Raw genomic sequence first — 55,990 nt, 5'->3', positions numbered from 1 at the left:
CAGCACCTCGCGCGCCAACCCGGCGGCGGTCGCGACCCCGGAGGGAGGGGCCGCGACCGCCGCCACCGTCAACGGCACTCCGGCGGCTCGGGTCACGTCCGCGACGATCCGGTCGAGCGGGAGATCCTCGCCGGGCAGCAACGCCAGGCCGCCGTCCACGCCGAGCGACGACAGCACCGGCTCCCTGCTGTGCCGTTCCAGCTCCGTCCGCAACCGCCGCAGTTTCCGGCGCCCCGCAACGGAAGCGTCCACGCCGGGCAGCAGCTCGTCCGGGTGCGGCGGCACGTGCAGCGCCAGGACGACGTAAGGTCCTGGCCCCTCAACGGTTCCAGCGAGCAAACCGGTCAGCAGCGTCTGCCGCGCCGAGCGTTCGTCGTCGAACATCGTCTGCCGCTCGTCGAGATATCCCGCGCTGACCACGGGCGTCACCACCTGGAGGTAGCGCATCGCCAGCGCGTTCAGGGCCAGCACCTCGCCGACCTCCTCCGGACGCGCCTCGGGCACGAGAACGTCCCAGACCACCTGGATGCCCACGTGATAGGCCGTGAGCACGACGTCGATCGGCACGCCCTCCTCCGCTCGACGCGCCGCCGACTCCCGCAGGAACCGCAACTCGTCCGGGGACGGCAGCTCGCGCGTGCGCAGCACCTCCGCGAACGCGCGCAACGTTCCCTCGATCACGCGGGAGATGTCCCCGGACAGCTCCTCGGCGGGCAGCTGCCCGTAGGCGGGCACGCGCTCGATCAGCTCGTGCAGCACCCGCCGCACGAAGTCGGGCATCTCCGCGACGAGCCGCTCGGCCAACGGGCGGCCACCGATCACATAGGACATCAGCCGATTCTGCGGTGTCCGAGCCCCTCGGCGCAGCGGATCTTGCCGGGACAGCCGCGCAGCAGCTTCACCACCGGCGGCTTGGTGATCCGGGCCGGTGCGCGCGAGGCACCGTTCGGCCACTGCACCGAGATCGCCATCGACGACGCGTTGTTGTCGTAGTTCTTCTCCAGCAGCACGCGGTCCGGGTTCGCGACCGTCACGACGTCGTAGGTCCCGGACGCGACCCGCGTGATGTCGAGCCACTGGAACTCGACGTGGTACTTGTAGTCGTCGCCCTTGCCGACCGAGATCCCGAAGAACACGTCGAGCGCTTCCGGGTTGTGGTGCTGGCACTTGTGGCCGTTGAGCTCACGGGCGAGCGCACCGGCGGGGCTGTCGCTCTTCGGCCGGTTGGGCAGGGCCGACGCGTGTGCGCTGGTGTAGCGGTCTCCCAGGCAGAAGCCGTTCTTGCGGTCCGTCACGACCGTGTCGCCGGCCGGTGTGCGCAGCTGGAAGTACTCGAAGCCCATCAGGTGCCAGTGCTCGTGGGCGGCGGCCGGCTCGTAGTAGGACCAGGTGGGGGTAGGGTGCTGCGCCTCGCCGAACGTCATCGGGATCGGTCCGTCCACTTCGGACTGGATCGCCTGCCGGACCGCCATTCGGTCCTGGCGCGTGCTGTCGCGATGGGCGTGCACGAGGAACGGCCCGTCGCCGACGTTGTCCACCGATGTGGTGAACCTCAGGCGCACGGCTCTGATGTCGCCCTCGTCGACGCAGTCGCCGCCGGGGTTCGAAGTATCGGTGACCATGCAGACGTCCCAGGCATCGCACCTGCTCGGATCGCCGTCGTAGCCGCCGGAACACCCCACCGGAGCCTGTTTCAGGTCCGGCAGCAGCTGGGTGGCGGCGTGGGAGGAAGCGGTGAGCGCGGAAGCAGTGACCGCAGCGATGATCACCGCAATGGGTCTCTTGAACACCATCGCACACTAGTTGCGCTGCAACGGTTTCCGTGGCACCCGAAGCCGTGACTCACCCGATCGACTGACACGCCAACGGAAACGCCTCACCGAGACCTAGGGTGCGCCCGGTGAAAATCTCCATGGTGTGCGGCACGCGGCCGGAACTGATCAAGCTCGCTCCGCTCATCCGCCGGTTCGGCGACGAGGCATCCGTCGTCTACACAGGACAGCACTACGACCAGGCGATGTACGCGCGCATCCGCCAGGACATCGCGGAACCGGGCAGCTTCGTCGAGCTCGGCCTGGGCGGCACGAGCCGGGGTGCGCAACTGGGCAACGCGGTCGCCGCACTGGACGCGCACTTCGCCCAAGAACCACCCGATGTGGTGATCGTGCAGGGTGACACGACCTCGGCGCTCGCGGGTGCGTTGGCCGCCAACGCGAACGACCTGAAGCTCGTGCACGTCGAAGCTGGGCTGCGCAGCTACGACCGCGCGATGCCGGAGGAGCACAACCGGGTCGCCATCGACCACCTCGCCGACCTCTGCTGCGCGCCGACGTCGATCAACTTCACCAACCTCGTGGCGGAAGGCGTTGCGGCGGACCGGATCACGGTCACCGGCAACACGGTCGTCGAGGCCCTGGAGGAAGCGCTCCCAACCCATGACGACTCAAGGAAACTGATCGACGGACTCGGGCTCCGGCAGGACGACTACGTGCTCGCCACCGTGCACCGGCCGGAGAACGTGGACGACAAGCACAACCTCGAGACCATCCTCGAAGAGCTCGCGAGGCTCCCGCTGCCGGTCGTGCTCCCGCTGCACCCCCGCACCGCGAAGCAGGTGGCCGCCTTCGGGCTGGACCACCTGCTCACCCGGCTGCGGGTCGTCGAACCCCAGCCCTACAAGGACTTCCTGTCGCTGGCCCGCCACGCCGCCGTCCTCGTGTCCGACTCCGGCGGCGTGCAGGAGGAGGTCAGCGTCCTCAAGCGGCCCGTCGTGGTGGTCCGCCGCAGCACCGAACGGCCGGAGATCGAGGGCACGTTCGGCACGCTGGTGCCGCCCGGCCCCCGAGTCCGGACCGAGGTGCTGCGGTGGCTCGACGACGTGAGCGGACACCGCGCGAGGCTCAAGGACATCCCGTCGCCCTACGGCACCGGTTCGCCGTCCGGGCTCATCGAGGCCGCCGTGCGCAGGATGATCGACGACACCGAGTTCGCCAGTCCGACGCTCGAGTTCCAGCTCGTCACCGAGGGGTAGACGTGGGCGGTGGTGGCGAGCAGCAGTGACGTGCCCGCCACCTCCACCTCCGGCCTCGACGCCAGATATCCCACCGGGTACACGGGTTCCACGAACGGCGCGCGGAAGACGTGCACCTCCTCGACGTCCGCCTCGGGATGCAGCGACTTGAGCTGTGCCGTCCACCTGGCCGCGATCGCGTCGGCGTCCTCGGCGAACAGCGGCGACGAGCGGTCGGTGTAGCGCATGACGTACGCGAGGTGCCGTCCGTCGACCGGTCCGGTCAGCGGCGACATCTCGACGACGCCGTCGAACTCGGTGCCCGACCGCAGCACCGGCGTCCAGTAGTGCCCCGACAACGGCTTGCGCAGCACGAAGAGCGCGTTCACCACGCCCTGGTAGCGCAGGTCCACCGACGGCAGGGTCAACGACGAGTCCGCCACCTGGCGCAACGCCGGCAGCGGGAGCGTGGACACGATCCGGTCAGCCGTGATCACCTCGTCGTCCAGCTCGACGGACCCGTCCCGCACCATCCGGACCGGCGCGGAAGTCCGCACCACGCCGCCATGAGACTCGATAGAGGCCCTCAGCGCGTCGATGATCGTCTTGTAGCCACCGCGGGGATAGCCGCGCACGGCAACGTTGCTTTCGCGCCCCAGCCGCTGCCACAGGTACAGCGCGGGCACGTCTCCGAACGCCGCACCGAACTTCGACCCGAACAGCGGCGCGAACAGATCGGTCCACACCCGGTCGCCGTACAGGCCGCGCAACCAGTCCTCGGTGCGCAGGTTGTCGAGGTCCTTGCCCTTGCCCAACCTGCGCAGCAACACCGACACGGCACCGAACCGAACCCGGTCGACAACACCCAATGCGGTGAACCGCAGGAGGTCCAGCGCCGAGTTGAACGGGTAGTGCCGGCCATCGACGACCATGCCCATGCTGGTGCGCTCCCAGCGGACGTCGTCGCGCAGTCCGAGCTCTTCCAGCAGCGGCAACAGGTTCTCGTCCGTCGGCATGACGCAGTGGTAGAAGCGCTCGACCCACCTGTCGCGCCACGGGAAGAACGTGCCGAGCCCGCCGAGCTGGTCGGACGCCTCCAGCAGCGTGACCTCGACGCCCTCGCGCGCAAGCCGATGTGCGACGGCGAGACCGCAGATGCCACCGCCGATCACGACCGTGCGCATCACAGCTCCCGGTACGGCGCGGGCGTGAGCCGGTCACGCGCCAGCAGCCGGACGTACTGCACGATCGTGCGCCGCAGCTGGAGCTTCGACGGCCCCTGCTTGCGGTCGTACTGCAGCTCCAGCGGCACCTCGGTGATCACCGGGTGGCAGTGCCGCAGCTTGAGCAGCAGCTCGACCATGCACGCGAACCCGCGTTCCTCGACGAGTCGTTCGCCCCAGTGCGTCGAAGCGCGGGTGAGCAGGCTGACCCGGTACGCGCGGAACCCGCTGGTGAAGTCGTGCACGTCGACGAGCCCGAGCACGCGGCGGAACAGCACGGCGGCACCGCGGGAGAGCATCCGGCGGAACAGCGGGGCGGTCTTGTCGTCACCACCGGCGACGAACCGCGAGCAGATCACGACGTCCGCTCCGGCGAGGATCTCGTTGCCCAGCCTGGTGACCAGCGCGGGGTCGTGCGTGTCGTCGGCGTCCATCACGACGATGAAGTCGTCCTCGTCGGCATCGGCCAGCGCGGACCTCAGTCCTGTTTGGACGGCCTGGCCGAGGCCGAGGTTCACCGGGTGGCGGACCAGCCGGACGTCGAGCCCTGTCACGTCCGTTGCCACGTCGGCGGTTCCGTCGGACGACCCGTCGTCGACCACCCACGCGGTGACCTGCTCGGTGCGGGCGACCTCGGCGATGCGGCGCAGCAACGACGGGAGCGAGGCGGCCTCGTTGTAGGCGGGCAGCACGACGTGCGCGCGCCCCCGGACCGGTGTCGCGACCGCGGTCGCGGGTCTTGGGCCGGGCGTCGGCGAGGTGCGGACCTCACGTCCGTCGACTGTCATGCGGCACCCCATTTCATGTTGTCTCAGAGCGGCGGCGAGAATTATTCGCACGCCCGGCAGTAAATTTCGGGCCACCCCTGGCTGACTTCTGCTCGGCAACAGGGGAGCGGAAGGCCGAACTGATTCCGGATGTAATTCGAAAGGGGTACGAGTGTTCCTCGAACGGGTGACGACGGGGCTCGCTGCCGTCATTCTCGGAACATTTTCCTCCCAGATGATCTCGATCGGGTGATCTCGAATGAGACAAAGCGCTGAGGCGGGGTCAAGGGTGGGTCTTCCCCTGGAAGAGTGGTTCGCCGGCGAGCTGACGGCGCCGATGGCGCCGGTGCGTGACGAGGTGCGTCCGCGCGGCTTGCTCGGCCGGGTCAACGGGGTGGCGGTGCTGCTCGTCCTGGTGGACGCGGCCGCACTGCTGGTGATGGCGAACGGCGCCGGTGTGGGCGCCGAGTGGGCGCTCGTGCTGGCGTGCGCGCTGCTGGGAGTGCGGGCGTCGGGGCGGATCTACCGCCGGCGCCTGATGCTGTCGTGGCTGCACGACCTGCCGCGCTCGCTCGCCACGACGGCGATCGCGTTCGCGGTGGTGAGCGTGGGTGCGCTGGCCGTCGGGTGGCCGCCGGAAGTGTTTCCGCAGGTCCTGACGGCTGCCGTGACGTTCACCGTCGTGGGTGAACCGGTGCGGTTGCTGGTGTTCGCGTTCGGGCGGTGGTGCCGCCGCCGGTTCGACCGCTGCGACCGCGCCATCGTGATCGGCGCGGGCAAGGTCGGGACCGATCTCGCCGACGTCATGCTGAGCCACCCCGAGTACGGCCTGCGGCCCGTCGGGTTCATCGACCCCGAACCGCTCGGTGACCGCAAGCTCGCGGTTCCGCTGTTGCACGAGGACCTGGCCACGGCCATCGACCGGCTCGGCGTGGGCACCGTGGTGATCGCGTTCTCGCACGCCGTCGACTCGCCGCTGGTCGACGCGGCCGTCACCGCGCACCGGCTCGGCTGTTCGACGCTCGTCGTGCCGCGGATGTTCGAGCTGCACCAGGACGGGCCGGACGTCGAACGGCTGCGCAGCTATCCGTTGCTGCGCCTGAGCACGGCTCCGACGATGAGGCCGACGTGGTGGATCAAGCGGTTCGTGGAGCGGTCGCTCGCGTTGCTGGCCCTGGTCGTGCTCTCGCCGGTGATCGCGTTGTGCGCGCTGGCGGTGCTGGTCGAGAGCGGCCGGCCGATCATCTTCAAGCAGGTTCGCGTCGGCATGGACGACCGGAAGTTCGTGATCTTCAAGCTGCGCAGCGTCCGGCAGACCGGCGTGGACGACTCGGACGTCCGGTGGTCGGTGGTCGGCGACTCGCGGGTCAGCCGGTTCGGCGCGTTCCTGCGCAGAACGTCGATCGACGAGTTGCCGCAGCTGTGGAACGTGTTGCGCGGAGACATGTGCATTGTCGGACCTCGACCCGAAAGGCCGGGTTTCGTTCGCCAGTTCTCGGCGATCCACGAACTATACTGGGCGCGCCATCGGGTACCCACCGGATTGACCGGGCTCGCCCAGGTCCACGGATTGAGAGGGGACACCTCGATCGTGGACAGATCTCGGTATGACAACTACTACATCGCGAACTGGTCGCTGTGGCTGGACGTCAAAATCGTGCTCTTGACGGTGGGTGAGCTGTGTTGCCGAAGGAATCGCTGACAGGACGTCTCCTGGCGGTGCTGCTCGTTTTCAGCGCGAGCGCGTGCACGTACCTGCCGGTCTCGGACAAGGCCGCGCAGGACAGCCTCGCCCCGCCGGACCCGTCGGTCGTCAGCGGTCCTCACCCGAAGCCGCTCGCGCCCTGTGCGTGGTGGTACGGCATCGGCGCGAAACCGACGTCGTTGCAGCTCAAGTTCGCCGCGGAGCACTACAGCCTGGTGGTGCTCAACGCGTGGGAGACGGCGGCGATGCGTCGCCTGCGCCAGCTGAACCCCAAGGTGAAAGTGCTGGTGTACAAGGACTTCTCCAGCACGCGCAACTACTCGGGCACCGTCGACAACGGTCTGGACGCGACGTACCTGCCGACCGGGCTCGGGTACGTGGCCACGGAGAAGACCAACCCCAGCTGGTTCGCGGTCGACACCGCGGACAAGCGGATCGAGTGGGACGGCTACGAGAAGCACTGGCAGATGACGGTGTGGAACGAGGCCTACCAGCGCGCCTGGACTTCAGCCGTCGTCCAGGAAGTCGTCCGCGAGGGCTGGGACGGAGTGCTGGCGGACAACGACTTCAGCTCGTTGCGCTTCTACTCCGACGCCGTGCTCAAGGGAACGGCGGACGTCGACGCCACCGATCGCCTGCTGCGCGACGGCTTCGACTCGTTCCTCGGCATCGCGGGTGACGAGCTGCAGAAGTCCGGGAAGATGCTGATCCCCAACGTGTCCGAGTCGCACCTGCGGCCCGGCCGGTGGACCGCGCACTCCCGTTACGAGGGCGCGATGGAGGAGAACTTCGGCCTGCGCGACGACGGCGACGACGCGGAGCTGCTCACGTTCCGCGGCAACGAGTTCAAGGAACTGCGCGCCCAGGCCGCCCTCGGCGAGTCGTGGCTGCTGCTGGTCACCCACACCTCCAGCCCGCGCGAGGAACGGGTCGGTTATGCCACGGCCGCGTTGCTCGCCGGTCCGTACACCTGCTGGAACGGCGCTCAGCCCGACTACAAGAACCCGGCGTGGTCGCAGTACCAGGAGGCCGGGCTGGGCGAGGCGGTCGAGGCCGCGAACCGGATGTCCAACGGGTTGTGGACGCGCGCGTTCAGCAACGGCTGGGTGGTGGTGAACCCGACGGGCAAGCCTGTGCAGGTGACGCCGCCCGCCGGGCTCGTCGACATCAACGGGGTGACGCCGACCAGTCCGTTCGAGTTGGCCGGTGCGGACGCCAAGGTGCTGGTGAAGCCGAAGACCGTGCCGAGCACGACGGTCACGGTGCCGACGGTGCCGACGACGACCACCACTACGAAGCCGACGACCACCACTACCAAGCCGACGCTGCCGCCGATTCCTCCGAAGCCAGCGGTCAGCTGAGCTCGCGGTACAGCTCCAGGTGCTTCTTCGCGCACACCTCTGGGCTGAAGCGCTCGCGGGCGTTCTGGGCCAGCAGGCGGCCTGTCACGGCCGGATCCGGGTCGGCGACGAATGCACGCAGCTGCTTGGCCAGCGAGGTGACGTCGTTCGGCGCGGCCAGGCGGAGTGCGGTGCCGGGCACGTCGAGCATGTCCGCCACGCCGCCGGTGTCCGTTGCCACGACGGGCTTTCCGGCGGCCATGGCCTCGGCGATCACCAGTGGCTGCTGTTCCATTGTGGACGGTACGACCAGCGCGTCGTGCTTGCGCAGCAGCTCTGGCACGTCGGTGCGGAAGCCGAGGAACTCGACAGGTTTGCCCTGCGCGAGCTCCTCGCACCTGGCGCGTTCCGGCCCGTCGCCCGCGACGGTGAGTGTCACGTCCGGTGGCAGGGCTTCGAGGAGGATCTGGAGGCCCTTGCGTTCGGTGAGGAGGCCGACGAACAGGAGCTTGCGCACCGGCGTGGTGGGTGGCTCGGCGTCACCGATCGGGACGCAGTTGTCGATGTGCGTGATCCGGTTCGCCGGGACGCGCAGCCGGTCGCGGAGGAACCTGCCCATCGCGGGGGCCGGCACCACCGTGCGGTCGACCCTGCGTGCGACCAGAGCGTCCGCGGCCAGCACGGTCCTGCTGTAGATGGACGGCCTTGACGCTCGTTGGGTGCCGCGGAACCACGGTTCGGTCACGTCGTCCGGTACGCCGTGATACGTGTGCACGACCGGGATGTCGCCCAGTCCGGCGCACACGAGTCCACTGCGGCGGTCTTGTGCGTGCACGACGTCCGGACGCCACGCTTTGAGCGCTGCTCGTGCCTCGCGGCTGGCCTTGAGATCTCCCTTGCGAGGTACGGAGATCTCCTCGTGGTCGACCAGATGCGCGTCCCGGGCCGGTTTCGGGCCGAACACCCTGACGTCCGCCTGCAGTGCCGCGGCGAGCCGGACGGTGACGTCGACCGGGCCGCCCCGGTCCTGGGTGAGCAGGAACGCGACCCTCATCGTGCGTCTCCCTTGAGCTTCTCGACCAGGGTGATGATCTGGTCGGTCATGCGGCCTCGGTCGAACAACGTCTCGGCACGTCGTCGTCCCGTGAGGCCTTCGTGGTCGGCCAGCGACGGATATGAGAGGCGTGCCGACAGCTCTCGTCCGAGTGCGGCGGTGTCTTCCTTCGGCACGACGGCTCCTGCCGGGCCGAGGCTCTGCAGCACGCCGTCGACGTCGAACGCCACGACGGAACGCGCGCACGCCATGGCTTCCAACGGCACCAGGGCCATGCCTTCTGCCCGTGACGGCAGGACGACGACGTCCGCCGCCGCGTAGAACGTCTCGACGTCGTCGCTGTGGCCCCACCACACGACGCCTTCCTGGTCCCGTTGCCAGACCGTCCTCATCGGACCGTCGCCTACGAGGACGAGTTGTGCGTCCGGGACGTCGTTGAGGACTGCCGGCCAGGCTTCGAGCAGGAGGTCCTGGCCTTTTTGCTCGGCGAGCCTGCCGACGCACACCGCGGTCGGCCCGTCCGGCAGGTCGAGGCGGCGCCGGGCGGTGGTGCGGTCGGTGGGGCGCAGTCGGGTGGTGTCGACGCCGTTGCACACGACCTCGGCCTGGGTGGTGACTCCTGCTTCTCGTCCGGACGCCAGTTCGTCGTCGCTCACGCACACCAGTTGGTGCGTCCATCGTGATGCGAAGGCTTCCCAGCGGGTGCAGGCCTTCTGCAGCAGTCCGTCCGAGAGGCGGAACGACCACAGGTGCGGCTGGAAGATCGTCGGGATCCGTCCGCGCACCGCGAGCCTGCCCGCCAACCCGGCTTTGGAGCTGTGCAGGTGTACGACGTCCGGCTTGAGACCGTCGAGGAGTTTGCTCAGCCGCAACGTTTCTCGCAGTGCGGTGGAGGGAGATCGGGTCGCGGGCCACGGATGGATCTCGTCGAGCTGATCGGCGAGCCAGCCTTCCGGTGGGCAGATCACGTGCACGTCCCAGCCGGCGGCACGTTGCGCCAGCACGAGATCCAGCACGACCTTCGCGACGCCCGCCTCGACCGGCTGCGTCACGTGCACGACCTTCACAGGTTTCCTCGCAGTTCCCGGACGGCTTCGCGGTTGAGGGGCAGCACGACGGCCGCGTAGACGCCGAGCAGCACTCCGCCGCTGAGCAGTGCCGCGGCGATTCCTTGGATTGGCAGGACCTGTGCGACGAGTCCGGCGGTGATGGCGCCGGCGAGCGTTCCGGCGACCGTGCGGACGAGTTCTTGTGGTGGGAAGGCGAGTCCGTGCCGCGCCAGCACCCACCAGGTGAGCGGGACGAGCAGCCAGACGATGACGGCCTGAGCGACCGCAACGGCCAGCACGCCGTGCTGGGTGGTGATCATGAGTGCGGTCAGGAGTGCCACCAGGTGGGTGACTTCGAGGGCCAGGTACCAGCGGGCGTGCCCGGCGGCTCTGATGGCCTGGTACCACGTGTGCAGCAGGCCGAGGCCGAGTCCGTAGCCGCACAACGCCACGAGCACCGGCGCAGCGGGCGCCCAGCGTTCGCCGAACAGGGTGATGCGGTCGGCCAGCAGTGCGGTGACCGCGTAGAGGCCGCCGGTGATCATCAGGGTCGCTTTGGTGAACCGCAGCACGGCGCCGGTCATCTTCTGTCCACTTCGGACCAGCTCGGCGCAGACCGGGAACAGCACGCCGCCCAGCACGACCGCCACCAGGATGTACGGCATCCAGGCGATCCGGAACGCGAGCGAGTACACACCGACGGCGGACGGGCCGAGCACGTGCCCGATCGTCAGGTAGTCGACGTTGATCAGCAGGGTGGCGACGACGGCTCCCGGCCCGACAACTGCCGTCCAGCCCAACGCTTCCTTCGCGGCTTCCTGGTCCCAGCGCGGCCTGACTCGTGCGCCCGCCGCGACCGCCAGCACGGGCTGCGCGACGGCCGTGCACAGCAGTCCGACAGCCATCGCGAGTGGGCCATAGCTGAGCGCTGCCAGCACGATCGTGACGGCCGCACCCAGCACCATCCCGCCCGCGTCAGGCAGCATCCGCTTCTGGAAGTCCAGTTCGCGGTGCATCATCGCCATCTGCACGCCGCCGATCGCGGTGAACGGCAGGCTGAGCGCGGCGATCCGGATGAGGTCGGCGGGTGCTCCGAGCGCTTGGCTGACGGGCTCTGCTGCGAGCAACAGCAACGCCGTGATCGCCGTGCCACCCGCGATGCTCATCGTGAGCACCGTGCCCGCGAGCCGTTGCGGGTCGCGGTTCGTCCGGCTGATCACGTCGTAAACGCCGGCCGACTGCACGACCTGGCCGATGTTGACCAGCGACACCACGATCGACACCGCGCCGAGGCCGTCCTCGGTGAGCAGCGCCGCCAGCACCAGCGTCACCGCGACCTGGCAGCCCTTGCTGATCACGTTGACCGCGAAGAGCCACAACGATCCCCGGACCGCCCGCGTGCCGACCTGGTTCGTCACGCGCGTTTCCTGGCCGCGACGACCGTAAGCAGCACCCAGGCCGCGACGACCGCCACGCCGTCGACCGTCACGTCTGCTCGACTACCAAGCGTTTTGACGATCGCTTCGTTGACGAAGTACAGGTGCGCGAACGGAACCGCGAGCGCGAGCAGCGCGATGCCGGTGACCTGCCAGACGCGTTCTTTCCGACGCCGCCAGCACACCACCGCTACCGCTGCCATCGCGGGCACCGCGATCAGGACATCTCCCGGCTGGTGCACCAGCGCCACGACCGCGCCGACACAGGTGATCAGGTCCGCCATCGAACGGCTGTCCTCATCACCCTTGTCGAGCTTGCGCGCGAGAAGAGCAGTGGTTGCGAGGATGCCCAGCAGTGCCAGGAGCTCAGCCGCCGGAGGCAGCCAGTCCGTCACCCGGAAGAACACGGCCGCCGCGTCCACCCGTTGTGCGGACAGGGAGTCGACCGCGCCGTAGTTCGTGTGGCTGGCGTGCGCGAGGTTCGCGGCGATCACGTCGAGGAACGGCCCGACGCCGCCACCCCGGAAGATCAGCAGCCCCACCACCGGCAGACTCGCGATCGCCGCGATGGCGGTACCGCCCAGCGCCACCCGCCGCGACCCGCGCGCGTACAGCAGAATCGCCAGCGGCAGCCCGAACTGCGGCTTCAACCACGCCACCGCCAGCCCGAGCGCAGCCACCCGCGGCCGACTCGACCGCGCCATCAACGCCGCCGCCGCACCCACCGCGATCAACGGGTTGACCTGCCCCACGTACAGCTGAGCCTTGCCCACCTGACTGGTCACCAGCAGGGCCGCGATCACCACCGTGCCGAGCACGAGCGGCAACTTCGCCTGGCGCGCGGCCAACAACCCCAGCACAGCGAGGAGCAGGAGCGACGCCAACGTGAACGCGATCGCGCCGATCCGGTAGTCCGGCAGCGCGAACGGCATGTGCAGCACGAGGTGGTACGGCTGGTAGAGGTTGAAGTTCTGGCGCACCGGCCAGTGCTCGAACATCGCCGCCGGGTCGTACGGGTTGCCGCCCGCCAGGAACTCGCGGATGGGGAAGTACGTGGCGTCGCGGAAGTCCTGGAGCCGCTCCTCGGCGAGGTTGGCCGCGGTGGGAGTGGGGGCTTCCCAGGACGGGCTGAGGGCTCGGGCGGCGCTGAGTGCGCCGACGACGGCCGCGCCGATGGTGAGAAGGGTGCGGGTGTTGGGCTTCGTAGTGGTGATCACGCGAGCGCCTCCGCGACGAGAGCAGAAGGGACTGCAAGCGTTCGGGACGGGACGGCAGGAGGCCGGGATTCGCTCGCTGGCGGCGTCCACACGCTCACCAGGAGCGTGGGCGGCACGTTCGAGGTGTCGACGAAGTCCTCCGGCACCTCTTCGGTTTCGGCGGTCATGCCAGCACCACCGCCACCAGCACCGCCGAGCCCGGCAGCACGGCCAACGCAGCCGCGAGGTCACTCGGCTCGCTGTCGGCATCAGCGACCGCGATCACTGCCGTGCCCTCGCCGGGCTCGCCTGCCTTGTCCGGCAACGAGTCCGCGAGCGACTCGGCCTGAGCACTGAGGCCGTGATCCGCCGGAATCACCCGCACCGGCCGAGCCGCCGCGACGCACAACGCGGCCAGCCGGTCGAGCATGCCGGGGTCGTCCTCCCGCACCAGCGCCACCGGATGCCGCACCCCGGCAGCGGCGATCGCAGCGCGCACGGCCGCCTCACCCGTGCGAGGCCGCCGCAACGTTCGCAGCGCGGCGGTGGCGATGCCCGCGGCCAGTGCTGCGGCCAAAGCCAGGCCCGCCGCGAGCTTCCAGTCCGGGGCGCCGCGGGTGGTGTCCGGGCGTTCGTCGAGCACGCGCAACCGTCCGGCAGGGGCGAGGAGGTTCGCGTCCGCCACGGTTTTGGCCACGGCGGTCACGGCGGCCGAAGCTGCGGAAGCCGAACCCGCGCGCACCGACAACCGCGCCAGGCCCGATGCCGGCACCAGCTCCACACCCACACCCGACGCGATGTCCTGAGCGGTGAGGCCCGAGGCGGCCGCGGCGGCGTCCAGCACGGTCGGGCTGTGCACCAGCTGGACGATCGCGGGCATTGCCAAGGACGCCACCTCGCCGTACTGGGCGGCGGAGTCGGTTTGCGCGACGGGCACGGCGAGCACGGCCACCCGTGACTCGTACTGCTCGCCGCGCAAGGAGGTCACCGCCAGCACGAGCACCGCGACGACCAGCGCCACCGCCGTCGCCTCCAGCAGCGTGCGCTTGTTCACCGTCGTTCTCCCACAAAGTTTCGGAGCAGTTCGTCGTAGGACTTCATGAAGGTGTGCGGGTCGTGGTCGCGTTCCACGGCGGCCTGGCCCTCGGCACCAACTGCGGCACACGCCCGAGCGTCGAACAGGAACGAGGCCAGCGCGGAAGCGGTCGCCTCAGGTGAACGACGTGGCACGAGCACGCCACCGCCGCCGGACAGGGCCTCGCGCACACCGTCCACATCGGACGCCACGACCGGGCGACCCGCCGCGAGCGACTCCAGCACCGCGATCGGCATGCCCTCCCAGTCGCTGGTGAGCACCACCACGTCGGCGGCCTCCAACAGGTCCGGAACGTCGCACCGGGTGCCGAGGAAACGCACGCGGTCGTCCACCCCGAGTTCGGAAGCGCGCTGTTCGAGCTCGGACCGCAGGCTGCCGTCGCCGGCCAGCAGCAGCACGGCACCGGCGACGCGTGACCACGCCTCCAGCAGCACGTCGTGCCGCTTCTGGGGTTCGAGCCGGGCAGGGCACAACGCCACCGGCACGTCAGCGCCGATGCCGAGCACTCCGCGCACCGCGGCCCGAGGTACGCGAGGAGGTTCGGCGAACACCGCGTTCGGGATCACCTCGACCACAAGGCCTCCGACGCGCAACCGATCCGCGCTCGCCTCGGACACCGCCACCACCGCACGTGAAGTGCGGCGCAGGACCCGCGCCGCACCGGCCAGATCCGCCTCGGCAACGCCGTGGAACACCGTCACCACGGGACGGCCACGCGCTGCCAACCGGGCCACGAGCGACGCGGACACGTTGTGCGCCACCACGACATCGGGGGAGAAGGCGCGAACCGCCGACCGCACGGCGGAAACAGCCCGAAGCACACCAGAGGCCCGACGCCGGGCCACCGGTACGTCGAACGTCGAGAACCCCTGCGCGCGCAGGGCTTCGGCCCGATGGCCGCCGCCGCTCGCGACACCCGACTCCCAGCCGAAGTCGGAGCCGGACCGCACCATGCCCGCGACCACGGCCTCGGCGCCTCCCGCGCCCATCTCACTGATGACGTGCAAGACACGCATCGCGCTCACGCTCCTCAAGGCGGATCTGAGCCGCGATCGCCACCGCGACCAGCGACCAGATCGGCAGGTAGTACTGCTCGGACAGGAAGGTCGACGCCACCAGCGCGGCGATCAGCGAGGCCTGGATCGCGAGCATCGGCCGCCGATCGGTGCTGACCCGCAGCACGCGTTCCGTTGCCACGAACGCCATCGCGACCGCGCCGAGGAAACAGGCCAGGCCGGGCAGCCCCAGCTCCGCGCCGACCTCCAGGTAGATGTTGTGCGCCACCGGTTGTTGCTCGTCGATCTCGGCGTTGCGCGAAGCAGCCGCGTACGAGCTGCGGAACCCGCCGGGTCCGACGCCCAACGCGGGGTTGTCGGCCAGCATCCGGGCGGCGGCCTGCCAGCGCAGCTCGCGAGTGTCCACATTGGTCGCCGCGATGTACTTCTTCTCGTCGAGCGCCCGATCCAGCACCGGACCCGCGAACACGACGGCACCGAGCCCGATGACCACGAGCCCGCCCACCGTCGCCGCCACCGCGCGCAGAGACAGCCCACGCCGCGCCACGAGCCACACAGCGGCGCAAGCCAGCGCGATGCCACCACCACGGGAGAACGTCGCCGCCGCACCTGCCGCCAGCACCGCGCCGATCGGCAGCAGGAACCGGCGCGCAGGCAACGCGATCAGCAACGGCAGCGCCACCACGAGGAAGTACGCGAGGTCGTTCGGATCCTCCAGCGGACCGGTCGCCCGCGGCTCACCCTCGAAAACCAGGCTGTACAACGCCCCGAGCGCCGCGCACAACGCACCACCGACGGCGGCGGCCAGCACGTCGCGTACCGGCACCTCGCGCGCCACGACGTCCACCAGCACGGCGGTGATCACGAGGAACGGCAGGAACCGCTGGGCGTAGTCGAGCGTGAACTGGTCACCCGCGTGCACGGCCGACGACGCCAGCAGCACCACGGCGAAGACGGCCAGCAACACGTGCAACGGATGACGAGCGGGCAGACGACGCTCACGGACGCGTTGCGCGACCCACGACACGATCAGCAGCCCCGGCGCCACCTTGGCGAGATGCGGGTGCACCTCTTGCAGGTAACCCTCGAGTGGGGCGAGCAGGACCGTGGCGCAGACGAGGAAGCGCAGCAACAACGTCATCCGCGCAGCGACTGTCATCCGCACAGCTCCACCGAGCGTTCGCGGAGCAGCGTCAGCCGATCGACCTGCGTCCCAGTGCCCACCACGTCGAAGTGCTTCCGCAGCAACGACAACACCCAGCCGAGCAGCGCCACCTTCTGCGAGCCCGGCACCGCCATGCCCGGGAAGAACTCCATCCCCGGTGCCTCGGCGCCGCTCAGCACGTCCGTCGGGTGCAGCAGCAACGACGGCGCGGTGCCCGTCGCCAGGCACAACCGCAGCGCCGCCCGGAAGTAGCCTCGCGCCAGCCGTGGCGAGATCTGGTGCAGCTGCAACAGGTACGCGCCGTGGATCGGCACCCGCAGCAACGGCATCGTCGTCACCGGCAGCTCGACGAGCCCGGTGCCACCCCAGCGATACGGCTTGTTCGGCGTGAACACCTTGCCGAACCCGCCGAAGAGATCGCCGGCAGACGGGTTCTGAGCCGTGCGGTTGTGATACGCCCGAGCCAGCGGACCGATCCAGGTGGGCAACGTGCTCGCGTCGTACCGATAGCCGCGCGAAGCCAGCAGCTCCAGCAGGACAGGAGTGACGCTGTAACCGGGACCGCGAAACCCGACGGGCCGCGCAGCGCCAGCGGCCACGAGAGCGTCCTCGGCCCGGACCAGCTCCGCCTCCAGCTCGGCCCGCGAGTACCGGTGCAGCCACGGCTCGTGCCCCCACGAGTGGTTCGCGACCTCGTGCCCCGCCGCCACGACGTCACGCACGGCCTGCGCCCCGTCGTCGCGCTCGGCGTCCGCGCCGACCACGAAAACCGTTGTGGTGAGCCGATGTTCACCGAAGACGTCCAGCAACCGAGGCACGGCCGTGGCGAGGAAGCTCGGCCTGCTTTCCCAGCTGGAGTCGCCGTGGGTCTTGAGATAGGCCCACAGGTTGTCCAGGTCCAGCGAAACGCTCGCGGTCCTCATCTGGCGACCTCGACCTTGCCCTGCTGCGGCACGCCCAGCGTCAGCACACCGGCGACGACCAGCGTCATCCCGAACCCGACGGCCCACTCCCAGCCCGGCGTGATCCGGTCACCGAGCATCCCGATGCCGATCACCGACGTGAGCACTACGGTCGTCGCGTCCATGGCCGCCACCGACGACGTGGCCGTGCCGCGCTGCAACGCCACCGCGAGACAGGACTGGCCGACCAGCGCCGCCACGATCATCAGCCACGTCAACGGGTTCAGCAGCACGTCGAGCGCCGACCCGTCCGCGACGGACCGGCCGATGATCGCCACCACCGCGAACGCGACCCCGGCGAGCACCGAGATGATCACGGCGTTCGCGCCCTGCGCCGCCCGTGAGCAGAACAGGACCACGAGCAGCGGCAGCCCGAGCCAGATCAGGCCCGGCACCGTCGGGATGTCCTTCGCGACCGACGACTCCGACGCGGTGACCAGCAGGACGAGCCCGGCCGCCATCATCACCAGTACCGCGATCTCCACCGGCCGCACGTGCCATTTCAGCACCAGCAGACCGAATGCGGTCGCCAGTCCGACGGCACACGAAGAACCCGCCTGCACCAGGTACAGCGGCAGCTCGGCGCGAGCGAGAAAAGCAAACCCGAAACCACCCACCTGGCCCGCGAAACCGAACAGGTAAAGACGGTCCTTGGCCAAGCGCGCCAGCAGCCCCAGTCCGCTTCCCGGCCGACGGTCCGCACGCTGCGCAGCCACTGTCTGGGCCACGATGCCCAGGCCGTAGAGCGCGGTGGAGACAACGAGCTCAAGGTATCCGGACAACGCAGGACCTCCCTCGTCAAGGCCCCGAAGAATACGGAGCCGCGAGGGCGATCCCCATTAGAGGGATATCAACAACTCATAGCGAGAATTGCCGCACAACTATTCGCTCTAACGAGAAGAAAAGTCACCCGAAAGAGTTAGAGTTCGATGACAGTGCCGTCCAGCGGCACCTCGACGCCGGCCTCACGCAGCTTCGAGGCCTCGGGAGACTCCGGATCGAGCACCGGGTTCGTGTTGTTGAGGTGCGTGTAGATACGCCGGACAGCGGGGAACCGCCGCAGCTCGGGAAGGCTCGCAGTGATCGGCAGATGCCCCATCGCGGCCTGACCGGACGAACTGCCGGTCGCCGACCCCATCTCCGACGCCGCGTAGAACGTGCCGTCGAGCAGCAGGCAGTCGGCGGAGGCCACCACGTCGTCGAATCCGGGCGGCCACGACGCCAGGCACGGCGCGTAGACCAGCACGCCACCCGTCACAGGATCGAAGAAGCGGTACGCGACCACCCAATGTCCATCCACAGTGGACGAGCGGGCGTACTTCGGCCGCTTGCCGCTGATCGGGATCGCGGTGACGGTCAGCCCACCCAGGTCGAACGACTGCTCCGGCTCGACCTGCCGCCACGCCACGGGCGCATAGCCGTCGATCACCGTCCGCAGGTCGAACTGGTCCTTCAACGCGTGCAGAACGGTCCCCGGTGCCCACACCGTCAGCCCGGCACCACCCCGCAACGTCAGCAGCCCCAGCGTGTGGTCCAGCTCGGCGTCGGTGAACAGAGCGCCGCGCAATGGCGTGTCGCGCGGGCCAGGACCGGGATTCAGGAGCGAACAGCCGGCGATCTGCGTACGGATGTCCGGCGACGCGTTGACGAGCCACCAGTCCGTGCCGTTGCCGCTGATCGCCAGGCAGTCCTGCGACCGCGAAGGCAACGAACCGGAACGAGCGCGCACGCACAGATCGCACGCGCAGTTCCACTGGGGGAAGCCGCCACCGGCCGTCGTGCCGAGCAGAACCGCTTTCAAGTCATCTTCCTCATGGCCATCGCGGGTACGACCGAAGGCGTCATCTCGGTCTCCAGAATCAGGTCCACTGTGGACCGCTCGGGGGACAGCGAGCACACCGGGTCGGTGTTCGCGGCATCACCGGTCAGCTGGAACGCCTGGCACCGGCACCCGCCGAAGTCGATCTCCTTGCGCGGGCACGAGCGGCACGGGTCCTTCATCCACTCGAAGCCGCGGAAGGCGTTGAAGGACTCCGAGTCGTGCCAGATGTCGTGCAACGACGAGTCCCGCACGTTCTCGATCTTCAGCGACGAGATCACCGTGGCGGCCGGACAGGGGAGCACGTCGCCGTTCGGTGCCACGGTCAGCTGCCGCGCGCCCCACCCGTACATGCACGGCTTCGGGTGAGCCTCGTGGTAGTCGGCGATGACGTAGACGATCTCCATCCGCCCGCGCAGCCGTTCCTGCGCCGCCGCGACGATCGGGTCGGCCACCGCCAGCTGCTCGCGGGTCGGCAACAGCACCGCCCGGTTGCGAAGGGCCCAGCCGTAGTACTGGGTGTTGGCGAGCTCCAGCCGTTCCGCGCCCATCTCCTCCGCCATCGCGATGATTCCCGCGATGTTGTCGAGGTTCTGCCGGTGCAGCACGGTGTTGACGGTGAGTGGCAGGCCTTCCTCACGGATGTACGCCGCGGCCTCCACCTTCCGGTCGAAGGCCTTGATGCCCGCGATCCGGTCGTTGCCGGCCTTCGTGGCGTCCTGCAAGGAGAGCTGCACGTGATCGACCCCGCGCGAAGCCAGGTCCCGCAACCGGTCCCGGGACAGACCGACTCCCGACGTCACCAGGTTGACGTAGCAGCCGAGGCTGTTCGCGTGCACCACGAGCTCGGGCAGGTCCGGGCGCAGCAACGGTTCGCCGCCCGACAGGTGGATCTGCAACGCACCCAACGAGCGCGCCTGGTCGAACACCCGCCGCCAGTCCTCGGTCGACAGCTCGGAGTCCCTGCGCACCAGCTCCACGGGATTCGAGCAGTAGCCGCACTGCAACGGGCACCGGTGCGTCAGCTCGGCCAGCAGGCCGAAAGGCGCCTCAGCCATCGACGTCCACCACCCTCCGCTCCACCAACCGAGCCACCAGCTCGGCGATGTCCTCCGGCTGCACACCCGCGTACAAGTCGCCCAACGACAGAGCGATGTCGCCGACCGACCGGACGCCATCACAAAGCGCCACAACCGAAGCAGCGGTCTCGTTCAGCACGAGCACACCCTCGGGGAACAGCACGACGTGCGACTCGCGGATCTGGTCGTAGGTGCACTTCACGCCGCGCCGGATGTGCGGCACGGCGTCGAGTGCGATCACGGACGTCACGGCTTGCCCTTGCCCGAGTAGTAGTCGACGGCGTCCAGCACCGCGCGCAGCACGTCGCACTTGAACGACAACGCCGCGACAGCCGCCAGCTGCTGCTCACGGGTCAGCGAATGCTCCACCACGATGTCCAAAGTGGCCCGTCCCTCACCCGCGACCGCCTGGATGCGGTTGGTGAAGTAGGCGAAACCTTCCTCGGCGATCCACGGGTACTGCTCCCGCAGCGCCGCCAGACGCCTGCGCATCAACGCACCGGAGAACATCTCGGTCAGGCCTGACGCGATCCCGATGACCCACGGCTGCGTGCGCGCGAAGTTCACGTAGGCGTCGACGGCGAACCGCGTGCCGGGCAGCACGTGCCGTTCGTCGAGCACCTCTTCCCGCGTCAGCCCAACGGCTTCCGCGAGGCGGATCCAGTTCTCGGCGCCGCCCTCACCAGGCTGCGTCCCGTCGTGCCAGATGATCCGTTCCCGCCACTGGCGGCGGATCTCCGGTGACGGGCAGTTGGAGAGGATCGCGGCGTCCTTCTGCGCGATGCAGCGCTGGTAGTACCAGCGGTTCGCGGCCCACGCCTGCAGCTCGTGCTTGCTCAGCTGGCCCGCGTGCATGCGCAGGTGGAACGGATGACTGTCCCAGTACCGGGGGGCGAGGGCGCGGAGCTCGGCGACGAACTCCTCAGGTGCAACGGCAGTCATTGGCGGAACACTCCTCGGTCAACCAGGAAGACGCGCGGCGAGGCGTAGGTGCCGGGGCTCCCGGCAGGAGTGGGAGCCCCGGCGAAAGGCTTACGTCAGCTGCGAGCTGCGTAGGCGGTGACCTCCATCGGCGTCTCGAAGTCGCGGAAGTCGGGCTTGACCCACTCGCGCTTGACCTCGGGAAGCTTCGTCTCAGTGGTGGTGACGGCAACGTTCATGGCGCAACTCCTCGGGTCCTCGGCCGGTGTGCCCTGACGTGGGCACGCGGCACTTTCCGTGGGGCGCGGCGGCGAACCACACGTTATGTCTTCCTACCGGTCAAGGTCTAGACCGTACATAAAGTTACCTAAAGTCATCGGAGGGGTGACCCGATTGGCGGATGCGCCCCCGACTACACACCGTGGTTGTATCTGGAGGCCCCCAAGTCCGAAACCTCCGATTCGGACTCGCCGTCGCCGCACGACGCGAAAGTTGAGGGGTCAGCACAATGGGTGCTCGTCGAAGCGCATCAATCGGCGTCCTCGCACTGGCGGTCGGACTGTCCAGCGGCACGCTGGCATCCGCGGCCGAGAGCGGCGAAGTCGGCACGATGGCCGTGAAGACCATCGCCAGTGGCCTCAAGCAGGCCTGGAGCATCGACTTCCTGCCGGACGGCACCGGCATCTTCACGCAGAAGGACGCCAAGACCGTCTCCACGATCACCAAGGACGGCAAGGTCACCAAGGTCGGGGACATCCCCGGCATCTCGGTGACCAAGGAAGCCGGCCTGCTCGGCATCGCGGTGTCGCCCTCGTACGCCGCGGACAAGACGCTCTTCCTGTACTACACCACCGGATCCGACAACCGGATCGCCACCTGGAAGATCGGCGACGCCGCCACGAAGCCCATCGTCACGGGCATCCCGCGCGGCTCGCAGTTCCACCACGGCGGCCGCATCAAGTTCGGTCCCGACGGCTTCCTCTACGCCGGTACCGGTGATGGCCAGAACGGGAACAACGCGCAGAACAAGAACTCCCTGGGCGGCAAGGTCCTGCGCATGACCAAGGACGGCAAGGCCGCGCCCGGCAACCCGTTCAACTCGCTCGTCTACTCCTACGGCCACCGCAACGTGCAGGGCCTGACCTGGGTCGGCACCCAGCTCTACGTCTCCGACATCGGCGCCAGCAAGGTCGACGAGCTCAACAAGATCGACGCCGGCAAGAACTACGGCTGGCCGACCTGCGAGGGCTCCTGCGGCACCGCGGGCATGACCAACCCGGTGAAGCAGTGGCCGACCTCGGAAGCCACCCCGTCCGGCCTCACCACCTACAAGGGCATGCTCTACATGGCCTCCCTCAAGGGCGGCACGTTCAAGATCAACACCAGTGGCTCCGGCGGCAAGATCTACACGAACCTCGGCCGCACCCGTGACGAGGTCGCCGGCCCCGACGGCTCACTCTGGGTGATCACGCCCGGCGGCATCCACATCGCCGACGGCAGCTGACCACGAGACTCGGCTACCCGAGGTAGTTGAGAACGCCCCTCGCCTCACCCGCTCGGAGGCGAGGGGCGTGCCCAGACATCCGATCACCGTTGTGAGTCCATGCGAAGTGTGATTGGGTAAATACGCCCTGCAACGCTGCCGCCGCAGACTAATCACGAGCGGACCCAAAGGAGAGCACACATGCGTGCTCGTCATATCGCGGTGGCGGCAGCCTGCACTGCCATGGCCGCATCCCTCTGCGTCATCCCCGGCGCGTCTGCCCAGGACGGCCCGTCGGCGCTGGCCGAGCGGACACTCGCCACGAAGCTGGACATCCCGTGGGACATCGAGTTCCTGCCGGACGGCAGCGGCATCTTCACCGAGCGGGACACGAAGAAGATCAAGCAGATCAAGGGCACGACCGTGACCACGCTGGACACGGTGGACGAGGCCCAGACGACGGGCGGCGAGGGCGGACTCCTCGGCCTGGCCGTGTCGAAGACCTTCGCGACCGACAACTCGGTGTTCATCTACTACTCGACGGCGAGCGACAACCGGATCGCCAAGCTCAAGCTGGGCGGCACGCCGGCGCCGATCGTCACCGGAATCCCCAAGAACCGCTACCACAACGGCGGTGGACTGGAGTGGGGCCCGGACGGCTTCCTGTGGGCCACCACCGGTGACGGCCAGAACACGGCCAACGCGCAGAACTGGAACTCGTTGGGCGGCAAGGTTCTCCGCTTCGACACCGCGGGCAAGGCCGCTGCCGGCAACCCTCGCGCCGGTAGCGTCGTCTACTCGATCGGCCACCGCAACGTCCAGGGCATCACGTGGGTCGGCAACACCGCGTACGCCACCGAGTTCGGCAACTCGCAGACCGACGAGATCAACAAGATCGAGGCCGGCAAGAACTACGGCTGGCCCACCTGCGAGGGCAACTGCAACACCGCGGGCATGACGAACCCGGTGAAGACGTGGTCCACCAGCCAGGCGGGCCCGGCCGGCATCGGCTTCTACAAGAACGCGCTGTACGTCGGTGCGGTCACCGGCAAGCGCGTGTGGAAGATCCCGGTGAACGGCACGTCGCTCGGCACCCCGCAGGCCGTGTTCACGAACTACGGCCGCGTGCGCGCGATCGCTCCCGCGCCGGACGGCACGTTGTGGCTGGGAACGTCCAACCAGGACAACAACGGCTCGCCGGGTGCGAACGACGACCGGATCATCTCCACCGACGGCTGATGAGCTAGTTGCGGGCTGCAGGCATCTTGCGGAGCTGGTCCAGCACCGCGGGATCCTGCAGCTGCATCCACTGGATCACCTCGGTGTAGGTGGCGCACACCGTCTCCGGCTTGTCGCACACGTACCCGAGGAACTGCTCCATCGCCGTGGAGAACGCCGATCCGTTCCACTCGTTGAAGTGGTTGCCGATCACGAGCGGCGCGCGGTTGCCGTTCAACGCCGCCTGGTGCACGGACTTGTAGGTGTCGAAGACGATCTGGGTGAACTCGCCCGCGCGCTCCGGCTGCTCCTGGGCGCCGTTCAGCGAGTACCAGAGGTTGAAGTCCATCATGACGACCTGCTTGCCCAGCGCGGGAACCCGCACCTCGGGCATCGGGAACTCGTACAGTCCGTTTTGGACGGACGGCCACTGCACGCCCAGTGCGACCTTGCTGGTGTCGTAGACCAGACCGTGCGAGGCCATCGCCGGGAAAGCCTGGTCCCACACGCCTTCCAGGCACGGCGTCCGTCCACCTCGGACAGCGCCGTCCGGCAGCTTGAACCCGGCGGCGCGGGCCTTGTCCACGATCTGCTTGAACTGGTCCAGCTCGTCGTTCCAGGCCGCGGTGTTCCACTTGTCGACCGACGGCTGCGTGCCGCCGGAGCAGAAGTGGCCGTTGTAGTGCGTGCCGATCTCGTGACCCTCGTCGATCACCTGGTTGAGATAGCCGATGCGGGCCGCGATGTCCTGCCTGGTGCCGCCGAACGAGATGTCGGAGGCGCCGCGCTTGAGGCCGGCGGGCGGCTGGTACTGGTTGGCGTCCTGGTCGGCCAGCATGTACACGCCGGACAGCAGACCGGTGACGTGCGCGTTCTTCTGGCGGGCGATCGGCAGCACCTTGTCCCAGTGCTGCTTGGACACCGCGCCGTCGAACGAGAACAGCACGAACTGCGGTGGCTTCTCACCCGGTGCGAGCTTGTGCATCCACGGCTGCTTCTGCAGCTGCTCGGCGGTCGGGGCGGGCACCGTGGGCGTCGGCCCGGCGTCCTTGGGAGCGGGCAGGCGCGGAGCCATCGGTAACGGGCCCGAGTCCGCCTGGCTCTCCTGGTCCTTGTTCGGACCGAGAGTCATCACCAGCACGAGGGCCAGCGCGAGTGCCAGGCCCGTGGTCAACCATCCCCACCGCTTCACACTAAAGGAGACGATTAGTCACCCGATGGGGTTGCTTCATCACCCAACGGGTTCGGCGATCACCACTCGGTTCGCCTCGTAACCCTGCTGTCCGCCGATCCAGGTGCCACCACAGGTGACCAGCACCAACCGGTGCGGGCCGCGGGGACCGAAGAACTCGACGGCGCGCGCGGGAAGTTCGTCCTTTCGGACGGTCTCGATCTGGGTGATCCGGAACGTGAACTGCTTGCCCGCGCTGTCCGCGATCACGACCTCCCGGCCGTTCTGCGCCTGCCACAGCTCGGCGAAGGGACCCTTGGCGCCCTTCCAGTCCACGTGCCCGGCCAGCACCGTCGCACCCTCGGAGCCCGCGAGCTCGGTGCCCCACCAGGTGGCCTCGCCGATCCCGTCCGGCACGGGCAGCACGCCGTCCTTGACCTCGCGGCGGACCAGCGTGGCCGTGCCGCCGGCGGGGAGCTTGACCGAGCCGGGGCCCGCCTTGGGCGGCGCGGGTTGTTGCTGTGTCGGGTCGGCGGGCTTGGCGTTGGCCGTGTTCGCGCCGCCGATCAGACCGGTGAGGTCGGCGCCGCGGCCGGTGCTCAGGCTGTCCGCGACCGGGCCGGGGCCGACCACGGGAATCTCGTCCGCGAGCGCACGTCCTCCGACGACCTCGGTCTCGGACGTGGTGACCAGCACGCTGGTGGCGGCGACACCCGCCACCAGCACGCCGGTCAGAAAAGCCTTGGGACTCACTGCCTGCGCCACACCAGGAAGCCTGCCAGCGCGGCACCGAGCAGCACCAGGCCACCCACCGCGAGCATGAGACCCGGACGCAGCTGGGTGTCGAACGACGCCGTGGCGACCGGTGTGTTGCCTTCCTGACCGGCCGGGATCGTGCTCGGCACCGTCGGCTTGTTCGGCTTGTTCACCAGTTCGAGCGCGAGCGTCTGTCCTGCCGCGACGGTTCCGCACGAGGCGGGCGGCGACTTCGGGTCGAAGAACTCCTCGTAACCCTTGGGAGCGGCGACCTCGACGAGGCAGATCTCCTGCGGGGTGCGCAGGCCGGGAACCTCGACCGTGCCGTCGGGGCCGGTCTGCAGCACGATCGGCTTGCCGTCGGTGCCGACCAGGTCGGTGTCGTCCTGCTTCTTCGCGGGCGTCGTCTGGTCCTTGGACGTGACCTTCAGCGCGACACCGGCGATGGCCTTCTTGGTCTCCGAGTCGATCTTCGTGATCTTCACCGCGCCCGGAGCGGTCTTCGCCTGGCCGTTGGCACCCGCGTTCAGCTTCTTCTCGCCGCCGGTGGTGACCATGCGCTGCATGTTGTCCGTCGGGATCGGCTGGTGCACGACCGGCTGGTCGGCGGGGGAGTCCGCGACGGCCGCGATCGAGGGCTTCGGGCCGGTGGGGACGATCTTGATGGTGACCGGGCCGCCGTTGGGGTCGGTGGTGACCTTGCCGCCGACGCTGCCGTCGACGAGCGTGGCGTCGACGAGTGTGAAGTTGATCGGCGCGTTCGGGACGCCCTTGCCGTTGGCCTTGACCAGCGAGACGGTCCAGCTGGACTCGGTGCCGATGATCAGCGGTTCCTTGGGCGCGGTGGCGCTGAGCGTCCACGGGCCGCGGTTGGCCTCGGCGTCGGCCTTCAAGCGCGCGACCGCCTCCATCACGGACGGGGGCAGCTTCGAGGCGTAGAAGGCGGAGTCGTAGGCGAGGAGCTTCTGGTCGTCCGTGTTGAGGACCACGGGCCCGTCGACCGGGGACGTCCAGGTGTGCAGGAGGTGGGCGAGCGCGGCGGCTTCGTCGGCGGACTTGGTCGTGGAGTAGCGCAGCAGCAGGTAGGAGATGTTCGCCGCGATGTCGGGCGCGAGCTCCTTGCCGGCCTTCGTCCGCAGCTTGTCACCCTCCTTGTAGGGCACGCTGCTGTCCGGCGCGGGCAGTGCGTACTGAACGCACCACACGTGCTTGTCCTGGTAGATGTAGGAGCCGTGCCACTCGCTGCCCTGCACGGCGTGAGGCTGGCGTTCTGACGCGTTGTGACCGATGCCCTTGACGCCGACTGCTGTCGCCGTCGCGGGCGAGGTCAGGAGCGCGAGCCCCGAGACCACTGCCACGGCGGCAAGACGTTTCCAGCCCATTTTGGATCTTGGTCCCCTCTGACCTGTGGTAATTCCCGCGTGCGAGCCTGTCGGTACCCCACACCGGGGACAAGCCGCCACGAGGGGGAAGTGTCTCGTCACTCTGGGTGTGAACGTGATTGAAATGTGACGAGGCTTACTCACTTTGTGGGTGACACGCCGCGACACGCCGTTGTCTCACTACGCTCCGGAGTTAGCGCAGTATTTGCGCACGTGTGATCGTCGTCGGGGGTAAAGTCGCCTTTACCGACGGGGAACCCGGCACCTTGCGTGTTCGTTGTACCCGTGACGGCGTACAGCAACGCCCCAGGAGGACCAGGTGCGCTCCAGCAGCAACCCGGCTTTCCGTAACCTGCCGACAGGCGGCGGGTACGGAGGCTACGCAGGCTTCGGCCAGCCTGAACAGGCCGGCTACCAGCAGGCTCCGCCGCCGCTGACCAGCGAGCGGCCGATGACGATCGACGACGTCGTCACCAAGACCGGCATCACGCTGGGCGTGGTGGCAGCGGGCGCCGTCATCACCTTCGTGACCGGACTGGCGTTCCTCGCGTTCCCGGCGGCGATCGTCGGCCTCGTGCTCGCGCTGATCATCATGTTCAAGCGCGTCCCGAGCCCGCCGCTCGTGATCGCCTACGCCGTCGCCGAGGGCATCTTCCTCGGTGGCATCAGCTACTACATCGGCCGCGCGCTCGACGGCGTGGTGCCGGGCAACGGCATCGCGGTCATCGGCCAGGCCGTGATCGGCACGCTCGGCGTGTTCCTCGGCATGCTCGTGGTCTACAAGACCGGCGCGATCCGCGTCACGCCGAAGTTCACCAAGTGGATCACCGGCGCCATCATCGGCGTCGGCGTGCTGATGCTCTTCAACCTGATCCTGAGCTTCTTCAACGGTGGCGGCGGCATCGGCATCCGCTCCGGCGGCACGATCGCCATCATCTTCAGCCTCGTCTGCATCGGCCTCGCGGCGTTCAGCTTCCTGATCGACTTCGACGCCGCCGACCAGGCGATCCGGGCCGGTGTGCCGGCCAAGTACGCGTGGCAGATCGCGTTCGGTCTCACGGTCACCCTGGTGTGGCTGTACACCGAGATCCTGCGCCTGCTGTCGTACTTCAACTCGGACTGACATCCGGAGTTCTTCGGAGGGCGCTTCGCTTCGGCGGGGCGCCCTTCGCCGTTCTGGGGGCAGGCATGAGCAAGCGGTTCGACGAGGCGATGCGGTTGATGCGCCGCCGCGACCCTCAACTGCAGGAAGACGGGCTTCTGGAACCTGAAACCGTATCGAGATCGCGCGAACCGTGCGCCCAACTGAGGGGGAATGAATGGACTCCGCGTACCGGCTCGTCGTGGAACCGCCCACCGTCGACGACTACCTGCGGTTGCGCAAAGAGGCCGGCGGCCTGAGCGAACGGACCCGCGAGGAAGCCGAGAACGGCATCAACGGCGCGTGGGCCAGTGCGCACGTCGTCCACGTGGAGTCAGGCGAAACCGTCGGCATGGGCCGCGTGATCAGCGACGGAGGCTGGTACTTCCACATCATCGACATGGCGGTGCTTGCAGGCCATCAACGCAAAGGCATCGGCGACGCGATCCTCACCGTGCTACTGCGACGCATCGATGCGCACGCGCCCAACGCGTACGTCAATCTGCTGGCCGACCCGCCCGGCCGTCGTCTCTACGCACGACACGGATTCGTGGAGAGCGCACCGGGCTCGATCGGAATGCGCCGGGCTTAGGCCCGCCAGCGCACGTCCGGCATGTCGGTGCCCACCTTGATCAGGCAAGTCGTGCAGAGTGCGCCCGTCTGCGCCCGCGCCACCCGTTCATCGGGCACCGAGTGTTCGCAGACGGCCTCGTAATAGCTGCGGGAGCCATTGGCTTGATCGCGAGAGAAAGCATGGCATTGCAGGTCGTATTCGCTTTGCCACCACACGTACGGCATGTCCGACCCTCCTTACTCGTCGGTAGGGACGGACTCCCCCTCGCCTGATGACGCAGTTGCGCGACGTTTCATCTCATCGGCAGAAAGGGGGCAGGCAAGTAGCTCCGTTCGGGTGAAGCGGAGCTACTTGCAGGCGTCAAATTGCAGATCTTGAGGGAAAGCCGTGGGGAAACCCCACGTCAGCTGAGGCGTTCGATGACCATCGCCATGCCCTGACCGCCGCCGACGCACATGGTCTCGAGACCGAACTGCTTGTCGTGGAACTGCAGGGAATTGATCAAGGTAGTGGTGATTCGCGCGCCCGTCATGCCGAACGGGTGGCCGACGGCAATCGCGCCACCATTCACGTTCAAACGGTCCAAATCGATTCCGAGGTCCTGGTACGACGGAATCACCTGGGCGGCGAACGCCTCGTTGATCTCCACGAGGTCGATGTCGGAGATCGACAGGCCGGCGAGCGCCAGGGCGCGCTTCGACGCCTCGACCGGGCCGAGGCCCATGATCTCCGGCGAGAGACCGGAGACGCCGGTGGAGACGACGCGGGCCAGAGGCGTGATGCCGAGCTCGCGCGCCTTCGTGTCGGACATGATCACCAGGGCCGCGGCACCGTCGTTCAACGGGCAGCAGTTGCCGGCGTTGATGCGTCCGTCGGGGCGGAACACGGGCTTCAAAGAAGAAACGGCCTCGTACGTCACGCCGGCGCGCGGGCCGTCGTCAGCGGACACGACCGAACCGTCGGGCAGCGTCACCGGAGTGATCTCGCGCGCCCAGAAACCGTCCGCGATCGCCTTCTCGGCCAGGTTCTGCGAGCGGACGCCGAACTCGTCCATCTCCTGCCGCGAGATGCCCTTCAGCAGCGCCAGGTTCTCGGCGGTCTGGCCCATCGGGATGTAGACGTCCGGCACGACACCCGAGACGCGCGGGTCGTCCCACGACGAAGCACCCGACTGAGCAACGGAGGCAGTGCGCGCCTCGGCGTCGGCGAACAACGGGTTGTGCGTGTCCGGCCACGAGTCGGAGCTGCCCTTGGCGAACCGGGACACCGTCTCGACGCCGGCGGAGATGAACACGTCGCCCTCGCCCGCCTTGATGGCGTGCAGGGCCATGCGCGTGGTCTGCAGCGAAGAAGCGCAGTACCGCGTGACGGTCGTGCCGGGCAGGGAGTCCTGGCCGAGCAGCACGGCGACGACGCGCGCCATGTTGAAGCCCTGCTCACCGCCGGGCAGGCCGCAGCCGAGCATCAGGTCGTCGATCTGCGCGGGGTCGAGCTGCGGCACCTTGTCCAGTGCAGCGCGAATCATCTGCGCTGCCAGGTCGTCCGGCCGCACGTCCTTCAGCGAGCCCTTGCCCGCGCGGCCGATGGGGGAGCGGGCAGCGGAGACGATCACGGCCTCAGGCATCACGAAACTCCTCGTTGAGAGTCAAGGTTGCCGTCGAGCCTAGTTAACGCCCGCTCACCCCGGCCAGCGCACGTGACGAGAATTCCGGAACTCAGGCGTGCCGTCTTTGCAGCCAAGCTGGGACGCGGGACGCGCGCATCGCCAGCGCCGCCGCCGATCGCACCGGCAGAGCGGGAGCCGCCCAGCCCGGCCACAGTCCGGCTACCTGGCACAACGGCGCCAGCAGCACGCCGGCCGCGGCCTCGTAGCCGACGGCGCTGGGATGAAAGCGGTCGGAGCTGAACATGTCGAGGTGCCGCGCCATGAACTCCGGCGACAACAGGTTCGACAACGACACCGGCACACCGCCGACCCTGCGCACCTCGGCGGTCTGCGCCGCCGCGAGCCGCAGGCTGTACTGCCGTCCGACGAACCGCAACGGCTGCGGAATCGGCCGCACGGTGCCGAGGTCAGGACACGTTCCGACGACGACGCCGCACCCGATCGCGCGCAGTTTGCGGACCTGTTCGCCCAGCAACCTGGCCGAGTCCCGCACGCCGATCCGCGACGTCACGTCGTTCGCGCCGATGATGATCAACGCCACCTGGGGTTGTCCCTGAAGAGCCGCTTCGACCTGCGGCACCAGGTCCCGCGTCGTCGACCCGCTGATGGCGTACGTGGACAGCCGCACCGGTCGTTCGGCTTCCTCGGCGAGCGCCTGGGCCAGCAGCACGCCCGGCATCTGCGAGGGATGCGTCACACCGACACCCACCGCCATCGAGTCGCCGAGCAGCGCGAACCGCAGCGGGTCGCGGCCGTCGTCGTGGTAGACGCCGTCGGGTGCGGGCCAGAGGTGCTCCAGCACGCCGATGGCCAGCCGGGCACGTCTGCCCTGCTCGGTCAGCAACCCGGCCAGCGCCCCCGAAAGCCCGCCGAGCGTCGCGGCGGTCATCGCCACCGCTCGCAGCGTCCTCAGTCCGATCATCCGCAACACCCCCTTTCCCAGGTAATCGTCGGTACCGCCGTTCGAATTAACCTCCGCGGTGACTAGAGCTAGGCTTCGTTTCGCTATCTCGGAGAGTGGGAGTGGGGAGTAGATACCGGTGGAGTACGTCGAGCACGTCGTCGACCTGGTGGGCAACACGCCGCTGGTGAAGCTCAACGCCCTGACCACGGGAATCAAGGCCACGGTGCTGGCCAAGGTCGAGTACCTGAACCCCGGCGGGAGCGTGAAGGACCGCATCGCGCTGCGCATGATCGAGGCCGCGGAGAAGTCCGGTGAGCTGCAGCCCGGTGGCACGATCGTCGAGCCGACCTCGGGCAACACCGGAGTCGGGCTCGCGCTGGTCGCCCAGCGCAAGGGCTACAAGTGCGTCTTCGTCTGCCCGGACAAGGTCAGCGAGGACAAGCGCAACGTCCTGAAGGCCTACGGCGCCGAGGTCGTGGTGTGCCCGACCGCCGTCGCGCCGGAGCACCCGGACTCCTACTACAACGTGTCGGACCGGCTCGTGCGGGAAATCCCCGGCGCGTGGAAGCCGAACCAGTACGCGAACCCCGAGAACCCGGCCAGCCACTACCACCAGACCGGCCCTGAGATCTGGCGTCAGACCGAAGGCCGGATCACGCACTTCGTCGCGGGCGTCGGCACCGGCGGCACGATCTCCGGCACCGGCCGTTACCTCAAGGAGGTCTCGGACGGCGCCGTGCAGGTCATCGGCGCGGACCCGGAAGGTTCCGTGTACTCGGGCGGCACCGGCCGTCCGTACCTGGTCGAGGGCGTCGGCGAGGACTTCTGGCCCGAGGCGTACGACAAGACCATCTGCGACCAGATCGTCGAGGTCTCGGACGCGGACTCGTTCGACATCACCCGCCGCCTCGCCCGCGAGGAGGGCCTGCTGGTCGGCGGTTCCTGCGGCATGGCGGCCGCGGCGGCGTTGCGCGTCGCGAAGGACCTGCCGGAAGACGCCGTCGTGGTCGTGATCCTCCCGGACGGCGGCCGCGGCTACCTGTCCAAGGTCTTCAACGACCGGTGGATGGCGTCCTACGGCTTCCTCCCGCCGGACTCGACCGGTGCGACCGTCGGCGACGTGCTGCGGCGCAAGGGCGGCATGCTCCCCGACCTCGTCCACGCTCACCCGAACGAGACCGTCGGTGACGCGGTCGCGATCCTGCGCGAGTTCGGCGTCTCGCAGATGCCGGTCGTCAACGCGGAGCCGCCCATCATGGCCGCCGAGGTCGCGGGCGCGGTCAACGAACGCGACCTGCTCGACGCCCTGTTCACCGGCAAGGCGCAGCTCTCGGACCGGCTCGACAAGCACATGTCGCCGCCGCTGCCCACACTCGGCGCGGGCGAGCCCGTCGGCATCGCCATGAACGCGCTCTCGAACGCCGACGCGGCCCTCGTCCTGGAGGACGGAAAGCCTGCCGGAGTCGTAACTCGACAGGACATTCTGGGGTTCTTGGCTGGTCGCTGAGCGTAGAGCGGGGTGCGTCCGATAGCGTGACGCCCCAGATCAAGTCAGTCTTACCCACACACGGCCCAGCCAAGGGGGTTGGAAACCGGATGAACGCTCCGCAGCCGCCAGGAAATCCGTTCGGCGGTCAGCCGCAGCAGGAGCCCAACGCGGACGCCACGCAGATCGTCCCGGGAGGTGGCTCGCCCTCTGCGGCGAACCCGAACCCGGACGCGACGCAGGTCGTCTCGCCTGGTCAGGTTCCCGCAGCACCGCAGCAGAACGCGGACGCCACCCAGGTCGTCAGCCCCGGGCAGGTGCCGCCGGCAGCTCCCGGTTCGGGTGGCTTCCCGGCGCAGGGACCCGGCTCCGGCGGGTTCCCCGCCCAGCAGCCGCCCGCGTACGGCCAGCAGCAGCCTTACGGGGCCCAGCCGCAGCAGCCGTACGGTGCGCCGCAGTCCAACCCGTACGGCCAGCCGCAGCAGCCGGCCTACGGTCAGCAGCAGCCTTACGGTGCTCCGCAGTCGAACCCGTACGGCCAGCCGGCCGCGGGTGCGTACGGCCAGCCCGGCTACGGCGCGCCCGGCTACGGCATGGCGCCGCCGCCTCCCACCGGCTATGCCGAGTGGGGTTCGCGCTTCGTCGGCTACCTGATCGACATCGGCGCCCCGACCGTCGTCACGGTGATCCTGTACTACGTGATCATCGGTATCGCGGTCGCGTCCGACGCACCCGGCCTGATCTTCCTGGGTGTGATCGTGTGGCTCGCGAACATCGGCTTCATCATCTGGAACACGGTGATCAAGCAGGGCCAGACCGGTCAGTCGATCGGCAAGAAGGTCGCGAAGATCAAGCTGGTCTCCGAGGAGACCATGCAGCCGCTCGGCGGCGGTACGACGTTCGTGCGCCAGCTGTGCCACATCGTCGACGGCCTGCCGTGCTACGCGGGCTTCTTCGCCCCGCTGTGGGAGCCGAAGAAGCAGACCTGGGCTGACAAGATCATGAAGTCCATCGTGATCAACGCCCCGGAGACCGCTTCGCCCTACGGCGGCTCGGGTGGTTACCCGCAGCAGCCCGGTACCGGCGGCTACCCGCAGCAGCCGGGCACCGGTGGTTACCCGCAGCAGCCGCAGCAGGGCTACGGCCAGCCGCCGCAGCAGGGTTACGGCGGGCAGCAGCAGGGCTGGTAAGCCCTCTCGGTTCGCGACGAGCCCCCGGTCCTTGTGGCCGGGGGCTCGTTTTCACTGGTTGGACTAGTGCCGTCGACCGCCATCCGGGTGAGTACCCTTGGGTGATGAGCACCCCTTACGGCTTCGCGACCAGGGCGATCCACGCCGGCCAGGACCCGGACCCGACGACGGGTGCGGTGAACGTCCCCATCTACGCGACGTCGACCTACGCCCAGGACGGCGTGGGCGGTCTGCGTGAGGGCTTCGAGTACTCGCGCACCGGCAACCCGACCCGCCGCGCGCTGGAAACCGCCCTCGCCTCGCTGGAACGGGGCCGCTTCGGCCGTGCGTTCTCGTCCGGCATGGGCGCCACCGACGCCGCGCTGCGCACCTTCCTCAAGCCCGGCGACCACATCGTCATCCCGAACGACGCGTACGGCGGCACGTTCCGGCTGATCGACAAGGTCTTCTCGAAGTGGGGCATCACCCACTCGCCGGCCCCGGTCTCGGACGTGGACGCGATCCGCGCGGCCGTACGTCCTGAGACCAAGCTCGTGTGGATCGAGACGCCGACCAACCCGCTGCTGAACATCGGCGACATCGCCGCGATCGCCGAGGTGGCGCACGCGGCCGGCGCGAAGTTCGTCGTGGACAACACCTTCGCCTCGCCCGCCCTGCAGACCCCGCTGGAGCTCGGCGCGGACGTCGTCCTGCACTCGACGACCAAGTACATCGGCGGCCACTCCGACGTCGTGGGCGGCGCGCTGATCACCTCCGACGAGGAGATCGACGCGGCGTTCGGCTTCCTGCAGAACGGCGCCGGCGCGGTGCCAGGCCCGTTCGACGCCTACCTGACGTTGCGCGGGCTCAAGACGCTCGAGCTGCGGATGGAGAAGCACTCGGACAACGCCGAGCTGGTGGCTGAGGCGCTGCTGCGGCACCCCAAGGTGAAGAAGGTGCTGTACCCCGGCCTGGAGTCGCACCCGAACCACGAGGTGGTTGCCAAGCAGATGCGGCGCTTCGGCGGCATGGTGTCGTTCATCGTCGACGGCGGCGAGCAGGCGGCGCTGGACGTGTGCGCCCGCACCAAGCTCTTCACGCTGGCGGAGTCGTTGGGCGGCGTCGAGTCCCTGATCGAGCACCCCGGGAAGATGACGCACGCCTCGACCGCGGGCTCCATGCTGGAGGTTCCGTCCGACCTGGTCCGCGTCTCCGTCGGCATCGAGTCCGGTGACGACCTGGTGGCCGACCTCCTCGAAGCGCTCGCCTGAGTCTTTCGGCAACGCGAAAGGCCCCTCCCGCGCGGGAGGGGCCTTTCTGCGTCTGCAAGCCGCTAAGGCTTCTTGGAGCCGCCGAACCTGTCCACGTTCTCGGCGTTGTCGGCCGTCGGTGCCGCCGGTAGATCGGCGCCGTTGACGCAGCCGCCGACGAACTCGATCGACTCGCCGGTCTTGACGAAGCGGCCGGCCTCGTCACAGCCGGCGTGCGCCACGGTCAGGAATGCGGCGCCGGTCAGTGCCGCAGCCGTGGTCACGGCTCCGACCAGCGGAATCACCGCGGCCACGCGTCGTACGAGTGCCATGCCACCTCCCCACGATGTGTATCCCCCGTAAAGCACCTTACCGGGGGAACGCCATCAGAGGTTGCCGCGGCGTTCCTGTTCGCGCTCGATCGCCTCGAAAAGGGCCTTGAAGTTGCCCTTGCCGAAGCCGAGGGAGCCGTGACGTTCGATCAGCTCGTAGAAGACGGTGGGGCGGTCGCCGATCGGCTTGGTGAAGATCTGCAGGAGGTAGCCGTCCTCGTCGCGGTCGACCAGGATGCGGTGCTCCTTCAGGACCTCGATCGGGACGCGGACCTCTCCGATGCGGGCGCGCAGCTCCGGGTCGTCGTAGTAGGAGTCCGGGGTCTCGAGGAACTCGACACCGGCGTCGCGCATGGCGGTGACCGTGCGGATGATGTCGTTGGTCGCCAGCGCGATGTGCTGCACGCCCGCGCCCTCGTAGAACTCGAGGTACTCGTCGATCTGCGACTTCTTCTTGGCGACGGCCGGCTCGTTCAGCGGGAACTTGACGCGGTGGTTGCCGTTGGAGACGACCTTGGACATCAGCGCCGAGTAGTCGGTGGCGATGTCGTCGCCGATGAACTCCGCCATGTTCACGAAGCCCATGACGCGGTTGTACCACTCGACCCAGTAGTCCATCTTGCCGAGCTCGACGTTGCCGACGCAGTGGTCGACGGCCTGGAAGAGGCGCTTCGGGGCACCCTCGGGGCGCTTGACCGAGGACGAGCGGGCGACGTAGCCGGGCAGGTACGGGCCGGAGTACTTGGAACGGTCCACCAGCGTGTGGCGGGTCTCGCCGTAGGTCGCGATGGCCGCGAGACGGACGGTGCCGTGCTCGTCGGAGACGTCGTGCGGCTCCTCCAGCACGGTGGCGCCCTGTGCGCGCGCGTGCGTGATGCACTGGTCGACGTCGCCGACCTCCAGCGCCAGGTCGACCACGCCGTCGCCGTGCTTGCGGTGGTGGTCGAGCAGCGGGGAGCCGGGCTGGACGCCGCCGTGGATCACGAAGCGCGCCGAGCCCGACTTCAGCACGAACGACTTGTGGGTGCGCTGGCCGGTCTCGGGGCCCGCGTAGGCCACGAGCTCCATGCCGAACGCCACCTGGTAGAGCCACGCGGTCTGGGTGGCGTTGCCCGCGACGAACACCACGGCGTCCATGGCGCGCACGGGGAAGGGGTCCTTGGTCGCGTCGTAGTCGACCAAGCCCACGAGCTGCCGGAGCTGGTCGTAGCTCACGTCGTCAAGCTGCTGCGTCATGCCTCAAAGCATGAAACGGCCTAGCAGGGTGAGCAACAGTCAGCGATTTCACTGCACATTTTGTACAGTGATCTATGGCCAACGACCAGCAGAGTGAGCACTCTGACCAGCCCGTCGACGAACTGGACGCGAGGCTGCTCCTGCTGCTCACCGACGAACCCCGTCTCGGCGTCCTCGAATGCTCCCGCCGGCTCGGTGTCGCGAGGGGCACGGTCCAGGCTCGCCTCGACCGCCTCACCGACAAAGGCGTGCTCGCCGGGTTCCCACCGGCGCTCGACCTGGCCGCGATGGGGTACGGGCTGACGGCGTTCGCGGTCGTGGAGATCGCGCAGGGACGGCGTGCGGAGGTCTGCGAGGGGCTGGCCGCGATTCCGGAGGTGTGCGAGGTGCACGCGACGACCGGGCAGGGCGACCTCTTCATGAGGATCGTCGCGAGGTCGAACGCGGACCTGCAGCGCGTGGTCGATCACGTGGTGGACGTGCCGCACGTGCGCCGCCTGTCGACTTCCATCGCCTTGTCGACTCCAGTGCCTCCACGCGTGCGGCCACTGCTGGAACGCGTGAAGGGCCGGTCACCGAAGTGACCGGCCCTTCGTACGTTTTGTGGCGTGACTACGCCGAGTACGGCACCGCGGAGATCAGCGTGACCTTCTGCTGCTTGCCGTTGGGCAGCTCGTACGAGACGGTCTCGCCGTCCTTCGCACCGTTGAGCGCCTTGCCGAGCGGTGACAGCGGGGAGTAGACCTCCATCTCGCCGTGCGCGCCCTCTTCACGGGTGGCCAGCAGGAAGGTCTCTGCCTCGTCGTCGCCCTCGTAGCGGATCGTGAGCACCGTTCCCGGCGCCGCGACACCCTTGGTGGTGGGGGCCTCGCCGACCTTCGCGGCCTGGAGCAGCTCGTGCAGCTGGCGGATGCGCGCCTCCTGCTTGCCCTGCTCCTCGCGCGCCGCGTGGTAGCCGCCGTTCTCGCGGAGGTCGCCCTCTTCGCGGCGAGCGTTGATCTCGGCAGCCATGACCGGGCGGTACGCGATCAGTTCGTCCAGCTCAGCCTTGAGCCGGTCGTAGGCCTCCTGGGTCAGCCAGGTCACCTGGGTGTCGCTCACGGTCACCAACTCCTCGTCTTGCTCTGATGCACGCGTGTGCATCAGATAGTTCCCGGGCCGAGGCTCGGAACGGAAAAACACGGCCCACGCCGGGGCCGTGCTTGAGCTGCAATAGTAACACGGAGACAACGTTCAGCGACGGCGATTTGTTCCGCATCTCGCCGTTTAAACCGCAGATCACCCGCTTGGCCGCTAGCTCGTGGACAAGTAGGCGGGAACCTGGTAGGAGCACCCGAACACCTCGCCGGTGACCGGCGGCTTCGAGGTGCGCAGAACTGTTGTCTCGACGACGACGGAATTCCCCGCGGGCACCAGAACCTCGCGTCTGCCCGCTTCGTCCCCGTCCTTGGATCGGGCCCGAATGATGCAGACAGCCGGTCGCTCCGGTTGATCTCGGGAAACCTCGAAACTGACCTTCACGCTGTCGTCGCCGAGGAGGATGAACGCCGTCTGCTTCGCCTCGATCGGCTTTGTGCCGAGATTTCGGTAACCGACGAAGGCGACCACGGCACCTACGGCCACGGCTACAGCGAGTAACAGCCAGCGCGTCCACTTGTTGAGCGGCTTGCGAGTGCTGTTGCCGTAGCGTCCCTCGGGGAGCGCGCGTTGCGACACTTTCCCGCGCCCTCCTGACTCACTGGGGAACAATGTGGCCTGACGTTCAGTTGTTGAGTGTCGCAGGACCGTTCACACAGGAGGACCACGGGGGTCATGGCCGACAAGCTGCGCCTCATGGCAGTGCACGCACATCCCGACGACGAGTCGAGCAAGGGCGCGGCCACGATGGCCCGCTACATCGCGGAAGGGCACGACGTCATGGTCGTGACCTGCACCGACGGTGGTGCGGGCAGCATTCTGAACCCGGCGATGGACAAGCCGGACGTGCTCGAGAACATCATCGAGGTCCGCCGCGAGGAGATGGCCCGCGCGGCCAAGATCCTCGGCATCCAGCACCGCTGGCTGGGCTTCAAGGACTCCGGTCTGCCCGAGGGCGACCCGAAGCCGCCGCTGCCCGAGGGCTGCTTCGCCCTGGTGCCGCTGGAGGAGTCGGTGCCGTCCCTGGTGGAGGCCATCCGCGACTTCCGCCCGCACGTCGTCGTCACCTACGACGAGAACGGTGGATACCCGCACCCGGACCACATCCGCACGCACGAGATCTCGATGGCCGCGCTGGACGCCGCCGCGGATCCCGACTTCGAGCCGTCGCTCGGCAAGCCCTGGGAGACCCCGAAGGTCTACTACGGCCACGGCTTCTCGCGCGCGAAGCTCTCCGCGTTCCACGAGGCGATGGAGGCTCGCGGTCTCGAGTCCCCGTACACCGAGTGGCTCGCGAACTGGGACGCGAACCGTCCCGACGTGATGGACCGCGTGACCACGCAGGTCGAGTGCGCCGACTACTTCGACGTGCGCGACGAGGCGTTGAAGGCGCACGCCACCCAGATCGACCCGACCAGCCGCTGGTTCGCGATCCCGCAGGACCTGCAGCGCGAGGTCTGGCCGACGGAGGAGTACGAGCTCGTTCGCTCGCAGGTCGACTCGACGCTGCCGGAGAACGACCTGTTCGCCGGAGTTAAGGTCTAGGGGTGAACCCCTGGAAAGACACCGTCGCGATCGTGGCGGTGCAGCCGTCGAACTCGAACGAGAACGACAAGGGCGGCCAGGGGGAGGACTTCGGCAAGTCCTCCCCGGTCGGCCTCGTTCTGCTGATCGTCTTCTTCATCGCCGTGTTCTTCCTCGTCAAGTCGATGAACAAGCACCTCAAGCGGGTGCCCGCGTCGTTCGACGAGCCGGCCGAGACTCCTGCCGACGCCCCGGCCGAGTCCACGGAGAAGAAGGACTAGCTCAAGCGCGTCTCGACGACGAACTCGTGCACCGCCTCGAACGCCGGCGGGTGTTCGGGCAGGTCGCTGGTCGTTCGCGCGTTCTGCAGCTCTTCCTGCCAGTGCGCGAGGTCCCGTTCCAGCCGCTCGGGTGCGGGCCGTTCCGCCACGCCCGCCAGCGCCCGGTGCTCGCCGAGGATCTTGGCCTCGATCAGCGCGGTCAGGTAGTCCGGGCCGTCGAGCTTCTCCAGCAACGTCGGCAGGTGCGCGTTCACCTCGCCGGTGCGCAGCAGGTGCACGCCGGTCAGCAGTGCGCGGAACGTGTAGAGCAGCGGCTTGATCTCGCCGGTCCGCTCGAACAGCCGCCACTGCGTCACGGCGAACCCGCGGTAGTGGTGCGCGTGCCGTGAAGTCAGACACCCCGTCGCGAGCTCGACCAGCTTCCGATGGCCGTCCGTGGTGTGCACGACGAGCGGCGAGAGCAGCTGCTCCAGCACGTAGCCGTTGGGGCGCGTGAGCAGGCGGCAGAACTTCTCCACGTCGTGCGTGACCAGGTCGATCTCGACGCCGTCGCGCACCCACATGCGTTCCTTGGTCTCCGGGCCGTGCTTCAGCCCGACGACCTCGGTGAGCGGCAGGACGTGCACGCCGCGCAGGTCCACGTCCGAGTCGCGCGACGGGAAGCCGTAGAGATGCGCGCCGGACACGGTCGCGAAGAGCAGGTCGTGCGACTGCTCGGCCACGACCTCGCCCAGGTCAGGAACCTCGTAGCTCACAACGCCCTCCTGCGCACCGAAACCAGCCAATCGTCCACCCGTGCCCGGTCCGGGTTCTCCGGCAGCGGGCCGTCGGCGTGTCGCAGCTCGTCACCGAGCCGATGAGCCCACGCCACCGCGTCGTCCCACGGCATCTCCTCGGTGCGGATCTTGAGGAGCTCGCGGTCCGCGGCGATGTCGAGCTCGCCCGTGCGCACCAGGTGCAGGCCCAGCAGTCGCAACCGCACGACGTGCATGAGCTGCTTCGGCTTGAGGTTGCGCCCCGCGCGCGACAGCTGCATCTCCGTCGCGCGCGTGTATGCCCGCACCGCGTACTGCGAAAGGAACGCGGGCAGCAGCGCCCGCAGCTCCTCTCCCAGCGGTGTCGTGATCTCGATCAGCGGGCTGACCAGGGTTTCGAGCACGGTCGGGTTCGACTTCAGCGCCAACCTGCAGAAGTGCTCGACCTCCCAGCTGAGTCGTTCCGGTTCCGGGCCCTCGATGCTCGTCTCGGGCTTGTCCAGGCGCCAGAACGCTTCCGCGGGCGCGACGAACACCCCGCGTCTGTCTACATCGGACTCCTCGGTCGCCAGCCCGTAGGCGTGCGAGCCGATGATCGCTTCGAGGATCACAGTCGTGGGTCCACCGGTTCCGACTCGAGGGCCAGCACGCCGAAGACGCATTCGTGCACGCGCCACAACGGCTCGCCGCGCGCGACGCGTTCCAGTGCCTCGATGCCCAGGGCGTACTCGCGCAACGCCAGCCCGCGCTTGCGGCCGAGACCGCGCTTGCGCAGCCGTGCGAGGTTGGCAGGCTCGGTGTAGTCCGGGCCGTAGATGATCCGCAGGTACTCGCGCCCGCGCACCTTCACGCCGGGCTGGTGGCGGCCCGTCTGGTTGTCGAGCGGCTTCACGACCATGCCCTCGCCACCGTCCGCAGTCAGCTCCTCCCACCACTTCACGCCTGCCGCGGGGTTCGCGGTGTCGACGACGAGGTGCCGAGTCTGCTGGAACAACGGGCCTTCCAGCTTGCTCAACGTCTCCAGGTGCCACAGGTGCGAACGGTCGTGGAACGTCTGTCCCTCGGCCGCGAGCAGCTGGAACGGCGCGATCCGCACGCCGTCCAGGCCGTCGGTGGGCCAGCAGTACCGCTCGTACGCCTGCCGGTACGCCTCGGCGTTGGAGGCCCGCTGACCGGTGCGCGCCAACAGTTCCGAGACGTCGACACCACGAGCGGCAGCGGCTTCCAGAGCGTCGACAGCCACCGGCAGTGCGCCGATCGCTGCAGCCCCGACCGCCGCGTACTGCTCGCGGATGAGCCCGGAAGCCTTGGCGTTCCACGGCATCAGCTCGGCGTCGATGAGCAGCCAGTCCGTCGAGAGCTCGTCGAACAACGGCTTCGCGCCTTCTCGCACGCGGTCGAGCAGCTCTGAGCCCAGTTCACCGTCGAAGAACGCCCGGCCGGTGCGCGTGTAGATCGCGCCACCTTCCTTGCGCACCAACAACACCGCACGCGACCCCATGTGCTTCTCCTCGCAGTTCACCTGCGAGACACCGGCGGCCGCGTACTCCGCGAAGGCCTCGTCGGGGTGCTCCAGCACGTCGTCGCGCTGGGACGTCGCGCACGGAGCCATCGTCGGCGGCAGGTACAGCAGGTCGTGCGGGTCGATCGCGAAGCGGCTCATCACCTCCAACGCACTCGCCGACTGCTCCGCGCGGATCGTCACCGCACCCATCACCGACGTCTCGATCCGGCGCAGACCCGTGACATCGGTCAGTGCCAACACATCCGGCTCGCGCTCGACTACGGGCGGTGGGAACGGCCACTCGTTCTCGTACCAGGCCTGGTGCGCCTTGACGGAGACGAGGTCTTTCTCCGGGTACCGCAACGCGGTCAGCTTGCCGCCGAACACCACACCCGTTTCGAGGCACATGGTGTTGTTGATCCACTCGGCCTCGGGCACCAGCACGTGCCCGTACAGCACCATCGCGGAACCGCGGTAGTCGTTCGCCCACGGCAGCCGCACCGGCAGTCCGTACTGGTCGGTCTCGCCGGTCGTGTCGCCGTACAGCGCGAAGCTGCGCACCTTCGCCGACGCGCGACCGTGGTAGCGCTCCGGCAGACCGGCGTGCGCGACGACGAGGTTTCCGCCGTCGAGGACGTAGTGCGCGACCAGGCCGTCGCAGAACTTCTCGGCCGCGCGCCGGAACTCGGGAGTCTCGTGCGCGAGCTGCTCCAGCGACTTCTCCAGCCCGTGCCGGACCGTCACCTTGTGGCCGCGCAGGGCCCGCACGAGCTTCTCCTCGTGGTTTCCGCGTACGCTCAGGGCGTGGTCGTTCGCGACCATCCCCATGACCAGTCGCAGCACGCCGGGAGTGTCCGGGCCGCGGTCCACGAGGTCGCCGACGAACATCGCCTTGCGGTTGCCCGGCGGAACCGCGTCGACAGCACGGCCTTCGTCGTCGCGGACGAGCTCGTAACCCAGCTCGACCAGCAGTTCCTCCAGCTCGGCACGGCAGCCGTGCACGTCACCGATCACGTCGAACGGGCCGGTCTCGTGCTTGAGGTCGTTGAGCAGCTTCTCGTACACGATCACCGAGGTGTCCACATCGGACTCGGAGCGCAGTACATGGACGCGCTTGAACCCCTCCTTGCCGAGGAACTTCAACGAGCGCTGCAACGCCGCCCGGTGCCGCTTCACGACGTGCGCGCCGAAGTCGCGGTCCGGTCTGGAGGCGTTGCGCTTGAGGCAGACGTCGGTCGGCGTGTCGAGCACGATCGCGACCGGCAGGACGTTGGCCTTCCTCGCGACCTCGACCAGCTTGGCGCGGTCGGGTGCCTGCACGTTGGTGGCGTCGACGACGGTGACCTTGCCGGCCTCCAGCCGCTTCGACGCGACGTAGTGCAGCACGTCGAACGCCGCCGCGGACGCCGACTGGTCGTTCTCGTCGTCGGACACGAGCCCGCGGAAGTAGTCGCTCGACAGCACCTGCGTGGGGAGGAAGTGCTTGCGCGCAAAGGTGGACTTGCCGGAACCGGAGGCGCCGATCAGCACCACCAGGCACAGGTCAGGAATCTTCAGGTCCATCAGTTCTCGTCCCCCAAGCTGAACACCGCCATCTGGGTCGGAGCACCGCGTTCGGCGTCCTCCGGCCCGATCCCCACGTACTTCACGCGGTAGCCACGTCGTTCGGCGACGCCCTCCGCCCACTGCGCGAACTCTGCCCGAGTCCACTCGAAACGGTGGTCGGAATGGCGCATCTGGCCCTCCGGCAACGTGTCGAACAGCGCGTTGTACTCGACGTTCGGCGTCGTCACCAGCACGGTCGCCGGTCGGGCCACCGCGAACACCGAGTGCTCCAGCGCGGGCAGGCGGGACGGGTCGACGTGCTCGACGACCTCCATCAGCACCGCCGCGTCGTAGCCGCTCAGTTCGTTGTCCGCGTACGTCAAAGCCGACTGCCGCAACGTGATCCGCTCGCGCTGCCGGTCGGACATGCGGTCGAGGTGCAGCTTGCGCGCGGCCTCCTGCAACGCCTTCGCGGACACGTCGACGCCGTGGATGTCGGTGAACTCCGGCTCCTTGACCAGCTCGCGCAGCAACGCGCCGCCACCGCAGCCGAGGTCGAGCACGCGCTTGGCCCGTGCTTCCTTGAGCGCCTTGATCACGGCTTCCTTGCGCTGTGTCGCAAGGGAGATCTTCGGTTCGGTGAGCGCGTTGTCCAGCTCCTCCGGCTCGACCTCGTCGACCTCGGCGAGGCGTTCCAGCGCGGACAGCACCAGCGGGCGCTTGCGGGCCAGGTACCTGGTGGTGATCAGCTCCTTGTCGGGATGCGTCGCCAGCCAGCCGTCGCCTGCCTTGAGCAGCTTGTCGACCTCGTCGGCCGCAACCCAGTAGTGCTTGCCGCCGTCGAGCACGGGCAGCAGCACGTAGAGGTGCTTCAACGCGTCGCTGAGCTTGTTCGTGCCGGTCAGCGTCACGTCGCCGTACCGCGAGTCGCTGTGCTCCTTCGTCTCGACAGTCCAGCCGAGCGGCGTGAACAGGCGTTCCGCGAGCTTGTGCGGCAGCGCGGGGATGCGGATGACCAGCGGAATCGGAGTCTGCGCGAGTTCCGGGTAGCTCTCGCTGCGGCCGTTCATCGCGGTGCGGAACACGCTGCCGAGCGCGACCGTGAGCAACGAGCCCGCCGCGTACGGGCGGTCGTTGACGTATTGGGTGAGCGTGCTGCCGGGACCTCGCACCAGCGCGATGGGGTCGACCTCGAGGAGCAGCGCGACGGTGCACTCCTCGGTCGTCGCCTTCGGGTAGAAGACGTGCGCGACGCCCGAGCTCGTCGTGAAGGACTGAGCCCGGTCCGGGTGTTTGTGCAGCAGATGACCGAGGTCGGTCGCCGGCTGGTGGGTGGTGGTCATGGTGAGCAGCACGAGGTCGAGTCTGATCGAGAGTCGTTGTTTCCGCTGCTCATTTAGTGTGGTTTGCATGACTAACCGGCTTGCGGACGCGACCAGCCCGTACCTGCTGCAACACGCTTCCAACCCGGTCGACTGGTGGCCGTGGAGTCCGGAGGCGTTCGAGGAGGCACAACGGCGGAACGTGCCGGTGCTGTTGTCGGTCGGGTACGCGGCCTGTCACTGGTGTCACGTGATGGCGCACGAGTCGTTCGAGGACGCTTCGGTTGCGGCGTATGTGAATGAGCACTTTGTCGCGGTGAAGGTTGATCGGGAGGAACGTCCTGATGTCGACGCCGTGTACATGGAGGTCACGCAGGCCATGACAGGGCACGGCGGGTGGCCGATGACGGTGTTTCTCACGCCGGATGCGCGTCCGTTCCACGCCGGGACCTACTACCCGCCGTCGCCGCGTCCCGGGATGCCTTCGTTCACGCAGCTCGTCGAGGCTGTTTCGTCTGCCTGGACGTTGAGGCCTGCCGAGGTTCTGGAGTCTGCTTCCGTTGTGGTGGAAGAGATTTCGCGTCATGCCGCGCCGCTGCCTCCCTCTGCTGTGGACGCTGACGCGTTGGCCGGCGCGGTGGTGTCGTTGCTGGGTGAGTTCGACCGGCGCAACGGCGGGTTCGGCGGTGCGCCGAAGTTTCCGCCGTCGATGGTGTGCGAGTTCCTGTTGCGCCACTACGAGCGCACGGGGTCGGTCGAGGCGTTCTCGATGGCGACTTCCACTGCCGACGCGATGGCCAACGGTGGCATGTACGACCAGCTCGGCGGTGGGTTCGCGCGGTACAGCGTCGACGCGTCGTGGGTGGTTCCGCATTTCGAGAAGATGTTGTACGACAACGCTTTGCTGCTTCGCTTCTACACGCATCTCGCTCGCGTGACGGGCTCTGAGCGCTATGCGCGGGTCGCTCGGGACACGGCTTCGTTCCTGCTGCGGGATCTGCGGACGGCCGAGGGCGGGTTCGCTGCCTCGCTGGACGCCGACACCGACGGCGTCGAGGGTCTGACGTACGTGTGGTCTTTTGAGGAGTTGGGTTCTGCCGCTGAGGCCTTTGGCGTTGGGGCGGAACCGAACTTCGAGGACGGCAAGTCGACGCTGCGGTTCGTGTCGGAGCCGGGGGAGGACGTGCGGGCTTCGTTGCTGGCTGTGCGTGCTTCTCGTCCGCAGCCTGGCCGCGACGACAAGGTGATCGCTGCGTGGAACGGCATGGCGATCGCGGCGTTGGCCGAGGCGGGGGCGTTCTTCGGGGAGCCGGCGTGGATCGTGGCGGCTTCCGAGGCGGCTTCGTTGCTGGCCTCGGTGCACCTGGTCGAGGGGCGGTTGCTGCGGACCTCGCGTGACGGGGTGGCCGGGCCGTCGTTCGGGGTCTTGGAGGACTACGGCTGCTTCGCTGACGGCTTGTTGGCGTTGCACCAGGTCACCGGCTCGATTCGGTGGCTGGACCTGGCGTGCGGTCTGTTGGACACCGCACTCTCTCGTTTCGCTGTTGCTGACTCTCCTGGCGCCTACTACGACACCGCTGACGACGCTGAATCGCTGGTTCGACGTCCGGCGGACTCGACCGACAACGCGTCGCCTTCGGGTGCGTCTTCGCTGGCCTCTGCACTGCTGACGGCTTCTCTGCTGGTTGGTGATCCTTCTCGGTATCTGACGGCTGCTGCTGAAGCCGTGACGCGCGCTGGTCTGCTCGCCGCGCGCGCACCTCGGTTCGCAGGCCACTGGCTGACCGTCGCGGAGACGTTGGTCGCGGGTCCGTTGCAGGTGGCTGTTGTTGGTGTCGACTCACCGCGTCGTGCATCGCTGTGGGCGGCGGCGGTCGCCCATGTGCCCGGTGGCGGCGTCGTCGTGGCCGGTGAACCGGGTGGGGCGCCGTTGCTGGAGGACCGCCCGCTGGTCGACGAGGCTCCGGCGGTCTACGTGTGCCGCGGCTACGTGTGCGACAGGCCCGTCGTTTCCGCAGATGCGCTGGTCACTTCGCTGTCGGCGAACACCCGCTAGCTGATTGCAGGCGTAACGTCAGTAATGACGTAATCATGTAATCAGGGGTGGTTGAAATGGGACGTGGATGGCGAGGACGAGGCGGCTGGCAGCAGGCTGACCTGCCGTCGGCCGACGACGCGGCGGCGTGGTTCGCGGGCAGGCTGCCCGACGGCTGGTTCACCGGCGCTGTCGAAGTGATCGTGGACCGCGAGGAGATCACGGTCATCGGCACGCTGCCTTCGTTGGAGGGCGAGTTCGACGACGCCTCGCGCGCCGCGGCCGAGTCGGGCCGCATCTCCCGGTGGCGCGAGGAGACGCGGGACGCGCGCATCGAGATCGCCCGCCAGGCCGAGCACCGCTACGCCCGCAAGGTCGCCTGGGGTGCCGTCCAGGGTTCGACGCGCGAGCTGTTCACGCACCTCGCCGTGCCGGTGATGACGCGCCTGCGCCAGCCGGAACGCCAGGTGCTCGACACGCTCGTCGCCGCCGGTGTCGCCCGCTCCCGCGCGGACGCCCTGGCGTGGGCCGTGCGTCTCGTGGGCGAGCACGCGGACTCGTGGCTGGGCGAGCTGCGCGATGCGATGTCGAAGGTCGACGATCTTCGTTCGCAGGGTCCGGATCTGTCGTAACCTGCGCGGCGTGGAGCTGACTGAGATCGCCTCGGCCGTTGTTCGTCTCGAACCCGGTGCGTTCGAGAAGTTTCTGGAAGAGGCCCAGGGCCGCTCGTCCGACGAACTGTCGGCGGCGGCCCTGGTTCTTTCCGCGTCCGACGACGTCCAGGTGAACTGCCTGCTAGGCAACCTCCTCTACTACGTCGGTGCCACACCGGCCCTGGAACCTCTGGTGCAGCGGGTTTTGGACGCGTTGACCCGCGGCGAGTTCGAGGAGTGGGAGCCCGCTCTGCTGCTGCCGATGCAGGACGAGGACGTTCGTCACGGCCTGCCGCAGCGCGACCGCCTGTTGTCTCTCGTGCCTTCGGATTCGTGGCTGTTCGGCCTGTTGCAGGTGGTGGACCTCGAAACGCTGGTGGTGCTGCACCCGTTGAGCGGCAAGGGTTTCGAGGTGACGATCGGCGGTCTCGGCGACAACGCCCAGTTCCACACGCTGCTCGGCTACCGCCTGGTTCCCGCGTTTCTGGAGGGCGAACCGCCTCAGCAAGCCTGGGTGGAGGCCGCTTCCGTCGGCCCCGACCTGGAGCCCGAGGGCGGAATTCAGGGCCAGTTCGAGCTTTCCGACGCGTTCGGCGAAACGATCTGGAACGAGGGCCGCCCAGCCGACATCCCGTTGCTGGACGGCGTTCGCGTGGTCGTGCTGGGCACACCGGCCTACGTGCGGTTGTGGAACGCGGGCCGCCTCTACCCGATGATGACGCCGATGGTCGACGTCACGCGCGAGCTTTCGCCGGACGAGGTCGCTTCGTGGCTGGCAAAGGTGAAGTCGTGACTTTTGCTCGTGAGGCTCGCCGGGTGCGAGACGAGTCGTTGCCGATGAGCACCCGCGTGATCGGGCTTCGCGCCTGTCTGCAGCACTACAAGCCGATCGGGTTCGACGCGTCGTTCAGCTTCCTCGAGTCGTTGGTGGGCAACCTGCGAAAGGACCCCGCCGCGTTGCTGCTGGCGTTGGACCTGCTGACCGCGAGCCACGCGGCCTGGCAGGCGGAACTCCACGCGTACGGGTTGCTTCGCCGTCGTGCCAAGTTGCTCGGCTACCGCGTGCCGCACCCGTCGGCGCCGAACCCGAACCGTCCGTCGCATTGGTACGGCGCTCGGCGCGAGGCCGCGTTCCACGCCGTGTGGTTCTGGTACTCCAAGGGCGCTTCCGACGATGTGGACGTGCACGCTCTAGCTGCTGCGCTGGTGCACCGCGGCCGGTTCACGGCTGTGCAGCGGGAGATGCTCCTTGAAGTGCGGCCGAACTCGTGGGACTCGAAGGTTGTGCTGCAGCAGATGGCTGTGGTGGCCGGCGAAGCCCGATGACGCACCCGAGTGCGACCGTGGCGGCCCCCAGGGCGGACACCAACGTGAGTTGCTGAGCGCCCAACAACACGGACGTCACCAGCCCGGACACCGGCATCAGCCCGATGAGCACGCCGGCGCGGTCTGACCCGAGGCGGTTCACGGCGAAGTACCAAAGCCCGAACGCCAATGCGGTCACCACCACGGCCAGCAACGTCAGTGCGAAGACCTGCCGGGTGTCGGGCATCTGCCAGCCGCCGAAGAACGTGCCGAGCACCGCCCCGATCGCCGCCGCCAACAGGCAGGTCCAAGTGGCCACGCCCAGCACGCCGAGCCGTCGCACGACCCCGACGGCGAACAACGTGAAGCACACCTCGCCGGCCATGGTCAGCAGTGCCAGCGCGAGACCCGGACCGTGCCACGAACCGCCGCCGGACAACAGCACGATGCCCGCTGCCACCACCACCGCGCCGACCACGGCGGACGTGGTGCGTTGGCGTGAGAGCAGCGCCAGGGCGATCGGGGCGCCACCCATCACGGCGGCGACGAAGCCCGGTTCGGCGTACTGCTGGGCGGCGAGCAGGACGGCGTTGAAGCCGAGCATGCCCGTGGCGACTACGCCCAGCAACGGCGGGATGTCGCGCCACGACGGCATGGGCAGACGGCGTGCCACGAGCAGCAGCACGGCAGCGCCCAGCAGGTAGCGCATGGCCTGGCCGGTCAGGACCGGGTAGCCCTCCAGCATTCCCGTCACCGGAACCGACGCGCCGACGATCGTTGCCGCTGTCGCTCCCGCGGCCACCCCGATTTTCATGACTGAAAGCCTTGCGCCGAACTGGTCCAGGTTTAAGCTCCACTTCGATGACTACGAACTGGACCACTTTTCGCGAGCTGCTGTTGCCGGGGCATCAGCGGCGGCGCGGGGTGGAGGTCGAGCTGCGTCGGGCGATCCGGGACGGACGGCTCACTCCGGGCACGCGGCTGCCGTCGAGCCGGGACCTCGCGGCGCAGCTCGGGGTGGCGCGAGGGACGGTCACGTCGGCCTACACGCAGCTGCTCGCGGAGGGTTTTCTCACCAGTCGGCGAGGTTCTGGGACGACGGTGGCGAGCCTCGGGCCTGCCGCGGAGTGCGGCGTGCCGGAGCCGCCGCAGAGGTGGCGGTTCAACCTGCGTCCCGGGCTGCCGGCGCTCGGCGCGTTTCCCCGTGCGGAGTGGGTCGCTGCGCATCGGGCGGCGCTCGCGGAGCTGCCGGACGACGATCTCGCGTATCCCGATCCGGCCGGATTCGTGGGGCTGCGCAAGGAGATCGTGGACTACCTGGCGCGGGTGCGGGCGGTGGTCGCCAGGGACGCGGTGATCACCAACGGTGCGGCGGACGGGCTGCAGCTGACGGCGCGGCTGCTCAACGGCAGCATCGCGATCGAGGAACCCAGTCACTTCGGCGGCGAGCACATGTTGCAGTCGCACGGGCTCACCACCGTGCCGATTCCGGTGGACGACAAAGGTCTTCGGGTCGACCTGCTGTCCAAAACGGACTGTCGAGCGGTTCTGGTCACTGCGGCGCACCAGTTTCCGTTGGGCGTGGTGCTGCATCCGGAACGCCGGCGGGCGCTGGTGGAGTGGGCGCGCTCCTGCGACGGGCTGATCATCGAGGACGACTACGACGCCGAGCACCGGTACGACAGGCCTGCTCTGGGAGCGTTGCAGGCGTTGGCGCCGGAGCACGTGGTGTACCAGGGGACGACGAGCAAGGTGCTGGCGCCGGCGTTGCGGCTCGGGTGGCTGGTGGTGCCCGAACGGTTGCGCGAGGGCATCGTGAACCGCAAGAAGTACAACGACATGGGCACCGCGACGATCCCGCAGGCGGCGTTCGCGCACATGTTGCGGACGGGTGGCTACGACCGGCATCTGCGGCGTACGCGCGCGCTCTACCGGAAGCGTCGCGACGCGCTGTTGGACGCCGTGGCGGAGTACCTGCCCGCGTGGCAGCCCATCGGCGTTGCGGCCGGCCTGCACGTCGTGTTGCGCATGCCGGACGGGACCGACGACCTTGCCCTGAAGGACAGGCTTGAGGAGCGTGGAGTGCACGTGTGGGCGTTGGCGCAGTACACGCGCACGCCCATGTGGCCGGGGCTCGTGCTCGGCTACGCGGCCCTAACGCCGGACCGCCTGCGGGAGGCGGTCCGGGAGATCGCGGCTGCTTAGAGGATGTGCTCGCGCAGGGTCTCGACCTCGGAGCCCAGGATGTGCTCGCGGTCCTGGCCCGCGGCCGGTCCGGTGAGTGCGGCGACGGCGGCGACGAGCAGGGCAGCAGCGATGATCTTGAAAGCACGCATGGCGTGGTAAACCCCCAGGCAGAACGGTTGTCGCAGCCAGCCTAGCGGGCGACTCCAGAAATTGTCAGTGCTCGGGTGCACCATTGGACCCGTGCTTCTCTCCGAAGTAGTCGACACGTCGGCCGCAGTGGCGGCGACCCGGTCGCGCCTGGCCAAGGTCAAGGCGCTGTCGGCGTTGCTGCGCGCGGCCTCGGCCGACGTCGTGATCGCGGTGGTGTCGTTTCTCATCGGCACCCCGCGTCAGGGCCGCATCGGCGCGGGCTGGCGCACCGTCTTCGACCTGTCGGTGCCGCCGGTCGACCAGGCCTCGCTCACGGTCGCCGAGGTCGACGCGGCGCTCGCTGCGGTGGCCGCGACGTCCGGCAAGGGCTCGGCGCAGCGCCGGGTCGACCTGCTGGTGGCGCTGTTCGGCCGTGCCACGGCAGCCGAGCAGGACTTCTTGCGTCGCCTGCTCACCGGCGAGCTGCGCCAGGGCGCGCTGGAAGGCGTGATGCTGGACGCCATCGCCTCGGCCGCGGACGTGCCGGGCGAGACGGTGCGGCGCGCGTTCATGCTGTCCGGCCGATTACCGGAGACGGCCGTGGCCGCGCTGGCCGGCGGTGCCTCGGAGCTGGAGTCGTTCCGGCTGGAGGTGGGCCGCCCGCTGCGCCCCATGCTGGCCTCCCCGGCGGAGTCGCTGGACGAGGCGCTGTCCGAGCTCGGCAGCTGCGTGGTGGAGCACAAGCTCGACGGCGCGCGCATCCAGGTGCACCGCTCGGGCGACGACGTCCGCATCTTCACCCGCACGTTGCGCGAGATCACCAAGACCGTGCCCGAACTGGTCGAGCTGGTGCGCGGTCTCCCGTGCACGTCGGTGGTGCTCGACGGCGAGACCCTGGCGCTGACCGACGAGGGGAGACCCCGCCCGTTCCAGGAGACGATGAGCCGGTTCGGCGCGCAGGACGAGCGCGAGCTGCTCCTGCACCCGTACTTCTTCGACTGCCTGCACCTCGACGGCAAGGACCTGCTCGACGAACCGCTGCGCGACCGCCTGGCAGCCCTGCGCCAGGTGGCGGGCGAGCACGTCATCCCAGGCGTGCTGGACCCGTCGCCCTCCGAGGCCGCCGCCGTGGTCACGGCAGCGCTCTCAGCGGGCAATGAAGGCGTCATGGTGAAGTCGCTGGCCTCGCCCTATGCGGCAGGCCGTCGCGGCCGCGCCTGGCAGAAGGTGAAGCCGGTCCACACGCTCGACCTGGTCGTGCTCGGCGTCGAATGGGGCAGCGGCCGCCGCCGAGGCTGGCTGTCGAACCTCCACCTCGGCGCCCGCGACCCGGACGGCGGCCCGCCGGTGATGGTCGGCAAGACCTTCAAGGGCCTCACCGACGAACTGCTCACCTGGCAGACCAAGGCCCTGCAGGAGATCGCGACCGAGCAAAGCGACTGGGTGGTCATGGTCCGCCCGGAGCTCGTGATCGAGATCGAGCTGGACGGCGTACAGGTCTCGCAGCGCTACCCGGGCGGCGTCGCACTGCGTTTCGCCCGCGTCGTGCGCTACCGCCCGGACAAGGACCCGTCAGAAGCGACGACGATCGAGGAGGTGCGGGCACTTCTGCCCACCGCACAACCGAATCCCGAGCCCTGACGCCAGTAGGTTCGTGGCATGGGGGAATTCGGCTGGACGTATCCGGTGCCCGACGACTTCGATCACCACTATCCCGACGCGTCGAAGTGGCTCTACGACGACCGGGTCCTGGTCACGCTGGACGTCGGCACGATGGTTCGGACCGCGATGCCGGCCGTACTGGACACCGGGCAGCCGGTGACGCTGGGTGTCTGGGTGGCCGTCTACGACGAGGATCGCTGGGTCTACTCGCGGTTCGAAGGCGACTGGGGCGGATTCACCTTCCGCGGTGTCCTCGTGAACGCACCCGAGCCGTGGCCGGAGGTGTTCGGAGCCCCAGTCGTCGTCGAGGCGACGACCGGACCAGCGCTGGCTCGCGTGATCAGCTCCGAGCACGAGGTGCTCCAACGCGTTCTCACCGGCGAAAATCGCGTGCGGCTCCCCGGATCCGGCCAATAGCGTCGCCTCCATGACCGAGCCCGGGGGAACCGCCTGCTACTGCTGCGGCGAGGTGCTGGACCCGAACAACCTCGCGTGGGACTTCCACCTGCCCGACGACCTCGCCGACCTGTCCGCCGACGACAGGGCGGCCAGGATCGTCTTCGAGAGCCGGGTCTTCATCGTCGCCGAAGGCTTCGGCACCGCGGCTCGGGTCATCCTGCCGATCGGCCTCGACACCGGCCACACCGTCACGCTCGGCGTCTGGGTGGCGCCCGACGATCCGGAGACGATGGCCAACACCGCGCAGGAAGGCGGTGACGCCTGGGTCGGCTACACGTTCACCGGCACGTTGCTGAACGCCGTGCGCCCGTGGCCCGAGACGAGCCACACCGAGATCACCGCGCGCGGCTTCGTGGACCGCGAACTGGCCCGCGTGGTCGAGGCCGAGGACCCGACGCTGAAGCGCGTGCTGACCGAGAAGTGGCCGCACCGCCTGATCGTGGACGCCCGCCACGGCTGAAAATCGCGTGCGGCCCACAAGCACCCACCAATAGCGTCAAACCAATGACCGACGCTGCCGCGCTGCTTCGCGCCTTCGACGACCAAGCCCGCTCCGCCGAGTGGACCTTCCCCGACCCCGACGCCACGGTCGACCGGGACGGGCCCGTGTTCCGCGTGTCCTGGCCCAAGAGGCAAGGTTTCGTCGCCGGACCGCCGAACCTCGCCATCGACGGCACCGAGCTCGACGAGGTCATCGCCCGGCAACGCGACTTCTTCGCCGCGCGCGACCAGAGCGTCGAGTGGAAGACGTGGAGCCATGACAAACCCGCGGATCTGCCGCAGCGGCTGACGGCCGCCGGGTTCGAGCACGACGCAACGGAAACCGTGCTCATCGGGCTCGCCGCGGAGATGGTCACGCCCGTCGACCTCGACGGGATCGTCCTGCGCGAGACCAGGGACCCCGAGGACATCCGCAGGGCGATGGTGTCGTCGGACGAGGCGTTCGGCAAGGACGTCAGCCGGTACATGATCCCGTTCCTGAACGACAGGAAGGACAATCCGAACACCGTCATCGTCGTGGCGGAGGCTGACGGTCGGATCGTGTCGTCCGCGCGGCTCGAGGTCGTGGCGGGAACGGAGTTCGGCGGCCTCTGGGGAGGCAGCACGCTCGCGGAGTACCGCGGCCGAGGCATCTACCGCGCGCTCATCGCCCACAGGGCCCAGGTCGCGCTCAGTCGTGGCGTGAAGTATCTGCAGGTCGACGCCTCCGAGGACAGCCGGCCGATCCTGGAGCGGCTGGGGTTCGTCAAGGTCACCACGACCTCGGGCTACGTCTGGAAGCCGCGGTGAAGCGAGTCTTCCTCGACCCGGACGGGACCGAACACGACTGGCTGTACGTGGTTGTGCGCGCGCAGACAGGGGTCGCGTACGAGCAGCAGTACGGCGGCACGGCGAATCGGCTCGGCGAGGTCGAGGGCTATCTCGTGCCTGTCTAGGACCGGGTCGAGTTGGCAGAGCTGCGTGTGGCGCATCCAAGATCTCGAGTTGTCCACAGATTGCAGCGCTCTGACCTGCGGCGACGCTCAGCCCGGTAACCTGTGGACAGCCGGGGAACCCAAAACGCGGTTCCTTCGTTCCGCAAAAGGAGGAAGCGCGGGGGCGGGGTCGGTCGGGCTGAGGCCAGGTGGGTTCGACCTCATGAGGTGGGCCGCCGGGCCGTCGCCTCGGTCAGGTTCGGGCTGAATGCCCAAGTGAGACGGTGCGGGTATCGTGGAAGCACGTGCGGTTCATCGAAGGGCATCGACCCTCTTACGATCTGACCTACGACGACGTTTTCCTCATTCCCGGCCGCAGCGCCGTGGAGTCGCGGTTCGGCGTTGATCTGTCCACCTCGGACGGCACGGGAGCCACGATCCCGATCGTCGTCGCGAACATGACGGCCGTTGCGGGGCGGCGGATGGCGGAGACCATCGCGCGGCGTGGCGGGCTCGTCGTCATCCCGCAGGACGTGCCCACCGAGGCCGTCGCGGAGATCATCGCGTGGGTCAAGGAGCGGCATCCGGTCTGGGACACCCCGCTGACGCTCACCACGGGCGACGCGGTGGCGGACGCGTGGAACCTGCTGCACAAGCGGGCCCACGGCGCGGTGATCGTCGTCGACGAGGGCAACAGGCCCATCGGGGTCGTCGACGAGGCGGCGCTCACGGGGGTCGACCGGTTCGCGCGCCTCGGTGACGTCATGAACACCGACATCCTGCAGCTGCCCCTCAACAGCAAGCCGCAGGACGTGTTCGACCAGCTCCACCACAGCACGCACAAGATCGCGCTCGGCATCGACGACGAGCAACGGCTCGCGGGGGTGCTGACCGAGCTCACGGCGCTGCGGGCCGAGATCTACCAGCCCGCCACCGACGACGCCGGGCAGCTGCGGATCGCGGCCGCGGTCGGGGTGAACGGCGACGTCAAGGCCAAGGCGGAGGCGCTGATCAAGGCCGGGGTGGACGTGCTGGTCGTGGACACGGCGCACGGGCACCAGGAGAAGATGATCACCGCGCTGAAGGCCGTCAAGGAGGCGAACCCGAGCGTGCCGGTCGCGGCGGGCAACGTCGTCACCGCTGAGGGCGTGCGGGATCTGGTCGCGGCGGGCGCGGACATCATCAAGGTCGGCGTCGGGCCGGGCGCGATGTGCACCACGCGCATGATGACCGGGGTCGGGCGGCCGCAGTTCAGCGCCGTCGCGGAGTGCGCGGCAGAGGCGCGGAAGCTCGGCAAGCACGTGTGGGCCGACGGGGGTGTGCGGCACCCGCGCGACGTGGCGTTGGCGCTAGCGGCCGGGGCCAGCAGCGTGATGGTCGGCAGCTGGTTCGCCGGCACCTACGAGTCGCCCGGTGACCTGCAGCGCGACGAGCGTGGAAACCTCTACAAAGAATCCTTCGGAATGGCGTC

Annotated in this window: 59 protein-coding genes (2 of these 59 only partly in view); 24 read left to right on the top strand and 35 right to left on the bottom strand. The window is 68.6% G+C overall.

The genetic code is table 11. The annotated features are described in order from the left end of the window. Together AB0M24_RS32855 and AB0M24_RS32850 are read right to left on the bottom strand one after the other, a co-directional pair. Window positions 1–831, bottom strand: the 5' portion of a protein-coding gene (locus AB0M24_RS32855) for a helix-turn-helix domain-containing protein (protein WP_363776843.1). Its footprint begins 318 nt before the window's first position; 831 of the gene's 1,149 nt are visible here — the first part of the coding sequence; the start codon lies at window positions 829–831; its stop codon lies off the left edge, out of view. Next, window positions 831–1,793, bottom strand: coding sequence for a lysyl oxidase family protein (locus tag AB0M24_RS32850; protein WP_363776839.1), 963 nt, complete (start codon window positions 1,791–1,793; stop codon window positions 831–833). Before AB0M24_RS32850 ends, AB0M24_RS32855 begins: the two co-directional genes overlap by 1 nt. A gap of 107 nt (window positions 1,794–1,900) precedes the next feature. Between AB0M24_RS32850 and wecB the strand changes: the two genes are divergently transcribed. Continuing rightward, window positions 1,901–3,031, top strand: a complete 1,131-nt coding sequence (wecB, locus tag AB0M24_RS32845; RefSeq protein ID WP_363776836.1) for a UDP-N-acetylglucosamine 2-epimerase (non-hydrolyzing) — start codon at window positions 1,901–1,903, stop codon at window positions 3,029–3,031. Here wecB and AB0M24_RS32840 read toward each other — a convergent pair. Further along, window positions 2,920–4,194, bottom strand: coding sequence for an FAD-dependent oxidoreductase (locus AB0M24_RS32840; RefSeq protein WP_363776833.1), 1,275 nt, complete (start codon window positions 4,192–4,194; stop codon window positions 2,920–2,922). The two genes, wecB and AB0M24_RS32840, sit on opposite strands and share 112 nt — an antisense overlap. Continuing rightward, on the bottom strand, window positions 4,194–5,021 hold the full coding sequence (locus AB0M24_RS32835) for a glycosyltransferase (protein WP_363776830.1): 828 nt from the start codon (window positions 5,019–5,021) through the stop codon (window positions 4,194–4,196). Before AB0M24_RS32835 ends, AB0M24_RS32840 begins: the two co-directional genes overlap by 1 nt. Before the next feature lie 268 nt (window positions 5,022–5,289). Here AB0M24_RS32835 and AB0M24_RS32830 point away from each other — a divergent pair, with 268 nt between their 5' ends. Next, window positions 5,290–6,702: a sugar transferase gene (locus AB0M24_RS32830; protein WP_363776827.1), complete on the top strand. Its 1,413-nt coding sequence runs from the start codon at window positions 5,290–5,292 to the stop codon at window positions 6,700–6,702. After that, entirely contained in the window at window positions 6,681–8,066 is a 1,386-nt protein-coding gene (locus AB0M24_RS32825) for a putative glycoside hydrolase family 15 protein (protein WP_363776824.1), read from the top strand. Before AB0M24_RS32830 ends, AB0M24_RS32825 begins: the two co-directional genes overlap by 22 nt. Here AB0M24_RS32825 and AB0M24_RS32820 read toward each other — a convergent pair. The 15 genes from AB0M24_RS32820 to pqqA form a co-directional block, all read right to left on the bottom strand. Next, window positions 8,059–9,099 carry a glycosyltransferase family 4 protein gene (locus tag AB0M24_RS32820; protein ID WP_363776822.1) on the bottom strand — a complete coding sequence of 347 codons (1,041 nt, stop codon included), beginning with the start codon at window positions 9,097–9,099 and terminating at the stop codon, window positions 8,059–8,061. The two genes, AB0M24_RS32825 and AB0M24_RS32820, sit on opposite strands and share 8 nt — an antisense overlap. Then, window positions 9,096–10,151 (bottom strand): glycosyltransferase, encoded by a 1,056-nt coding sequence (locus tag AB0M24_RS32815; RefSeq protein WP_363776819.1) that lies wholly within the window; start codon window positions 10,149–10,151, stop codon window positions 9,096–9,098. The genes AB0M24_RS32820 and AB0M24_RS32815 overlap by 4 nt, the downstream gene beginning before the upstream one ends. A gap of 11 nt (window positions 10,152–10,162) precedes the next feature. Further along, the gene (locus AB0M24_RS32810; RefSeq protein ID WP_363776816.1) at window positions 10,163–11,566 is read right to left on the bottom strand and encodes an oligosaccharide flippase family protein; all 1,404 of its coding nucleotides are present in this window, start codon (window positions 11,564–11,566) and stop codon (window positions 10,163–10,165) included. Then, window positions 11,563–12,801, bottom strand: a complete 1,239-nt coding sequence (locus AB0M24_RS32805) for a glycosyltransferase family 87 protein (RefSeq protein ID WP_363776813.1) — start codon at window positions 12,799–12,801, stop codon at window positions 11,563–11,565. Before AB0M24_RS32805 ends, AB0M24_RS32810 begins: the two co-directional genes overlap by 4 nt. Continuing rightward, on the bottom strand, window positions 12,798–12,968 hold the full coding sequence (locus tag AB0M24_RS32800) for a hypothetical protein (RefSeq protein ID WP_363776810.1): 171 nt from the start codon (window positions 12,966–12,968) through the stop codon (window positions 12,798–12,800). The genes AB0M24_RS32805 and AB0M24_RS32800 overlap by 4 nt, the downstream gene beginning before the upstream one ends. After that, a complete protein-coding gene (locus tag AB0M24_RS32795; RefSeq protein ID WP_363776807.1) occupies window positions 12,965–13,834 on the bottom strand; it encodes a hypothetical protein in 870 nt (289 codons plus the stop codon). Before AB0M24_RS32795 ends, AB0M24_RS32800 begins: the two co-directional genes overlap by 4 nt. Next, window positions 13,831–14,892 carry a glycosyltransferase gene (locus AB0M24_RS32790; RefSeq protein ID WP_363776804.1) on the bottom strand — a complete coding sequence of 354 codons (1,062 nt, stop codon included), beginning with the start codon at window positions 14,890–14,892 and terminating at the stop codon, window positions 13,831–13,833. The genes AB0M24_RS32795 and AB0M24_RS32790 overlap by 4 nt, the downstream gene beginning before the upstream one ends. Beyond that, window positions 14,867–16,051: an O-antigen ligase family protein gene (locus AB0M24_RS32785; RefSeq protein WP_363776801.1), complete on the bottom strand. Its 1,185-nt coding sequence runs from the start codon at window positions 16,049–16,051 to the stop codon at window positions 14,867–14,869. The genes AB0M24_RS32790 and AB0M24_RS32785 overlap by 26 nt, the downstream gene beginning before the upstream one ends. After that, window positions 16,048–16,980, bottom strand: a complete 933-nt coding sequence (locus AB0M24_RS32780; protein ID WP_363776798.1) for a polysaccharide deacetylase family protein — start codon at window positions 16,978–16,980, stop codon at window positions 16,048–16,050. The genes AB0M24_RS32785 and AB0M24_RS32780 overlap by 4 nt, the downstream gene beginning before the upstream one ends. Further along, window positions 16,977–17,801, bottom strand: a complete 825-nt coding sequence (locus AB0M24_RS32775; RefSeq protein ID WP_363776795.1) for a hypothetical protein — start codon at window positions 17,799–17,801, stop codon at window positions 16,977–16,979. Before AB0M24_RS32775 ends, AB0M24_RS32780 begins: the two co-directional genes overlap by 4 nt. 137 nt (window positions 17,802–17,938) lie before the next feature. After that, window positions 17,939–18,820: a pyrroloquinoline quinone biosynthesis protein PqqB gene (gene pqqB, locus AB0M24_RS32770; RefSeq protein WP_363776792.1), complete on the bottom strand. Its 882-nt coding sequence runs from the start codon at window positions 18,818–18,820 to the stop codon at window positions 17,939–17,941. Continuing rightward, window positions 18,817–19,896 (bottom strand): pyrroloquinoline quinone biosynthesis protein PqqE, encoded by a 1,080-nt coding sequence (gene pqqE / locus AB0M24_RS32765; protein ID WP_363776789.1) that lies wholly within the window; start codon window positions 19,894–19,896, stop codon window positions 18,817–18,819. The genes pqqB and pqqE overlap by 4 nt, the downstream gene beginning before the upstream one ends. After that, window positions 19,889–20,167 carry a pyrroloquinoline quinone biosynthesis peptide chaperone PqqD gene (pqqD, locus tag AB0M24_RS32760; protein ID WP_363776786.1) on the bottom strand — a complete coding sequence of 93 codons (279 nt, stop codon included), beginning with the start codon at window positions 20,165–20,167 and terminating at the stop codon, window positions 19,889–19,891. Before pqqD ends, pqqE begins: the two co-directional genes overlap by 8 nt. Further along, on the bottom strand, window positions 20,164–20,859 hold the full coding sequence (pqqC, locus tag AB0M24_RS32755) for a pyrroloquinoline-quinone synthase PqqC (protein WP_363776783.1): 696 nt from the start codon (window positions 20,857–20,859) through the stop codon (window positions 20,164–20,166). The genes pqqD and pqqC overlap by 4 nt, the downstream gene beginning before the upstream one ends. Window positions 20,860–20,954: 95 nt before the next feature. Next, window positions 20,955–21,077 (bottom strand): pyrroloquinoline quinone precursor peptide PqqA, encoded by a 123-nt coding sequence (gene pqqA, locus AB0M24_RS32750; protein WP_166045134.1) that lies wholly within the window; start codon window positions 21,075–21,077, stop codon window positions 20,955–20,957. A 269-nt stretch (window positions 21,078–21,346) separates the two neighbouring features. Between pqqA and AB0M24_RS32745 the strand changes: the two genes are divergently transcribed. Then, window positions 21,347–22,342: a PQQ-dependent sugar dehydrogenase gene (locus tag AB0M24_RS32745; RefSeq protein ID WP_363776779.1), complete on the top strand. Its 996-nt coding sequence runs from the start codon at window positions 21,347–21,349 to the stop codon at window positions 22,340–22,342. 180 nt (window positions 22,343–22,522) lie between these two features. After that, window positions 22,523–23,560 (top strand): PQQ-dependent sugar dehydrogenase, encoded by a 1,038-nt coding sequence (locus tag AB0M24_RS32740; RefSeq protein ID WP_363776776.1) that lies wholly within the window; start codon window positions 22,523–22,525, stop codon window positions 23,558–23,560. 4 nt (window positions 23,561–23,564) lie between these two features. Here AB0M24_RS32740 and AB0M24_RS32735 read toward each other — a convergent pair whose 3' ends face one another. The 3 genes from AB0M24_RS32735 to AB0M24_RS32725 are packed head-to-tail and all read right to left on the bottom strand — an operon-like array spanning window position 23,565 to window position 26,824. After that, the gene (locus AB0M24_RS32735; protein ID WP_363776773.1) at window positions 23,565–24,713 is read right to left on the bottom strand and encodes a polysaccharide deacetylase; all 1,149 of its coding nucleotides are present in this window, start codon (window positions 24,711–24,713) and stop codon (window positions 23,565–23,567) included. Between the two features lie 57 nt (window positions 24,714–24,770). Then, window positions 24,771–25,475 (bottom strand): class F sortase, encoded by a 705-nt coding sequence (locus AB0M24_RS32730; protein ID WP_363776770.1) that lies wholly within the window; start codon window positions 25,473–25,475, stop codon window positions 24,771–24,773. Then, window positions 25,460–26,824 (bottom strand): hypothetical protein, encoded by a 1,365-nt coding sequence (locus AB0M24_RS32725; RefSeq protein WP_363776767.1) that lies wholly within the window; start codon window positions 26,822–26,824, stop codon window positions 25,460–25,462. The genes AB0M24_RS32730 and AB0M24_RS32725 overlap by 16 nt, the downstream gene beginning before the upstream one ends. A gap of 343 nt (window positions 26,825–27,167) precedes the next feature. Here AB0M24_RS32725 and AB0M24_RS32720 point away from each other — a divergent pair, with 343 nt between their 5' ends. Beyond that, window positions 27,168–27,971 (top strand): Bax inhibitor-1/YccA family protein, encoded by an 804-nt coding sequence (locus tag AB0M24_RS32720; protein WP_363776764.1) that lies wholly within the window; start codon window positions 27,168–27,170, stop codon window positions 27,969–27,971. A gap of 196 nt (window positions 27,972–28,167) precedes the next feature. Next, window positions 28,168–28,581: a GNAT family N-acetyltransferase gene (locus tag AB0M24_RS32715; RefSeq protein WP_363776761.1), complete on the top strand. Its 414-nt coding sequence runs from the start codon at window positions 28,168–28,170 to the stop codon at window positions 28,579–28,581. Here the strand turns inward: AB0M24_RS32715 and AB0M24_RS32710 are convergent. The 3 genes from AB0M24_RS32710 to AB0M24_RS32700 form a co-directional block, all read right to left on the bottom strand. Next, on the bottom strand, window positions 28,578–28,787 hold the full coding sequence (locus AB0M24_RS32710; RefSeq protein WP_363776758.1) for a hypothetical protein: 210 nt from the start codon (window positions 28,785–28,787) through the stop codon (window positions 28,578–28,580). The two genes, AB0M24_RS32715 and AB0M24_RS32710, sit on opposite strands and share 4 nt — an antisense overlap. Before the next feature lie 179 nt (window positions 28,788–28,966). Continuing rightward, window positions 28,967–30,187 (bottom strand): acetyl-CoA C-acetyltransferase, encoded by a 1,221-nt coding sequence (locus AB0M24_RS32705; RefSeq protein ID WP_363776755.1) that lies wholly within the window; start codon window positions 30,185–30,187, stop codon window positions 28,967–28,969. A gap of 91 nt (window positions 30,188–30,278) precedes the next feature. Further along, window positions 30,279–31,151 (bottom strand): SGNH/GDSL hydrolase family protein, encoded by an 873-nt coding sequence (locus tag AB0M24_RS32700; RefSeq protein ID WP_363776752.1) that lies wholly within the window; start codon window positions 31,149–31,151, stop codon window positions 30,279–30,281. Window positions 31,152–31,269: 118 nt separating this feature from the next. Between AB0M24_RS32700 and AB0M24_RS32695 the strand changes: the two genes are divergently transcribed. The 3 genes from AB0M24_RS32695 (at window position 31,270) to AB0M24_RS32685 (ending at window position 35,059) form a co-directional block, all read left to right on the top strand. Continuing rightward, window positions 31,270–32,640, top strand: a complete 1,371-nt coding sequence (locus AB0M24_RS32695; RefSeq protein ID WP_363776749.1) for a cystathionine beta-synthase — start codon at window positions 31,270–31,272, stop codon at window positions 32,638–32,640. An 89-nt stretch (window positions 32,641–32,729) separates the two neighbouring features. Continuing rightward, entirely contained in the window at window positions 32,730–33,809 is a 1,080-nt protein-coding gene (locus tag AB0M24_RS32690; protein ID WP_363776746.1) for an RDD family protein, read from the top strand. Window positions 33,810–33,913: 104 nt separating this feature from the next. Further along, window positions 33,914–35,059, top strand: a complete 1,146-nt coding sequence (locus tag AB0M24_RS32685) for a cystathionine gamma-synthase (protein ID WP_363776743.1) — start codon at window positions 33,914–33,916, stop codon at window positions 35,057–35,059. Between the two features lie 62 nt (window positions 35,060–35,121). On the opposite strand, the gene AB0M24_RS32680 is transcribed toward AB0M24_RS32685, so the two are convergent. Next, entirely contained in the window at window positions 35,122–35,370 is a 249-nt protein-coding gene (locus tag AB0M24_RS32680; protein WP_363776740.1) for a hypothetical protein, read from the bottom strand. Between the two features lie 54 nt (window positions 35,371–35,424). Beyond that, window positions 35,425–36,606, bottom strand: a complete 1,182-nt coding sequence (hppD, locus tag AB0M24_RS32675; RefSeq protein WP_363776737.1) for a 4-hydroxyphenylpyruvate dioxygenase — start codon at window positions 36,604–36,606, stop codon at window positions 35,425–35,427. 74 nt (window positions 36,607–36,680) lie between these two features. Between hppD and AB0M24_RS32670 the strand changes: the two genes are divergently transcribed. Continuing rightward, window positions 36,681–37,190, top strand: a complete 510-nt coding sequence (locus tag AB0M24_RS32670) for an Lrp/AsnC ligand binding domain-containing protein (RefSeq protein WP_363776734.1) — start codon at window positions 36,681–36,683, stop codon at window positions 37,188–37,190. Between the two features lie 28 nt (window positions 37,191–37,218). Here the strand turns inward: AB0M24_RS32670 and greA are convergent, their stop codons facing one another. Further along, window positions 37,219–37,713, bottom strand: a complete 495-nt coding sequence (greA, locus tag AB0M24_RS32665) for a transcription elongation factor GreA (protein ID WP_363776731.1) — start codon at window positions 37,711–37,713, stop codon at window positions 37,219–37,221. A gap of 186 nt (window positions 37,714–37,899) precedes the next feature. Then, window positions 37,900–38,322, bottom strand: a complete 423-nt coding sequence (locus AB0M24_RS32660) for a DUF4307 domain-containing protein (RefSeq protein WP_363776728.1) — start codon at window positions 38,320–38,322, stop codon at window positions 37,900–37,902. A gap of 96 nt (window positions 38,323–38,418) precedes the next feature. Here AB0M24_RS32660 and mca point away from each other — a divergent pair, with 96 nt between their 5' ends. Then, the gene (mca, locus tag AB0M24_RS32655; RefSeq protein ID WP_363776725.1) at window positions 38,419–39,288 is read left to right on the top strand and encodes a mycothiol conjugate amidase Mca; all 870 of its coding nucleotides are present in this window, start codon (window positions 38,419–38,421) and stop codon (window positions 39,286–39,288) included. A 29-nt stretch (window positions 39,289–39,317) separates the two neighbouring features. Further along, the gene (locus tag AB0M24_RS32650) at window positions 39,318–39,548 is read left to right on the top strand and encodes a hypothetical protein (RefSeq protein WP_363776986.1); all 231 of its coding nucleotides are present in this window, start codon (window positions 39,318–39,320) and stop codon (window positions 39,546–39,548) included. On the opposite strand, the gene AB0M24_RS32645 is transcribed toward AB0M24_RS32650, so the two are convergent. From AB0M24_RS32645 to AB0M24_RS32630, 4 genes are read right to left on the bottom strand one after another with little or no spacing between them, the layout of a single operon-like run. After that, window positions 39,545–40,303 (bottom strand): nucleotidyltransferase domain-containing protein, encoded by a 759-nt coding sequence (locus tag AB0M24_RS32645; RefSeq protein WP_363776722.1) that lies wholly within the window; start codon window positions 40,301–40,303, stop codon window positions 39,545–39,547. The genes AB0M24_RS32650 and AB0M24_RS32645 overlap by 4 nt on opposite strands. After that, a complete protein-coding gene (locus AB0M24_RS32640) occupies window positions 40,300–40,914 on the bottom strand; it encodes a nucleotidyltransferase domain-containing protein (RefSeq protein ID WP_363776719.1) in 615 nt (204 codons plus the stop codon). Before AB0M24_RS32640 ends, AB0M24_RS32645 begins: the two co-directional genes overlap by 4 nt. Beyond that, a complete protein-coding gene (locus AB0M24_RS32635) occupies window positions 40,911–43,370 on the bottom strand; it encodes a polynucleotide kinase-phosphatase (protein WP_363776716.1) in 2,460 nt (819 codons plus the stop codon). The genes AB0M24_RS32640 and AB0M24_RS32635 overlap by 4 nt, the downstream gene beginning before the upstream one ends. Next, window positions 43,370–44,707, bottom strand: a complete 1,338-nt coding sequence (locus tag AB0M24_RS32630) for a 3' terminal RNA ribose 2'-O-methyltransferase Hen1 (protein ID WP_363776713.1) — start codon at window positions 44,705–44,707, stop codon at window positions 43,370–43,372. Before AB0M24_RS32630 ends, AB0M24_RS32635 begins: the two co-directional genes overlap by 1 nt. Window positions 44,708–44,762: 55 nt before the next feature. Here AB0M24_RS32630 and AB0M24_RS32625 point away from each other — a divergent pair, with 55 nt between their 5' ends. Genes AB0M24_RS32625 through AB0M24_RS32610 form a run of 4 tightly spaced genes read left to right on the top strand, consistent with a single transcriptional unit; the run spans window position 44,763 to window position 48,688 of the window. After that, window positions 44,763–46,730 carry a thioredoxin domain-containing protein gene (locus AB0M24_RS32625; RefSeq protein ID WP_363776710.1) on the top strand — a complete coding sequence of 656 codons (1,968 nt, stop codon included), beginning with the start codon at window positions 44,763–44,765 and terminating at the stop codon, window positions 46,728–46,730. Window positions 46,731–46,786: 56 nt separating this feature from the next. Then, window positions 46,787–47,341 (top strand): hypothetical protein, encoded by a 555-nt coding sequence (locus AB0M24_RS32620; RefSeq protein WP_363776707.1) that lies wholly within the window; start codon window positions 46,787–46,789, stop codon window positions 47,339–47,341. Window positions 47,342–47,351: 10 nt separating this feature from the next. Next, window positions 47,352–48,155: a hypothetical protein gene (locus tag AB0M24_RS32615; protein ID WP_363776704.1), complete on the top strand. Its 804-nt coding sequence runs from the start codon at window positions 47,352–47,354 to the stop codon at window positions 48,153–48,155. After that, window positions 48,152–48,688 carry a hypothetical protein gene (locus AB0M24_RS32610; RefSeq protein ID WP_363776701.1) on the top strand — a complete coding sequence of 179 codons (537 nt, stop codon included), beginning with the start codon at window positions 48,152–48,154 and terminating at the stop codon, window positions 48,686–48,688. Before AB0M24_RS32615 ends, AB0M24_RS32610 begins: the two co-directional genes overlap by 4 nt. Here the strand turns inward: AB0M24_RS32610 and AB0M24_RS32605 are convergent. Next, window positions 48,585–49,481 (bottom strand): DMT family transporter, encoded by an 897-nt coding sequence (locus AB0M24_RS32605; protein WP_363776698.1) that lies wholly within the window; start codon window positions 49,479–49,481, stop codon window positions 48,585–48,587. The two genes, AB0M24_RS32610 and AB0M24_RS32605, sit on opposite strands and share 104 nt — an antisense overlap. 47 nt (window positions 49,482–49,528) lie before the next feature. Between AB0M24_RS32605 and AB0M24_RS32600 the strand changes: the two genes are divergently transcribed. Continuing rightward, complete coding sequence (locus AB0M24_RS32600) at window positions 49,529–50,872, top strand: PLP-dependent aminotransferase family protein (RefSeq protein WP_363776696.1); 1,344 nt, start codon at window positions 49,529–49,531, stop codon at window positions 50,870–50,872. Here the strand turns inward: AB0M24_RS32600 and AB0M24_RS32595 are convergent. Then, window positions 50,869–51,003 carry a hypothetical protein gene (locus tag AB0M24_RS32595; RefSeq protein WP_363776693.1) on the bottom strand — a complete coding sequence of 45 codons (135 nt, stop codon included), beginning with the start codon at window positions 51,001–51,003 and terminating at the stop codon, window positions 50,869–50,871. The genes AB0M24_RS32600 and AB0M24_RS32595 overlap by 4 nt on opposite strands. A 91-nt stretch (window positions 51,004–51,094) precedes the next feature. Here AB0M24_RS32595 and AB0M24_RS32590 point away from each other — a divergent pair, with 91 nt between their 5' ends. The 6 genes from AB0M24_RS32590 to AB0M24_RS32565 form a co-directional block, all read left to right on the top strand. After that, the gene (locus AB0M24_RS32590) at window positions 51,095–52,624 is read left to right on the top strand and encodes an ATP-dependent DNA ligase (protein WP_363776690.1); all 1,530 of its coding nucleotides are present in this window, start codon (window positions 51,095–51,097) and stop codon (window positions 52,622–52,624) included. Between the two features lie 18 nt (window positions 52,625–52,642). Then, window positions 52,643–53,062 (top strand): hypothetical protein, encoded by a 420-nt coding sequence (locus tag AB0M24_RS32585; RefSeq protein ID WP_363776687.1) that lies wholly within the window; start codon window positions 52,643–52,645, stop codon window positions 53,060–53,062. Window positions 53,063–53,072: 10 nt separating this feature from the next. Beyond that, entirely contained in the window at window positions 53,073–53,564 is a 492-nt protein-coding gene (locus tag AB0M24_RS32580; protein WP_363776684.1) for a hypothetical protein, read from the top strand. 44 nt (window positions 53,565–53,608) lie between these two features. Next, window positions 53,609–54,394 (top strand): GNAT family N-acetyltransferase, encoded by a 786-nt coding sequence (locus tag AB0M24_RS32575; protein ID WP_363776681.1) that lies wholly within the window; start codon window positions 53,609–53,611, stop codon window positions 54,392–54,394. Next, window positions 54,391–54,540, top strand: a complete 150-nt coding sequence (locus AB0M24_RS32570) for a DUF6210 family protein (RefSeq protein WP_363776678.1) — start codon at window positions 54,391–54,393, stop codon at window positions 54,538–54,540. Before AB0M24_RS32575 ends, AB0M24_RS32570 begins: the two co-directional genes overlap by 4 nt. A gap of 284 nt (window positions 54,541–54,824) precedes the next feature. After that, a protein-coding gene (locus AB0M24_RS32565) for a GuaB1 family IMP dehydrogenase-related protein (RefSeq protein WP_363776675.1) crosses the window boundary here: on the top strand, window positions 54,825–55,990 show its 5' portion. Its footprint extends 274 nt past the window's final position; only the first 1,166 of its 1,440 coding nucleotides appear in the window; its start codon is at window positions 54,825–54,827; its stop codon lies beyond the right edge, outside the window.

Source organism: Lentzea sp. NPDC051838 (genome assembly GCF_040681245.1).
Lineage (GTDB): Bacteria > Actinomycetota > Actinomycetes > Mycobacteriales > Pseudonocardiaceae > Lentzea.
This window is presented reverse-complemented; position numbering and strand designations above follow the sequence as displayed.

Coding starts and splice junctions, on each gene's coding strand:
- AB0M24_RS32850 (WP_363776839.1), bottom strand. CDS start 1,793: ATGGTGTTCAAGAGACCCATTGCGGTGATCATCGCTGCGGTCACTGCT.
- AB0M24_RS32840 (WP_363776833.1), bottom strand. CDS start 4,194: ATGCGCACGGTCGTGATCGGCGGTGGCATCTGCGGTCTCGCCGTCGCA.
- AB0M24_RS32835 (WP_363776830.1), bottom strand. CDS start 5,021: ATGACAGTCGACGGACGTGAGGTCCGCACCTCGCCGACGCCCGGCCCA.
- AB0M24_RS32820 (WP_363776822.1), bottom strand. CDS start 9,099: ATGAGGGTCGCGTTCCTGCTCACCCAGGACCGGGGCGGCCCGGTCGAC.
- AB0M24_RS32800 (WP_363776810.1), bottom strand. CDS start 12,968: ATGACCGCCGAAACCGAAGAGGTGCCGGAGGACTTCGTCGACACCTCG.
- AB0M24_RS32790 (WP_363776804.1), bottom strand. CDS start 14,892: ATGCGTGTCTTGCACGTCATCAGTGAGATGGGCGCGGGAGGCGCCGAG.
- AB0M24_RS32785 (WP_363776801.1), bottom strand. CDS start 16,051: ATGACAGTCGCTGCGCGGATGACGTTGTTGCTGCGCTTCCTCGTCTGC.
- AB0M24_RS32780 (WP_363776798.1), bottom strand. CDS start 16,980: ATGAGGACCGCGAGCGTTTCGCTGGACCTGGACAACCTGTGGGCCTAT.
- pqqE (WP_363776789.1), bottom strand. CDS start 19,896: ATGGCTGAGGCGCCTTTCGGCCTGCTGGCCGAGCTGACGCACCGGTGC.
- pqqC (WP_363776783.1), bottom strand. CDS start 20,859: ATGACTGCCGTTGCACCTGAGGAGTTCGTCGCCGAGCTCCGCGCCCTC.
- pqqA (WP_166045134.1), bottom strand. CDS start 21,077: ATGAACGTTGCCGTCACCACCACTGAGACGAAGCTTCCCGAGGTCAAG.
- AB0M24_RS32745 (WP_363776779.1), top strand. CDS start 21,347: ATGGGTGCTCGTCGAAGCGCATCAATCGGCGTCCTCGCACTGGCGGTC.
- AB0M24_RS32740 (WP_363776776.1), top strand. CDS start 22,523: ATGCGTGCTCGTCATATCGCGGTGGCGGCAGCCTGCACTGCCATGGCC.
- AB0M24_RS32715 (WP_363776761.1), top strand. CDS start 28,168: ATGGACTCCGCGTACCGGCTCGTCGTGGAACCGCCCACCGTCGACGAC.
- AB0M24_RS32710 (WP_363776758.1), bottom strand. CDS start 28,787: ATGCCGTACGTGTGGTGGCAAAGCGAATACGACCTGCAATGCCATGCT.
- AB0M24_RS32705 (WP_363776755.1), bottom strand. CDS start 30,187: ATGCCTGAGGCCGTGATCGTCTCCGCTGCCCGCTCCCCCATCGGCCGC.
- AB0M24_RS32700 (WP_363776752.1), bottom strand. CDS start 31,151: ATGATCGGACTGAGGACGCTGCGAGCGGTGGCGATGACCGCCGCGACG.
- AB0M24_RS32690 (WP_363776746.1), top strand. CDS start 32,730: ATGAACGCTCCGCAGCCGCCAGGAAATCCGTTCGGCGGTCAGCCGCAG.
- AB0M24_RS32685 (WP_363776743.1), top strand. CDS start 33,914: ATGAGCACCCCTTACGGCTTCGCGACCAGGGCGATCCACGCCGGCCAG.
- AB0M24_RS32680 (WP_363776740.1), bottom strand. CDS start 35,370: ATGGCACTCGTACGACGCGTGGCCGCGGTGATTCCGCTGGTCGGAGCC.
- hppD (WP_363776737.1), bottom strand. CDS start 36,606: ATGACGCAGCAGCTTGACGACGTGAGCTACGACCAGCTCCGGCAGCTC.
- AB0M24_RS32670 (WP_363776734.1), top strand. CDS start 36,681: ATGGCCAACGACCAGCAGAGTGAGCACTCTGACCAGCCCGTCGACGAA.
- mca (WP_363776725.1), top strand. CDS start 38,419: ATGGCCGACAAGCTGCGCCTCATGGCAGTGCACGCACATCCCGACGAC.
- AB0M24_RS32635 (WP_363776716.1), bottom strand. CDS start 43,370: ATGGACCTGAAGATTCCTGACCTGTGCCTGGTGGTGCTGATCGGCGCC.
- AB0M24_RS32625 (WP_363776710.1), top strand. CDS start 44,763: ATGACTAACCGGCTTGCGGACGCGACCAGCCCGTACCTGCTGCAACAC.
- AB0M24_RS32620 (WP_363776707.1), top strand. CDS start 46,787: ATGGGACGTGGATGGCGAGGACGAGGCGGCTGGCAGCAGGCTGACCTG.
- AB0M24_RS32605 (WP_363776698.1), bottom strand. CDS start 49,481: ATGAAAATCGGGGTGGCCGCGGGAGCGACAGCGGCAACGATCGTCGGC.
- AB0M24_RS32600 (WP_363776696.1), top strand. CDS start 49,529: ATGACTACGAACTGGACCACTTTTCGCGAGCTGCTGTTGCCGGGGCAT.
- AB0M24_RS32595 (WP_363776693.1), bottom strand. CDS start 51,003: ATGCGTGCTTTCAAGATCATCGCTGCTGCCCTGCTCGTCGCCGCCGTC.
- AB0M24_RS32585 (WP_363776687.1), top strand. CDS start 52,643: ATGGGGGAATTCGGCTGGACGTATCCGGTGCCCGACGACTTCGATCAC.
- AB0M24_RS32580 (WP_363776684.1), top strand. CDS start 53,073: ATGACCGAGCCCGGGGGAACCGCCTGCTACTGCTGCGGCGAGGTGCTG.
- AB0M24_RS32575 (WP_363776681.1), top strand. CDS start 53,609: ATGACCGACGCTGCCGCGCTGCTTCGCGCCTTCGACGACCAAGCCCGC.